Genomic DNA, 55,872 nt, shown 5'->3' on the forward strand with positions numbered 1-55,872 from the left:
CGGCACAGCCTGAAGGCCCGCCTCCAGCGCGGCGTCCTCGTCCGGCGAGAAGGGCTGGGGATCGATCTCGGTCAGCCGGATCATGCCGCCGGACCGGTCGGCATAGGCTTCCAGCATTTCACGCACCCGGCTGGCATAGGCGCGGATCGCCGGATACTGGGCGGCCTCGGCGCGGGAATAGTAGAAGCGCCACTCCACCGGTTCCGTCAGCCGGCCGATCACCTCTTCGGTGCCCGGCGAGAGGCGGTAGAGCCCCTGTTCGGTCAGGTCGAGCCGCCAGCTGCGCAGGGTCAGCCCGGCGATCTGGTTGCCCGCCAGGAAGATCACGGCGAGCGCCAGCAGCATCAGCGGCATGAAGAGGGCGCGTTTCATCGGCCGCCTCCGCGCCGTTCGGACACCAGCACGCCGCCCATGGCCAGGCAGATGCCGATCAGGCCGAGGAAGTAGACCAGGTCCGCCAGGCCGATCACGCCATTGCGGAAGGCGTTGTAGTGGTCCAGCGCCGACAGGCCGGCGACGAATTCGGTCACCGCCGCCGGTGCGCTGGCGCCGAGCACGGACAGCACGAAGGGCAGGCCCGCCATGGTCAGCAGGAAGGCGGCCCCGGCACCGAGCACGAAAGCGACGACCTGGTTGGCCGTGGTCGCCGACAGGGCCTGGCCGACCGCCAGATAGGCCCCGGCCAGAAGGAGGGTGCCCAGATAGGCGGTGGCGATGGCGGCATTGTCCGGCTCGCCGAGATAATTGACCGCGATCCACATCGGGAAGGTCAGCGCGATGGCCAGCGCGGCCATCGTCCAGGCGGCGAGGAATTTCCCGCCCGCCATCGCCCAGAGCGGGATCGGCAGCGCCATCAGGAATTCCAGCGTGCCGCGATCGCGCTCTTCCGCCCAGGCGCGCATCGCCAGCGCCGGCATCAGGATCACCAGCAGCCAGGGCAGATAGTCGAACAGGGGGGCGAGATCGGCCCGGTTGGTGTCGAAGAAACGGCCGACATGGAAGGCAAAGGCCGGCGCGGCGAAGCCGAACACGGCCAGGAAGACATAGGCCAGCGGCGTCAGGAAATAGGCGCCCAGCTCGCGCCGGTAGATGGCCCGGAGTGTGTGGATCACGCCGCCGCCTCCGGCGTGTTGCCATCATCGTCAGGGGCCAGGGTGAGCTGGCGGAAGGCCGCCTCGATCTGGCGTTCCGGTGCCAGCTCCGCCAGTTCGCGCGGCGAGCCGTCGAACAGGAGCCGGCCGCGGGCAATCACGATGGCCCGCGAGCACACGGCAGGCACTTCCTCCAGGATATGGGTGGAGATGATGATCGCCTTGTCCGGCGCCATGTCGCGGATCAGCTGGCGCACCCCGTCCTTCTGGTTGGGGTCCAGCCCGTCGGTCGGTTCGTCGAGAATCAGCACCGGCGGATCATGGGCGATGGCGGCCGCCAGCGCGGCCCGGCGCTTGTATCCCTTGGACAGCGTGCCGATGGGCTGACGCTCATAACCGCCCAGATTCGCGCGCTCCAGTGCCAGCGCGGCGGCGCGTTTCAGACTGTCGCCGGAAAAGCCGCGCGCACGCAGGCTGAAAGCGACGAAATCGCGCGGCGACATGGCCGGATAGGCGGGCGCGCCTTCGGGCAGATAGCCCAGCCGGGCCTGCGCTTCCAGGCGTGCGGCGACGCAGTCATGACCGGCGATCGAGGCGCGGCCCTCGTCCGCTTCCAGCGCGCCGGCCAGCATGCGCATCGTGGTGGTCTTGCCCGCGCCATTGGGGCCTAGAAAGCCCAGCACCTCGCCGCGCTCCAGCGTGAAGGAGACGTCGTCGACGGCGCGGCGCGGTCCGAAATCCTTGGTCAGATGGTCGGCAACCAGCATGAAACGCTCGGAGACTCGAAGCTGAGAGGGCCCTAGCGTTAGCGTGCCGGCGCGCGCTTGGCCAGAGGCGAAACAGGCGGGCAGAAGAGGGGGTGAGGGTGTCGACCGGATCGCCGCTCCTTGACCCGGGGGGCTGGGGGGGCTGTCTAAATCCAGGATCCGGAACGTTGACGCGACCGGCCGACGCGTTGGACGGTGGCTTCGCGGTATGGCGGGAACTGGTCGGGAATGTGGCGACTTTGCGGCACCGCGTGAAATGTTTGTAAGCTGTAAACGGCCATTCAACCCACGGGAGAATGCGAGTGACAGCAAGCCCTCACAGCGTGCGTCCGGCGCCACAATCGGTGATGTGGGAACGCCGGGAACTGGACATCATCCTGCGCGTCTACGGTCATTTCGTCGGCCGCGGCGAGTGGAAGGACTATGCGATCGACGGGCTGAAGGACCAGGCCGTGTTCTCGATCTTCCGCCGGCACAGCGAGATGCCGATGTATGCCGTGATCAAGGCGCCTGCCGAGGCCCAGCGCCAGGGCGCCTACAAGGTGGTCGGCATGGACGGCAAGATCCTCAAGCGCGGCCACGACCTCGCCCAGGTCCTGCGCGTCTTCGACAAGAAGCGCTTCCACGTGGTGGACTGAAACTTCAGCGACACTTGTCATCCCGGATGAATGCCCCGCGAAGGCGGGGCGCAAGTCCGGGACCCATAATCCCGGTGCGTGCCCAGATGTCGCGTACGTCGAGCCTGCTTTCGGCAGAGAGCGAGCGTATGGGTCCCGGCCCTCCAGCCTGCCTGCGCAGGCCATATGGCCGGGATGACAGCCCGCGGTTGCCCGCTCGCACAACACCCGCAAAAAAGCCCCCGGAGTTTTCCCCGGGGGCCGTTTTCTGTGCGATGTCCGCCGATCCTATTCGCGGCTGCCCAGCAGCGAGAGGATGATCTGGAACATGTTGATGAAGGCGATGTAGAGGTTCAGCGCGCCCATATTGGTGAGCACGGCCATCGAGCGCTGGTCGCCCGCCACCTGGTAGTACATCACTTTCAGGCTCTGGGTCTGCCAGGCCGTCACGCCCGCCATCAGCAGCAGCACGCCGAACTGCAGCAGCAGTTCCAGGCCGGCCGAGTGGAAGAAGAAGGCGTTCAGCACACCCAGGATGATCGCGCCGATCATGCCCATGAACAGGAAGGAGTGGATCGGCTGCAGGTTGATCTTGGTCGTGTAGCCGAACACCGACAGGCCCAGGAAGGCACCGGCAGTGATGGTGAAGGCCTGCACGATGGTCGCCCAGCTGATCGCCAGCGTCCGGCCGCCCGACGTGGTGATGCCGTCCGGCGCAGCGCCGCCCGCCATCACGACCCAGATGCTCAGACCGGTACCGATCAGGGCGACGATCGCCCAGTAGAGCAGGGCCGAACCGGTCGGCGAGGGATTGCGCATGAAGAACATCGAGCCGAACAGCAGGGCCAGCGGACCCCATTGCACGACAAAGAGCAGCGGCGTGCCGTAGACCAGCGCCGTCAGCGGCGCGACGGTACCGACCGCATAGGCCAGGGCGGCCGAGATCAGCAGGCCCAGGCCCATCTTGTTGTAGACGCCGAGCATGAATTTGCGCAGGCCGGCATCCCGCGACATGTCCATCGACTGGGCGCCGGAATAGGTGCGGGAAAAGTCGTTCATCGTTACGTCTCTCTCGTAGTCAGGGCGTGCGGAAACACGCCGCGCGCCGACAGGGCGCTTTGTCCTGCAATATCGGGGCGACCGGGCAAAATGGCAAGGCGGGACGCGGTGGGGGTCGCGTCCCCCCTGTCAGAAGCTGACACCTCCCGGGCGCCATTGCCGAGCCGGTACGAATTGTCCTAGGCACTTGAGAGCCCGTTGCGGAGTCCCGGTCCATGTCCCTGCGCCTGTTTGCCGCCCTGCCCGTGCCCGAGGAGATCGGGGCGGGGCTGGTGCGCCTGCAGAAGGGCGTGCCGGGCGCGCGCTGGCGGCCGGTGGAGAATTTCCACATCACGCTGCGGTTTTTCGGCGAGATCGACGAGCGCACGGCCGAGGACCTCGATGCCGAGCTGGCGAATATCCGGATGGACCCCTTCACCGTGCGGCTCAGGGGGGCGGGCTGGTTCGGCAAGGCGGATCCGCGCGCGCTCTGGCTGGGCGTCGAGGCCGGCGAGGCCGTTGCCACGCTGGCGGGCAAGTGCGAGCGGGCAGCGCGGCGCGCCGGTCTGAAGCCGGAGACGCGCAATTTCCACCCGCACATGACGATCGCCTATCTGCAGGGCACGCCGGTGGACAAGGCCAACCGCTTTACCCAGCGCGCCAGCGATCTGGAGACCGGGGCCTGGATGGCCACGCATTTCAGCCTCTATTCCAGCTGGATCACCCGCGGCGACGCCAATATCTACGAAGCCGAGGCCGACTATCCGCTGGCCTGACCGGGCTGTGCACGCAGGGCAGCAATCAGCCCGTCCACCCCGGCCTCGACCAGGTCGAGCACATCCTCGAACCCGGCATCTGTGCCGTAATAGGGGTCCGGAACGTCGTCCATCGCCACGCCCGGCGCCCAGTCCATCAGGCGGGAAATCCGGCCCGACACGCCCGGCGGCGCAAGACGGTGCAGATGGCTGTGATGGCCGCTGTCCATCGCCAGGATGTGATCGAAGCGCGTGAAATCGTCCGCGGTCAGGGCCCGCGCCGCGAGCCCGTCGAAACTGTAGCCGCGGGCGGCGGCCGCCGCCTGGCTGCGCGGGTCCGGCGGCTCGCCCTCATGCCAGCCGCTGGTACCGGCGGACTCGACGCGCCAGTCCAGCCCCAGCGCCTCGATCCGCGCCCGGGCCACCGCTTCCGCCGTCGGCGAACGGCAGATATTCCCGGTGCACACGAAGAGCAGACGCATCACTCGGCATCGACGCTGAAGGCGCCGGGCAGCACAGCGAGCTGCCAGCCACCGCCGGACTGATAAAGCCAGTAGATGTCGCCATAGGCGGTTTCCGGCAGGCGGCCCTCTGCGCAGCCCGCAGCTTCGGCGGCGGCAGTGCCGGCAAACTCGGCCAGCCACAGGCAGGAGGTGTTGGAATGCTCGCCGGCGAGCGTCCAGCGGGCCTCGCCGTCGCGCGCCTCGGCAAAGGCCGCGGAACGCTGGCGTTCGATCGTGGCGCCCGGCGTGCAGTCGGCGGCATAGCCGTCAACGGCCTGGTGCGCGACCACCTCGGCATGTCCGGCCGCCGCCGTCAGCCGGGTGCGGCAGGCAGCGCTTGCATAGGCCCGGTCGACCGGCGCCTCGCCGAGCAGGCCGGACAGCCGCGCCACCATCGCCTCGCCCGTCTCGCTGAGCGGACATTCCATACCATTGCAGTCCGGCGAGATCTTGTAGGCGTGCCGCACCACCAGGATGTGGCGGCCGGACGCGGCGATATCGGCCTGCAGGTCCGCCGGTGCCAGCTCCAGCAGGGCCGGGCGGTCGAAGTCCGCCGCTGCGGCGCCGTCCAGGCCGGCCGCCGTGAGCACAAGTGCGGAAAGATAAGTCGCGATCATGATGAGCCTCCCCTTAGAGTGTGGCGAGACTAGCCGCGGCAGCCCGGCTGGCAAATTACCCTTCCATGAGGAAGCGGACAGATTGCGGTCCCCGCACGCCGCCAGGGGCTCAGACGTCTACCGAATCCGGCTCGATCTGCACGACAATGCAGGCGCGCGCCTGCGTGCCGGCGCCCGGCGTGCTGTCGAAGACCAGCTCGCCCTGCATCAGATCGACCAGGCGATGGCAGATCGACAGGCCGATCCCGCTGCCCGATCCGGTCCGCAGCGTGCGCGTCCCGGTCGCGAGGCCGAGCTCTTCCGGCGTCATGCCGATCCCGGTATCGGTGACGATGAAGGTCAGGCGCGCATGATCGGGATCGATGGGCTCGGCTTTCACATCGACGGTGATCCGCCCTGCCGGCGTGAACTTGACGGCGTTGGACACCAGCTGGGTGAGGATCTGCTTGATCCGGCCGGGGTCGCCGATCATCGGCTGCTTGCCGTCGTCACCGCAGGCCGGGCCCAGTTCCAGGCCGCGCTCTGCCGCCAGCGGCGCAAACAGGCCGGTCACCGACCGGACCAGCTCGCACGGCTCGAACACCGTGCTGCGCAACTCCACCCTGCCGTTTTCCAGCTGCGACAGGTCCAGCACATCGCTGACCCGGTTCAGCGTCGCCTGGGCCGACTGTTCCAGCGTGGTCAGGAGACGGCGCTGTTCGGCATCCAGCTCGGTATTGGCCAAGAGGCTGGCCAGGCCGAGAATGCCGTTCAGCGGCGTCTGCAGCTCATGGCTCAGCCCCATGAGGAATTCCGATTTCGACTGGCGCAGGGCGCGCTGCATCTCGGCCTCGGTCTTGAGTTCCGCCTCCAGCGTGTCGCGCGAGGACAGCTCGACCTGCATCCGGCTCGCCGAGCGCCGCATCCGCGACAGGAGCCGTCCCAGCCGGCGGATCAGCATGACAAAGCCGATCAGCATCAGGGCGACGGCCACGGCATCGGACAGCGGACGGATGCGGTGTCCGGCAAGATCGACCCAGACGGCGAGCACATCCGGCGGCAGCACCAGCGGGCCGGCAATATGCAGGAGGGCATCGGCGAGATAATAGGCCGCCCACAGCACGATACCGACGGACAGCACCTGCACGGCGCGCACCGCGCCGGCGAACTGGATCGACCGGGCATGCGTCCACAGATAGGCGGCCGCGACGGTTCCGGCCGCGACGAACAGCAGATCCAGCAATATCGTCAGCAGGGCCGAGTGCATGTCTTCACCCGCCCCCGACCGGGGTACACATGGTCAAACGCCCGCTCTGCTCCATATCCGCCACCGGCCTCACCGCCGGCAGCCGGTAACCCTCGACCCGGGGTGGGGCGGTGTAAAGCGCCGCCCGGCGCAATGAATATTTCATTCATCGCAACGGAATGCGGCGATCGGGCGGCAGGGACAGGGAAATTGCGCTCCGCCCGGATCAGTCGTTGCGGCCCAGACGGCGCTTGCGGCGGGCCATCAGCTGCAGGCGCAGCGCGTTGAGGCGGATGAAGCCCTCGGCATCCTTCTGGTCGTAGACATCGTCTTCCTCGAAGGTCACATGCGCCTCGGAATACAGCGTGTGGTCGGAGGAGCGGCCGACGACATTGGCCGAGCCCTTGTAGAGTTTCAGACGGACATCGCCCGTGACAAACTCCTGACTCTTGTCGATCGCCGCCTGCAGCATTTCGCGCTCCGGGGAGAACCAGAAGCCTTCATACAGCAGCTTGGCGTATTTCGGCATCAGCTCGTCCTTGAGGTGCGCGGCACCGCGGTCGAGGGTGAGCTGTTCGATGCCGCGATGGGCCGCCATCAGGATGGTGCCGCCCGGCGTCTCGTAGATGCCGCGCGACTTCATGCCGACGAAGCGGTTCTCCACCAGATCGAGACGGCCGATCCCGTGCTTGCGGCCCAGCTCGTTCAGTTCTGTCAGGAGCATGGCAGGGGACAGCGCCTTGCCGTTCACCGCCGTCGCGTCGCCGCGTTCGAAGCTGATCGTGACATATTCCGGCGTGTCCGGCGCATCGACCGGGTCGACCGTGCGCTGGAAGACGATGTCCGAGGCTTCCTCGGCCGGATTTTCCAGCACCTTGCCCTCCGACGAGGTGTGCCAGAGATTGGCATCGACCGAGAAGGGCGCCTCGCCGCGCTTGTCCTTGGCCACCTGGATGCCGTGCTGTTCGGCATAGGCGATCAGCTTGGTGCGCGAATTGAGATCCCATTCCCGCCAGGGCGCGATCACGCGCAGGTCCGGGTCCAGCGCATAGACGCCCAGCTCGAACCGCACCTGGTCATTGCCCTTGCCGGTCGCGCCGTGCGCCACGGCGTCGGCGCCGGTTTCGTGGGCAATCTCCACCAGACGCTTGGAGATCAGCGGCCGGGCGATCGAGGTGCCCAGCAGGTAAAGACCCTCATAGACCGCATTGGCGCGCACCATCGGGAAAACGAAGTCGCGCACGAATTCCTCGCGCAGATCCTCGATGAAAATGTCCTTCACGCCGGCCGCTTCGGCCTTCTTGCGCGCCGGTTCCAGCTCCTCGCCCTGGCCCAGATCGGCCGTGAAGGTCACGACTTCCGCGCCATACTGATCCTGGAGCCATTTCAGGATCACCGACGTGTCGAGACCGCCGGAATAGGCAAGAACAACCTTTTTCACAGGCTTTTTGGCAGGCATGGCGCATTTCCTTTTCGTCTGCCGTTCGCCTACCGCCAAGCCCGTGCGCACGCAAGGGGAATGAGCGGGTGCACAGGTTTGGCACTGCAAACACCGCCTTCTCCACCACATTTTTCCCGGCCACCCGCTTCCGCGGGCGCAGGCTTCCGCCCGGCGAAGGCCGGGTAGCCGCCATCTCGCACTTGGCCGCAAACACCCGCCCCAACCCCTTCTCCCCGGGGAGAAGGTGCCCGAAGGGCGGATGAGGGGGAAAGCCCGTTGGTAGCTACAATACTGCTCTATGAGGCCATCCATACCGGCGGAGTTGATGTATGAAATACCGGTGCGATTGGCTTAGTTAAGAAAGCGAATTGCTTCTGCCAGTTTTAAGTCCATGTGTGCGCGAGCCTTCGGGCAACCGCCGCGATCATTTCGAAAAGTGCTTGTGTATATATCACACGCCTCGATCGCCGCGATGCACCGGTCCCGCAGCTCTGGGCTGTACATCAATGTCTCAGCGATATGCCGTGCTCTTTTTCGGGCGCTGAGATACGCGTCATGATCATCGGCATACTCAGACCCAGAGTCGATTTGCCACATGAATGAGTAGTTGGCCCAGATAGATATTTCGGCCAGCACCTTAACTAGCTCTCGACGACTTTTTGCCTGATCCTTCGCGATACTTTTGCGGATCAGGAATTAGGGCTTGCCTAGCTCGTCAGCTAATGCTTCGCGATCCTTGTATTCCTCAGCCCAAATAGAGAATGGAGCGAAAATGAAAAGCCTTAAGCAAATAACGCCCAATGCGGCGGAAGCAGCCCACAATCCAATGGCTTCCGGCATGCCTTCAGGCATGGAGTCGCCGCGTAGGTAGTATGAAAGAGGGATTCCAGCTGACAACAGGATTGATATTGCGTCTGTGACGCGAACGGTCGGCTGGAACGTCCGCACCATCAATTTCACGAAGTATCGACTCGCATCCCCAGTCATGCTCACACAGTGACATTGCTACAAAGTTCTGTGGAGTCTTTATCCCTGCTCGTCCGCTCTCGCTTGAGAGAAGGCGGAAACCGGTGCCTGGAGCTGCGCCCATCGCCTCTGAAACTCCAACCCACGCTTTTCCCGGCCACCCGCTTCCGCGGGCGCAGGCTTCCACCCGGCGAAGGCCGGGCAAAGCGCCGGGACCGACGGGAAACGCATCGCTTGAGATGATCTTCGGTCGGTCCCGGATCTGCAGCCCGCCTTCGCGGGCCTTCGTCCGGGAAAAATCGAGAGAGGCGAAAAGAAAACGCAAACGCCGCAACAAACACCGTCACCCTGACGAAGGTCAGGGCCCAGTTCGTAAAGCCGGGTGATCGCGGTCTCGCATCTATCCCACATGATGGCTCGACACGATTTGAGCCCCTAAAGCCCAAATCTCCCTCTATGAGCTGGGTCCTGACCTTCGTCAGGATGACGGCGAGTGAGGCAGCACAGAGCGAAATCGGACAAACCGCCGCCCCCGCTTGGACACACACGCAATCCGCGTCATGCTCGCCGCATGAACCGGTCCGGACTGTCCCGATTTTCCCGTTTTCGCGGGCGCCGTGCGCGCTTCGAGCATGATCGCAGCGACCGGGCGGCGCAGGATGAGCGGCTGCGTGCGCTGTGCCGGACGGCGAAACAGGCCGGTATCGGCACGACACAGGCGCTGGCGGAAAGACTGTCGCGTGACGGCGTGGACCTCGACATTCCGCGCCTTGCCGGTCTGAAAGCAGCTCTGGACGGGGAGGCCCGTCCGCTGAAGCCCGACGTGTTCGAAGCCGGCGCGGAAATTCCGGCGGACGCACTGCGCCTGGTGGAGCGGGCGCTGGACGGCCAGCTGGCCATTGCCGGTTTCGCGGGATTTTCCGGCCGTATCGCCAATCTGTTCGACTATGCCCGCGAGAACCGCGCCGGCACGGTGGCCCGCTATATCCCCGAGCTCGCCCGCCAGGACCCGGACCAGTTCGGCCTGGCCGTGTGCAGCCTGGACGGACAGCGTCTCGCCCTGGGCGATGCAGAGCAGGCCTTCTGCCTGCAATCGGTGGTGAAACCGCTGAACTATGCCCTCGCCCTGGCGCTGAACGGCGAGAACCAGGTGCACCGCCATGTCGGACGCGAGCCTTCGGGCCGCCGCTTCAACGAGCTGGCGCTGGACCCGGACAACCGGCCGCACAATCCGATGATCAATTCCGGCGCCATCATGTGCGCCGCCATGATCCGCCCCTCGCGCCCCCTTGCCGACCGGCTCGACCTGGTGCAGCGCTTCGTGGCTTCGGCGGCGGGCGGCGCGGCGTGCGGTTTTGACGAAGCGGTCTACCGGTCCGAACGCCAGACAGCAGCGCGCAATCTCTCCCTGGTCAAGCTGATGGACGAGCATGACGCCTTTCCCGAAGGCACCGATACCGGGGCCGCCCTCGATCTTTATTTGCGCACCTGTTCGCTGACGCTGGACTGTCAGGGCCTGTCAGTGGGCGCCGCGATGCTGGCCAATGGCGGGGTGTGTCCGCTCACCGGCCACCGGGTGATCGACCCGCGCATCGTGCGCAACACACTGTCATTGATGCTGACATGCGGCATGTACGACTATTCCGGCGAATACGCCTTCTCGGTCGGCCTGCCCGCCAAGTCCGGTGTGTCCGGCGGTCTGATGATCGTCATACCGGGTATCGCCGGTATCGCACTGTTCTCGCCGCGGCTCGACCGGCAGGGCAATTGCGTGCGCGGTATCGAGTTTTCCCGGCGGCTGATCGAGGACTACCCGTTCCACATCTTCGCCGGCGTTGCCACGGACTGACAACGCTCGCCAGAGCGGCGGGATGGCGTCATAGTGCCGGAAACCGGCCCGGAGTCCGCCATGCTCGACCTCTCGCTTTTCCCGCTTTTCCTGGCCGCCGGCATCGCCCTGGCCCTGACACCGGGTCCCGACATGGCCTTCACCCTCGCCACCGCCGCCTCGCGCGGACCGCGCGCCGGTCTGGGCGCTGTCGCGGGCATCTGCACCGGCGGTCTGGTGTGGACGATTGCCGCCGCCGGCGGGCTGGCGGCGCTGATCGCCGCCTCCGAACATGCCCTGACAGCCGTGCGCTATGCCGGGGCCGCCTATCTGATCTGGCTGGGCTGGAAAACATTCCGCAGCCTCGATGCGCCGATCGAGGCCGAGGGCGCCGGCAGCGCCGCGCGCGCCTTCCGCCGCGGCCTGGTGACCAATCTGCTCAATCCCAAGATCGGCCTCTTCTTCCTGGCGCTGCTGCCGCAATTCACCAATGCCGAACTGGGCCCGGTCTGGCTGCAGATGCTGACGCTCGGCCTGGTCTTCTTCGCCATCGGCGGCGTCGTGCTGACCGTGATCGTGTTTGCCGCCGGCGCCGCCCAGCAGCAGCTGAAATCCTCGCGCATTTCCCGCCGCGTGCTCAACGGCATCGCCGCCACCGCGTTCGGCGGGCTCGGTCTGCGCTTGATCTTTTCGGGCAATGCGACCTAGAAAGCGCCCATGTCGCACACCGCAGATCCCCGCCTCATTGTCGCGCTCGACGTGCCGACCACCGGCCAGGCCTGGTCGATCGTCGAGGCCGTCGGCGATGCCGTCAGCTTCTACAAGATCGGTCTCCAGCTGCTCCCCGTGGGCGGGATGGACCTCTGCCGCCGCCTCAAGAGCGCCGGCAAGGACGTCTTCCTGGACTTCAAGCTGCACGACATCCCCGCCACGGTGGAAAAGGCGACCCGGTCGATCACCGCCGGCGGCGCCGACCTGCTGACCGTGCACGCCGAACCGCCGGTGATGCGCGCCGCCGTCGCCGGGCGCGAAGGTTCAAGCCTGCGCATTCTCGGCGTCACCGTGCTGACCAGTTATGACGACGCCATGCTGGCCGAGATGGGCTATGCCTATGGCGCCCGCGATCTCGTCCTGCGCCGTGTGGAACAGGCGCTCGAAGCCGGTGTCGACGGTGTCGTGGCCAGCGCTCACGAAGCCACCGAGATCCGCCAGCGCTTCGGCGGTGATTTCCTGATCGTCACCCCGGGCATCCGTCCGGCCGGTGCCGATATCGGCGACCAGAAGCGCGTCGCCACCCCGGCCGCAGCCCTCGCCCGGGGCGCCACCCACCTCGTGGTCGGCCGCCCCGTCAACGCCGCCGATGATCCGGCCGCCGCCGCACGGGCGATTGTTGAAGAGATGCGCGGCGTTCCGGCCTGAGCGGGGGCATTTCTGCTGTCATCGCGGATGGACAGACGCCATTCCGGCCAGGTGACGTGCGAAAACAAGGCTCCGACGCAATCCTATTCGCCGTCACCCTGACGAAAGTCAGGGCCCAGTTCATAAGGCTCGGTGATCGCGAGCGCGCACTTACCCATACCCCTCCACGTTTTCCCGGCCGGAAGCCCGGCGAAGGCCGGGCAAAGCGCCGGGACCTACGGGAAACTCATCACTTGAAGTGATCTCCGGTAGATCCCGGATCTGCAGCCTGCTTCTGCGGGCCTTTGTCCGGGAGAAATGGGTGCTTCCTCCCTGTCCAACCAAACCTCGTCATCCTGATGAAGGTCAGGACCCAGATCGCAAAGCGGGATTCGCGTGAGATGGGCTCGGATCACATAGGCCGTCGTGCGGGATGGGCGCGAATTTGCACCTACCTCGCGCTATGAGCTGGGCCCTGACTTTCGTCAGGGTGACGGTCGGTGCGGATGTGCGCAATCAGCGTCGACCCGAACCGAAACCCGCCTAATCGTAAGGATAGGCCCGCGCCGGGGCGTGGGCGCGGCGCGTGTCCATGGCGCGCACTTGCCGTGCCGTGTGCGAGAGGCCGGCAAAACGCGTGCGCACCTCGCCCGAGGCGGAAATCAGGACGATGCCGCGATAGCTGTAGAGCGGCGTGAAGGGACGCTCGACCCCGCCGGCCAGCGCACCGGTGAAGAAGCTCGGATCCAGGGTGAGGGTCTCGCGGGATGCCGGTGCGTAATCCGCGGTCTGCGTCACCCTATGGCGCACTGTGTCACTGGAACGGGTCTCGTATGTGGTCACAATGTCATACGAATGGTGCAACTGTGCGACGTCTGTGCGACGGGTCTGCCGCGGCGCCCCTTCCAGCCGGGTCACATCGGCGGAAAACCCTGACGGTTGAGGGCGTTGCGCCTCGTCCGGCATCTGCGTGAACCGGCAGGCAGGGCCAGTATACGCCCCGGCCAGGGCCTGGCGGATATCCTCGGGCGAACATTCCCGCGCCGGCGCGCTGCCGGTCTGCGCAAACGCCGCCGGTGCCGCCAGGAGCGCGGTCGCCAAAACCATGAAAACAGGGCGTAAAGCGTGTGCCATTCCGGCACAGTACCGCGGGCGGGCGGGATTACGAAGTCCGTGCACCCGGCACGCGAAACCGGGGATACGTGCTCAACTATCCGCACCCCCTCAGAAGTCGCTTAGAATGCCCTTCTTCTCCCAGTCGCCATAGCGGGTGGGTTCCGGCCCGTTGCGGCGTCCGCCGGTTTCCGGCGGCAGCTCGGCCTCCGCCTGCGCCTTGCGGCGTGCCTCGGCCTCTTCCAGCGCCCGCCGGGCGGCCGGGCTCAATGTCTTGCCGGGCGCCGCAGCAGCAGGGATTCCCGCCATGCCCGTCCCGTCTTGCCGTTCTTTCTGGGTCATCCCATTTATCTAGTCCGACAGGGGCCTGTCGCCAAGAATGGAAACTGCCAGAACCATGACTGCCAACGGATTGAGAACCTTCCTCCTGCTCGCCGGCATGACCGCCCTCTTCATGGCGATCGGCTATGTGCTGGGCGGAGCCGCCGGCGCGATGATCGCCCTGGTCATTGCCGGGGGCATGAACCTGTTTGCCTGGTGGAACAGTGCCGACATGGTGCTGCGCATGCATGGCGCCCGCGAGATCGGTCCGGACGAACGCCATCCGCAATTGCGCCAGTATGCCGCCGATGTCGAACATCTCGCCCGCCGCGCCGGCCTGCCGGTGCCGCGCGTCTTCGTGATCGAGAGCGACCAGCCCAACGCCTTCGCCACCGGCCGCGACCCGAACCATGCCGCCGTCGCCGCGACGACCGGCCTTCTGGCCCGGCTCGACCGGGAAGAGGTGCAGGGCGTGATGGCGCACGAGCTCGCCCATGTGAAAAACCGCGACACGCTGACCATGACCGTCACCGCCACCCTGGCCGGTGCGATCGGCATGCTGGCGAATTTCGCGCTCTTCTTCGGCGGCAATAACCGCGCCGGCCTGATCGGCTCGATCGCGCTGATGATCTTTGCCCCCATGGCCGCCATGCTGGTGCAGAGCGCGATCAGCCGCGCCCGCGAATACGAGGCCGACCGGATCGGGGCCGAGATCATGGGCAAACCGATGGCGCTGGCCAGCGCGCTGGAAAAGATCGAGCGCACGGCCCGCCGCACCGTCAATGACAGCGCCGAGCGCAATCCGGCGACGGCCCACATGTTCATCATCAACCCGCTGAACGGCCAGCGGATGGACAATCTCTTCTCCACCCACCCGGATACCGCCAACCGGATCGCCCGGCTGCGCGAAATGGCCGGCGCCGCCGCTCCGGTCCAGTCCGGCCCCTGGGCCCCGCGCGGTCCATGGGGGTAAAGGCACCGGTTTTCTTCCCCACATCCGTGGGGAAGTGGGCCGCAGCGGAGCTGCGGGTCGAAGGGGTGCCGGCAAAGCCGGCGTATTCGCACCGGGCCCATATCGCCGCGCATCCGCGCGGCGCCCCTCCACCACGCCTGCGGCGCGGTCGCCCTCCCCACTCGCGTGGGGAGGAAGGCCAGCAACGCGCATTAGACGGGCGCGCCTGCGCGTGCTAGCTCCCGCGCCATGAAAGACGGATTGCCCCCGCGGCGCTGCGCCGCCCTGGCCTATGCCACCATCCTGCGCGACCGGCGCGCCCTGGAACCCGCGCTGGAACACACGCCCGGCTATCGCAAGATGAGCGACCGGGACCGTGCGTTTGCGCGCGCCATTCTGGCGACCACATTCCGCCGCCTCGGCCAGACCCGCAAAGTGCTCGACCACTTCCTCGCCAAGCCGCTCGAGGAAACCACCGAATATGCCGCCGCCCTGCTGGTCACCGGCGCGACCCAGCTTCTGTGGATGGACGGCCCGCCGCACGCCGTGGTGTCGACCACCGTCGCCCTGTGCCAGGACACGACCGAGACCTACGGGCTGAAGGGCGTCGTCAACGCCGTCCTGCGCAAGGTCAGCACGGAAGGACCGGACCTCGCCGCCCGTACCGCCCCGCGCGACAATCTTCCCGACTGGGTATCCCGCTCCTGGCGCAAGGCCTACGGCCCGGGCGCGCTGTCGCGCATCACCAATGTGCAGATGCAGCCGCCGCCGCTCGACATCACCGTGAAAGACCCCGTCGAGCGCGAACGCTGGGCCGGGGCGCTGGGCGCGGAAATCCTGCCGAACGGCACGCTGCGCCGCAGGGAGATCGGCGATATCACGCAATTGCCCGGCTTCCGCGAAGGGGCCTGGTGGGCCCAGGATGCCGCCGCCGCAATCCCGGCCACCCTGCTCGGCGTGAAGTCCGGCGACCACGTCGCCGACCTGTGTGCCGCTCCCGGCGGCAAGACGCTGCAGCTTGCTGCGCTGGGCGCCCGCGTCACGGCTGTCGACGACAATGAGGGCCGGCTGAAACGCCTGCGTGACAATCTCTCGCGCACCGGGCTGCGCGCCGCGGTCGCGGTCGAGGATGTCCGCCGCTTCCGGCCGAAAGGTCCGGCCGACGCGGTCCTGCTGGACGCGCCCTGCACGGCCACCGGCACGATGCGCCGCCATCCCGAAGCCGGCTGGATCAAGAAGCCGGGCGATGTCCAGCGCATGTCCAGGCTGCAGCTGGAGATGGCCGGTGCCGCCGCCCGCATGCTGCGTCCGGGCGGCTGGATGGTGATCTGTACCTGTTCGCTGCAGCCGGAAGAGGGCGAACAGCTTGCTGCCCGCCTGCTGGAAACCCGCAAGGACCTGAAGCCCGTCGCGATCCAGGACGGGGAAGTGCCCGGCCTGGCCGAAGCCATCACCCCGGAAGGCTGGCTGCGCCTGACCCCGGCCCTGTGGGCAGACCGCGGCGGAATGGACGGGTTTTTCGCGGCCCGGTTCGAAAAGAGCAGTTAGCCGGCCGTCTGCCGCAAGGGCCGGACCACCGGCCGTCTTGCGCCGGTCCGGCCCCCCTGTTATCGGACTTGCATGGGCGCTTCCACAATCATCTCGCCGTCGATCCTTTCGGCCGATTTCGCCAAGCTGGGCGAAGAGGTTCGTGCGATCGACGAAGCCGGGGCCGACTGGATCCATGTCGATGTCATGGACGGTCATTTCGTACCCAATCTGACGATCGGGCCGGGCGTCATCAAATCGCTGCGTCCGCATTCTGAAAAACCGTTCGACGTGCATCTGATGATCACGCCGGTCGACCCGTATATCGACGCCTTTGCCGAAGCCGGGGCCGACATGATCACGGCGCACCCGGAAGCCGGCCCGCACTTCCACCGCACGGTCCAGAAGATCCGCAGCACCGGCAGGAAGGCCGGCGCCGCACTCAACCCGTCGACCCCGGGCGAGACGCTGGATTATGTCCTCGACGAGCTCGACCTTGTGCTGGTGATGAGCGTAAATCCGGGCTTTGGCGGCCAGAGCTTCATCGACAGCCAGCTGCGCAAGATCGAGGGTCTGCGCCAGACGATCGACCGCCGCGGCCTGCCGACCCTGATCGAGGTGGATGGCGGGGTGAACCCGGACACGGCGAAAGCCTGTATCTCGGCCGGCGCCCACGCGCTGGTCGCCGGATCGGCGGTATTCCGCGGCGGGCCGGACGCCTATCGCGACAATATCGCAGCACTTCGCGGCTGATCGCCATGGCTCGTGCGGTGCGTCTGTCCGATTATACCGCCGCCACCGTCATGGCACTGCGGCGCGAGGCCTCCTCGACGCTGCACGCCATCGGCCTGCCCTCCGGGCTGAGCGATCTGGGCGGGCTGCCCGACGCGCTGAGTGTCCTGCCGGAAGATGTCTACGCCCCCAATCGCGAGCGCGGCGAAGCGATCCTGAACGGCCGTTTCACCCTGGCCGGGGAAAGCCTGTCGACCGACGGTCCCGCCACCACCTGGCTGCAGCCCGCACCGACCCGTGCCTTTGCCCGCCGCCTGCACGCGTTCGGCTGGATGCGCGACTGCCTCGCCGCCGACGCCGATGACGGCCCGGATGCTGTCCGGCGTTATGTCGACAGCTGGATCGACAATTTCGGCCGCTGGAACAGTTTCGCCTGGTCGCACGATATCCTGTCGATGCGCCTGTTGAACTGGCTGCGTTGCGGCGATGCCCTGTTCAATGGCGACGAAGACAGCCGCAAGGCGCGCCAGGCCCGTTTCCGCTCGCTGCTGCGCCAGGCGCGCTATCTGCAGCGCTCGATCGCGATCGCGCCGGACGGCACGACCCGTCTGCAAAGCGCCGCCGCGCTCACCCTGACCGGTCTGTGCCTGCCCGGCCGCGACGCCCTGCAACGCGCCGGCTTCCAGGCGCTGGCCCGCGAGGTCCAGCGCCAGATCCTGCCCGATGGCGGTCATGTCACCCGCTCGCCGCGCGCCTGCGCGGAAGCCCTGATCGACCTCGTCACCGTACGCGAAGCGGCCCAGGCCGCCGGTGCAGACCTGCCACAGGAAGTGCGCCGCGCCATCGACCGGCTGGCGCCCATGGTCCGCTTCTTCCGCATGTCGGATGACGGGCTGGCCAGTTTCCATGGTGGCGGCGAAGGCGATCGCCACGCGCTCAAGGCCGCGCTCGACCACGACGACACCCGCGCGCGCCCCTTCGGCTTTGCCCCCCATTCCGGCTATCACCGCGCCGAAGCCGGCGAAGCCACCGTGCTGCTCGATGTCGGCAACGCCCCCAAGGGGCCGCTGAGCACCGGCGCCCATGCCAGCGCGCTGGCTTTCGAGCTGTGCACGTCCGGTGGCCGCCTGGTGGTGAATTGCGGCTGGCATGACGACCAGCCTGCCAGCTGGCGCGAGGCCGTGCGCGCGACGGCGGCCCACTCCACGCTCATCCTCGACGAAACCTCCTCGGCCCGCCTCTTCCCGCCCGGCTGGAAGCGCGACCTTCTGGGGCCGCGCCTCGCCACAGCGCCGGCCTCGGTCTCGGCGCGCCGCAATGAGGAGGAGATGGGCATCTGGCTGGAGGGCATCCACGAAGGCTATCGCGAGGAATACGGCCTGTCGCATAGACGGCGGATTTTCCTGGCGGCCGATGGTGGCGATGTCCGCGGCGAGGATGCGCTGTTCCGGCCCGTCAATGATGGGGCGCCGGACGATGTCGATGTGCGCTGGCGCTTTGCGATCCGCTTTCACCTGCACCCCGATGTCCGCGCCTCCCTGTCGCGTGATTCCATGAGCGCGCTTCTGGTCCAGCCCAATGGCGATGGCTGGCGGTTCCGCACCGATGGCGGCCCGATCCGGCTGGAGCGTTCTGTGTATCTGGCTGCGGGCGCACCTCCACAACGCGCCACACAGATTGTAGTACAGGGAGAAGCAGAACCCTTTGGTGCCGGGGACCGGCCGCCCAATCGCGTTCGCTGGGCTTTTCAGCGTCTCGGCCAGGTCGGCGGCGCAGAAGGGGAAACCGGATGAGCACACCGCGTCCTCAGGACGGACGCCGCAGGCGAGCGCGTCAGACCGTTTCAGGCAATCTGGCCACCACGCGCAACCAGTTGTCGATGGTGGCGGTTGCGCTGTTCGATCTCGCCGCCGGCGCCTTCTCGATGTGGGCGGCGGTCCTGCTGCGCTACCGGTTCGAACCGGACGGTCCGCCCGAACAGGTCATGCTGCAATCGGTGACGGTGTTCGCACTGGCCTGTGCCATCGTCTTCCCGCTGGAAGGCCTGCATCGCGGCCTGTGGCGCTATACCGCCCTGAACGATGCCGCCCGCATCGTCCGTGCGGTCCTGGTGGCCAATCTGGTCTTCCTGCCGATGCTGTTCCTGATCAACCGGCTGGACGGCTTTCCGCGGACGGCGATCCTGATCGACATCCCGATCCTGATCGGCCTCCTGCTGGCGCCGCGCTTCCTGCTGGCCGCCTTTCGCACCCAGGGCCTGCGCGGCGTGCTGCAGGTGGAAGACCGCTCCAAGCCCGCCGCGATCCTGGTCGGCTCGGAAGCCGATCTGGATGAGGCCCTGCGCGACATTGTCCGGCGCAACGGATCTGCACCCTTCCGGCCGAAGGGCCTGATCGAACCGGGCTCGCAGCTGACCGGTCACGCCATTCGCGGCGTGCCTGTGCTGGGCGGTCTGCATGCGCTGACCCCGGCGCTGAACCGGCTGGCCCAGGCCGAAACCCTGGCGCCGCGCCTGGTACTCGCCGGCACGAATACCGATGTGGAAGTGGTCAACGAGCTGATCCGCGTGGCTGCCCGCACCGGGGCCAAACTGTCCCGCGCCCGCCCGTCCGAAGGCCCGGGCGCCTTCTCGCCGGTGGAAGCGGCCGACCTGCTGAACCGTCCGCCGCGGCCGCCGAACCTGGAACCCGCCCGGCCGCTGATCGAAGGCCGCCGCGTGATGATCACCGGGGCCGGCGGCACGATCGGCTCGCAGCTGGCGCGGCTGGCGGCAACGCTCAATCCGGAAAAGCTGATCTTCTTCGACGCGTCCGAGGCCAATCTCTACGAGATCGACCTCGAATTCGCCCGCCACCGGCCGAACATGCAATGGCGCGCCATGCTGGGCGATATCCGCGACACCCAGCGTCTGGAAACCGCCTTCGCCGAAGAGCGCCCGGATGTGGTTCTGCACGCCGCTGCGCTGAAACACGTGCCGATGAGCGAGCTCAATCCCGGCGAGGCGGTGCGCACGAATGTCATCGGCACGGTCAACACGATCGAGATGGCCAAACGCTACGGTGCCCGCATCGTCGCCCTGATCTCGACCGACAAGGCCGTCGATCCGGGCAATGTCATGGGCGCGACCAAGCGCGCCGCGGAACTCTATGCCCGCTCGGCCGCTGCCGACGGCTCGGAGACCCGCATCTGCGTCGTGCGCTTCGGCAATGTGCTCGGCTCGACCGGCTCGGTCGTGCCGTTGTTCGAGCGCCAGATCGAGGCCGGGGACCCGGTTACCGTGACCGATCCGGATGCGACCCGCTATTTCATGACCGTCGAGGAGGCCTCGGGCCTCGTGCTCGATGCGGCCGCCCAGACCGCTTTCGATGCCGACCTCAATGGCGCCCTGTACGTGCTGGACATGGGTGAGCCGGTCTCGATCCTGCGCCTGGCGCGGCAGCTCCTGCGCCTGCGCGGCCGCGACCCGGACGCGCCCGGTGCGATCTCGATTGTCGGCCTGCGGCCCGGCGAAAAACGCCACGAAAACCTTGTCTACGCCTTTGAGCGCCGCGAACCGACCGCCATTGACGGCGTCTGGTCGATCACCGGTCCGGTTCTCGACACCGAAGCGGTTGCGGCCGAACTGGAATGCCTGCTCGATGCGGCCCGCAGCGGTGACGCCGCAGCCGTTTCCGAAGCCTTGGGCGCGCTGTGCGCCCTGCGGCCTGCCACGGCCGCGGATTGACTTGCTGCGCCGTGATGGATACCTCGCCGCGCACATCCGGATGGTTACAACGGAGCCCCAGCCATGTCCGACCTTGATCTTGCGCCTCTGCGCCGCGCCCTGATTTCCGTGTCCGACAAGACGGGACTGGTCGAGCGCGCCCGCCAGCTCGTCGATGCCGGCGTGGAGATCCTGTCCACCGGCGGTACGCTGCGCGCCCTCAACGAAGCCGGTATCGCGGCCCGCGACGTGTCCGAGGTGACCGAATTCCCGGAAATGATGGACGGCCGCCTCAAGACGCTGCACCCGCGCGTGCATGGCGGCCTGCTCGGCCGGCGTGACAATGGCGAGGACCGGTCTGCCATGGCCGATCACGGCATCCCGAATATCGACCTGCTCTACGTCAATCTCTACCCGTTCGAGGAGACGGTTGCGAAAGGCGCCGAAGAGGCGGACTGCGTCGAGAATATCGATATCGGCGGTCCGGCCATGCTGCGCGCCGCCGCCAAGAACCATGCCTGGGTGAGCGTGTGCACCGACGGCGAGGATGTCGATGCCGTGCTCGCCGCGATGGAGGCTCATGAGGGCCACACGCCGCTCGCGCTGCGCAAGCGCCTGGCCGCCAAGACCTATGCGCGCACAGCCGCCTATGACGCCGCGATCTCGAACTGGTTTGCCGACACGCTGGAAGACGCCAGCCCGGCCTGGCGTGCCTTTGGTGGCAAGCTCGCCCAGCCGCTGCGCTATGGCGAGAACCCGCACCAGAGTGCCGCCTTCTACGCCACGCCTGAAAACCGGCCGGGCATTGCCACGGCCCGCCAGGTTCAGGGCAAGGCGCTGAGCTTCAACAATCTGGCCGACGCCGACGCCGCCTTCGAGCTGGCCGGTGAGTTCGATCCGGCCGACAAGGCGGCCGTGGTGATCGTCAAGCACGCCAATCCCTGCGGTGTGGCCACGCACGACGATCTCGCCGTCGCCTATGAGAAGGCCTTCGCGGCCGACCCGATTTCCGCGTTCGGCGGCATCGTTGCCATGAACCGCAAGCTGGACGCCGACACGGCCGGCGAGCTGGTGAAGATCTTCACCGAAGTGGTGATCGCTCCGGACGCTGACGAAGACGCGCTGTCGGTGCTGTCCGGCAAGTCGAACCTGCGGGTCCTGCTGACCGGCGGCCTGCCCGACGCGAAACAGTCCGGCTGGCTGACCAAGACCGTGGCCGGCGGTCTCCTGGTCCAGGAACGCGATACCGCGATGATCTCGGTCAAGGATCTCAGGACCGTGACCCAGCGCGAACCCACCGAAGCCGAGCTGGCCGACCTGATGTTCGCCTGGAAAGTGGTCAAGCACGTCAAGTCGAACGCCATCGTCTATGCCCGCAACCTGTCCACGGCCGGTATCGGCATGGGCCAGACCAGCCGTCTGGAAGCGGCCCGCCTGGCGGTTCGCAAGGCCGAGGCAACCGCGCAGGAAAACGGCTGGGACGAGCCGCGCACCCAGGGCTCGGTCTGTGCATCCGACGCCTTCTTCCCTTTCGCCGACGGCCTGCACGCTGCCGCCGAGGCTGGCGCCACCGCCGTGATCCAGCCGGGCGGCTCGATCCGCGACGAGGAAGTCATCGCCGCGGCCGACGAGGCCGGCATCGCGATGGTGTTCACGGGCATGCGCCACTTCCGTCACTAGGGCGGGGCGTGCCGCGTCAATGCGCGTGAATCCCTTTTTCATTGACCCTGGCCGGCCCCGCCCGCCAGGGTCTTTTCATGTCGGGAAACACGATCCTGCGCGGCGGACTGGCCACGCTCATCCTTCTGCTCTCGGGGCTGGGCGGCTGCGCCATCGGGCAGGCAACCGGAATCACCACGCCCCGGCGCGATATCGCTGAACAGGTGGCCCTGCTCAGGCTGCACGCCACCATCGGGATACCCGCGGATGCCGCCGCGCCGGTTCCTGCGGCGATCCTGCTGCATGGTTGCGGGGGATTGCGCCAGGTCCAGCCGGACTATGCCGCCGCCCTTCTCGAGGCCGGCTATGGGGTGATCACGGTGGATTCCAACAGCGCCCGCGGCATCGGCCGGTTTGCCGCGATGAGCCAGGTGTGCACCGCGCTGCGTCTGTGGGGCCGGGAACGGGCTGCGGATATCGAGGCGGCATTGGTGCTGGCCCGCGAGGACCCGCGCATCGACGAAACCCGCCTCGCCCTGATCGGCTGGAGCCATGGCGGCTGGACCGTGCTGGATGCGCTGGACTATGCAGGCGAGGATCGCGCGCCACCCAGCCTCACAGCCTTGGAGACGCCGCCGCTGGCCGGTGTCCGCTCGGCTATCCTGCTCTATCCCTATTGCGGATTTCCGGTACGGGCCGACGGCCGGAGCTTTCCGTCAGACATTGCCGTCCATGCCATTCTGGCCGGCCGCGACATGGTCGCGCCCACAGGCGACTGCGTGAGGCTGTTCGAGCGTGCGGACACGGCCGGTCATCCGGTCGATCACGTCACCTGGCCCGGCGTGACCCATGCCTTCGACGAACCGGCGGCACCGCCGGATCCGCGGATGGAATACGATGCGGACGCGGCAGCCCGTGCGCGCGCCCGCATTATCGGCATTCTCGACAGTACCCTGCGCGATCAGGGCTGAGCGACAGCCGCCATCTCGCCGATCTGGGTCGAGGCAATCGCCAGCTTGGACAGGGTCCAGGTGCCGGACTCGTCCAGCTGCCGCTGCACCGAGTCGACCCGGCCGGCCTCTTCCTCATTGACCGTATTCCAGGCCTCGACAACCGCATCGGCCCAGTCGCGGGACGGATTCTCGATACCCGCTTCCAGCGACCCGCCGGCCTGGCGCGCGAAGCGCATCATCGATGCCGTCACCGCCTGCTGGTTGGCGTAGAAGTCTTCCATCAGACGACGGACCGCCAGACGATCCCAGTGCAGGTCGGACGAGACCTCCTGGCCGAGACCGCGCAGGCGATCAAACCGGAAACGCGCGCCCGCCGCGTGGTAGATGTAGGCGGTCGAGGCAAGCGGCCAGTCGAAATCATTGGCCATATCGATCACGTCCGTCGACGAGGTCAGCGGCCGCAATTCGGCAACCGACTGGGCCAGATCGGCCGGAGCGCCGGCCTTGACGAAAGCCGACTTGCGCTTCTTCACACCGGCGCGTTCATGCTCGGAAATGATCTCGTGCACCATGGAGCGCAATTCCTGCACGCCCGGCCGGTAGGAGGCAATCACGTCGGAGATCGAGCTGGCATTGGCCGTGGCTTCGTTGCGGCCGCGGCGTACGAGCCAGTAGGTCTGGCGGCGCAGGAGGCGGATGATTTCCTCGTGCAGCTTGATCTGGACGTCGGCCGGAGCCTCATTGTCCAGCGCATTGATCGCCGCCGTCAGTTCTGCGAAGCCGAAGATACCCCGGCCGGCCTCGAAACCGCGGGCAATCGCGGGCACGGTCGCCGTGGTCGAATCGATCGCGCGGTGGATGAAGGTCGGACCGCCCAGATTGATCATCTCGTTGGCCAGCACCGTCGACACGATTTCGCGCTTCAGACGGTGCCCGTCCATCGCGGCGGAGAATTTGTGGACACCCTCCGGGAAGTAGTTGGTCAGCATGTCCCGGAAGTGCGGATCGTCCGGCACGTCGGAGGCAACCAGCTGATCGAACAGGGTGATCTTGGCATAGGAGTTCAGCACCGCCAGCTCGGACCGGGTCAGGCCCTGGCCGCGGCCCTTGAGCGCGCGCATGCCTTCGGAAGAGGGCAGGCCCTCGACGTCGCGGTCCAGCCGCCCCTGCTTCTCGAGCGACAGCATGAAACGCTCATGCGCATCCAGATCGGCCTCGGCGGTATGCTCGGCCATGGAAAGGGCCAGCGTCTGGTCGTAATTGTGGCGCAGCACGTGTTCGGCGACCTCGTCGGTCATCGATTCCAGCAGCGTGTCGCGGTCTTCCCGGCTCATCTCGCCATTGCGGACCATCGGACGCAGCAGGATCTTGATGTTGACCTCGTGGTCGGAACTGTCGACGCCGGCCGAGTTGTCGACGAAGTCGGCATTGGCCCGGCCGCCAAGACGGCCGTATTCGATCCGTGCCGCCTGGGTGAAGCCCAGATTGGCGCCCTCGCCGATGACCTTTGCCTGCACCTGGTCGGCATTGACCCGCAGACCGTCATTGGTCTTGTCGCCGACTTCCCAGTGCTGCTCGTGCGTCGCCTTGGCATAAGTGCCGATACCGCCGAACCACAGGAGTTCCACTTCGGCCTTCAACAGGGCGTGGATCAGCTCGGTCGGGCTGACCGCATCCTTCGTCAGGCCGGTCAGCGCCTTGATCTCGTCGGTCAGCCTGATCGACTTCTCGCCCCGCGAGAAAACGCCGCCGCCCTTTGAAATCAGCGAGGTGTCATAGTCCTGCCAGGACGAGCGTGGCAGGTCGAACAGACGCTTGCGCTCATTCCACATCGTCTCCGGATCGCCCGGATCGGGATCGATGAAGATGTCGCGGTGGTCGAAGGCCGCCACGAGACGGATCTGTTTCGACAGCAGCATGCCATTGCCGAACACGTCGCCGGACATGTCGCCCACGCCGATCACGGTGAAGGGTTCGGACTGGATGTCCTTGCCCATCTCGCGGAAGTGGCGTTTGACGGATTCCCAGGCGCCGCGTGCCGTGATGCCCATCTTCTTGTGGTCGTAGCCGGCCGAGCCGCCGGAGGCGAAGGCGTCGCCGAGCCAGAAATCGAACTCGTCGGTCGCCAGCCCGTTGGCCGTGTCCGAGAAGGTCGCGGTGCCCTTGTCGGCGGCAACGACGAGATAGGGATCCTCATCATCCCAGCACAGCGTTGCGTCGGGATGTCTCACCACGTCATCGACAATATTGTCGGTAATGTCGAGCAGGCCGCGGATGAAGGTCTTGTAGGCCTCGCGTCCGGCTTCGAAAATCTCGTCGCGGCTGCCATTGCGGGGCAGGGCCTTGGGATAGAATCCGCCCTTCGAGCCGACCGGCACGATGACGGCATTCTTCACCTGCTGGGCCTTCACCAGACCCAGGACCTCGGTGCGGAAGTCGTCGCGCCGGTCCGACCAGCGCAGGCCGCCGCGGGCGACCGGGCCGAAGCGGATGTGCACGCCCTCGACATCTGGTGCCCAGACGAAGATTTCGCGATAGGGCTTGGGCAGCGGCAGCTCTTCGAGCAGTTCACTGGCGATCTTGATCGAGATCCGCGCCTTGGGCTGACCGTCGGCGCCGAGCTGGTAGAAATTGGTCCGCAGCGTGGCGCGGATCAGATGGAAGATCCGGCGCAGGGCCCGGTCGTGGTCGAGGCTCTTGACGCCGTCCAGCGCCTTGCCGATCCGCTCCTCGACATCCCAGACAGCGTCGGAACGCGTCTTGCGGTCGTCGGTGAAGGCAGGATCGAACTTGACGCGGGCCAGTTCCAGCAGGCCGCGGGCAATGTCCGGATAGGCGGCCAGCGCCTCTTCCTGGATGGCCTGGGAGGGGTCGAGCCCGGTTTGCTGGCGGTAGCGCGCGCAGGTGCGCAGGAAAGCCGCCTCGCGCCAGCTCACGCCGATCTCGACGATCAGACGGTTGAAACCGTCATCCTCGGCGCGGCGGTCGGCCATCGCCAGAAGCGCATCCTCGAGCACCGGCGCCAGCGCCTTGACGTCCTGGCCCTTCAGCGCGTCGGACTTCATCTCGAAGTCGTGCACATAGGCGCGGTCGACGCCCTGGCCATCGCTGGCGCGGCGATCCACCGGGAAACCGGTCTCCTGCACCACGTAGAGGCCGAGATTCTCCAGAACCGGCATCACCCGGGACAGCGAAACCGGCTTGCCGACGCGGTAGATCTTCAGCCGCAGCTCATTGTCCGGATCATTGGCTTCGCGATAGACACGCACCGCGACCTGGTTGGGCGAATCCAGCCCTTCCAGCTTGATCACGTCGGCGAGGGCATCTTCCGGATCGTAGAGCTCGCGATAGCCGGCCTTGAACGCGTCCTGATAGGACGGCATGCGCAGGCGGATATCCTCGGGCGCATTGCGGCGCACATGGGTTTCCAGATCGTCTTCCCAGGTGCGGGCCAGACGGGCAACACGGCGTTCCAGCTCGCCGACTTCCGGCTCCGGGTGATCGAAGGGATTGAGCCCGATAATGTAGTGCACCCGGGCCAGCGAACCGTCGCCGAACTGCGGATAGAAGGCCGAGAGGCGGCCACCGAACGCGTCGCGGATCAGCTCGCCCGCCTGCTCGCGGACTTTCGAGGAATAGCGCTCGCGCGGCACGAAGAGCAGCGCCGACACGAAGCGGTCGAACTGGTCGCGGCGGATGAACAACTTGGTGCGCGGCCGGTCATGCAGGTGCAGAATGCCGAGGCAGATTTCCAGCAGATCGTTCTCGTCGGTCTGGAACAGCTCGTCGCGCGGGAAATTCTCGACCGTATTGCGCAGCTTCTTGGCGCTGTGCGTACCGGGCGTCTTGCCGGCACGCTCGAGCACGCGGCGCACCTTGCGGCGGATCAGCGGCACCTGGGCGGCGGACTGGTCGTAGGCCTCGGCGGTGAACAGGCCGACAAAGCGCATCTCGCCGATCACAGCGCCGTCCTCGCGGTAACGCTTGACACCGATATAATCCATGTAGACGCGGCGATGGACGCGCGACTTCATATTGGCCTTGGCGACAATGATCGGGCTGGGCTCGCGCAGGAAGGTCTCGATGGCCGGCGTCAGAACAGCAGGTTCGGACCCTTTGCGCAGGACATGGCGATCGGGATCGCGCAGCACGCCGCGGCCGGTCTCCGGACGTACGCGCGGATGACGCTGGGCCATGCCGCCGTTTTCGTCGACCTCGAAGTCATAGATGCGGCAGCCCAGGAAGGCGAAATGATCGTCGCGCAGCCAGCGCAGGAACTCGCAGGCCTCCGTGAGCTCTTCCGGCGAGGCATTCGTGGTCGCCTGGGCGAGATGGGCAATGGCCTCGTCCATCTGGGCGCGCATGTCGGCCCAGTCCTCGACCGTCACGCGGACATCGTCGAGGGTCGCGGTGACCCCTTCGATCAGCGTGCGGCGGGACAGATCGTCCAGCGGCGGCAGATGGACCTGAATCATCGACTCGGCGAGACAGCGCCCGCCCTGATCGACCCGCGCGCCGTCATTGTCGCGGCGCACCTGAACGATCGGGTGGAACATGGCCAGGATGTCGTAACCCTGGGCGCCGATTTCGCCCATCACGCTGTCGACGATAAAGGGCCGGTCGCGGCCGATGATCTCCAGCACGTCGCGCGGCAGCTCGCTGCCGTCGTCCCGGGTGGCCGTGCGCATCCGGACGAGGATCTCCTCACCATTGCGCTGTTCGCCATAGTGCCAGAAATCGACGCACATGGATGCCAGATCGGCGGCCGCGACCTGTTCCAGGTCTTCGGCCAGGGCATCGTCGTAGATCTGCGAAAAGAAGGACGTGCCCGTCTCTCCGCACTCGCTGCCATAGCGATCCTGCCAGCGCGAACGCGCGGCCTCCATGAATTCGTCACGGGTGTACGCGTGCGCGACTCCGACGACCGCCCCCATGTGGCGCTCCCTGTGGTCTGTTGTGGTTCTTGAGGCGAGCCTAGCCCTGTTTTCCCCGCACGCAAGCCATGTACGCCGTTGAAAACGCAAACAAGCCATTCTTTTTGGCAGGAGCGGAGATTTTTGGGGAAGCGGGGCCATGCCGGCCCAGATTTCACGCCGCAAGCAGCGACGGTACCGCTTGTGACGATAGCGGCACCGCCGGGTAGGGACAGGGAACCCGGCGGTGCCTGGCAGACCTCATCGGCAGGCTGGGGGGACGCTCGTTTGAGGCCTGATCGTCTGGAGCGGCCATCATCCTGCCCGCTCGAGGGGAGGAGAACAGGGCAGGGCGGCCACTCGTTACTCATGTAGGAAGGCGGGGACTGAATCCAAGACCGTCAATGCCGAAAATTGCCGGCCCGGACACAGCCGTTTCCACCGCGTTCGGGAAACGATATGGCGTGCGACAGTCTCCGCGCCAAGGGCACGGCCCGTCACACTCTCGTGAGCCCGTCGGCCCGCTCCGGAGAGCGGGTTCAGCCTGCCGTTTCTGCCAGGCGTGGCCACTGCCGGTCGATGGCCTCGAGGCTGAGTGACGGCGCCAGACGGCCTGCCAGGTCGAAGGCCAGGGCCCGGGTTTCCGCGACATCGCGCGGCGCAACGGCGAGCGCCCCCACGGCTTCAGGCACCAGGGTCAGCGGAATGTCCCGGGTCTGGGCGTCGAACAGCGTCGCCAGGATCGAAAAGGGCGCGGAAAATCCGACCAGAAGACAGTCCCGGCCGGTATTGCGCGCCATGAACTGGTGAAAATAGCTGTCCGAGAACGCCGACAGGCCCCGCCGCACGAAAACAGGTTCCCGCGTCAGGGGTCGCAGGGCAGGCACCGGTGTGCGGTCCGCGCGTGCGCCGTCTGTGATGGCGTGCTGGCAATGGCAGATCGACCAGCCATCGGCCCGGGCCCGGCGCAGCAGCGCCTCGATCCGGGTCATGGCTGCATGATTGTCCGCATCGATCCGGCCATCCGGCCCCTCGACCCGGTCACGCTGGCAATCGAGCAGGATCAGCGCCGGGTTATGGGCGTTCGTCATGCCGCTTCCTCCTTCGATTTCTTCTTGTCTTTCCTGGCCTGTTCCTTTTCGGCCTCGAGCCGTTCGAGCGACAGGTCGAACGGGCCGGGGCGGTCCCACTCGCCATCGGGGCGGATCAGGACCATCGGATCCGTATCCGCCGTGATCGCATTGGCCGGCGGGATCAGCTCGCGCTCGATCTCGACATAGGCGTAGTCCGAGAAATAGAACTCCGGCCGGTCCGGTCGAACGCGAAAGCCATGCGTCCGCCAGTATTTCACCCGGTTGAGCTGGGCATGCCCGATGACGCGGCGATAGCCGCGGCGGGCGCTGTAGCGCAGGGCTTCCTGCATCAGCACCCGCATCACGCCGTCGCGCCGGTATTGCTGCAGCACGGCCGCACGCTCCACCTTCGCGAAGTCGGCGAACCAGCGCAGGCGCAGCACGCCGACAGGCTCGCGCCCTTTCCAGGCAATCAGGTGCGAGGCCGCCACCAGGTCGTTGCCGTCATACTCTTCGGCATAGGGCGCTTCCTGCTCGCCCAGATAGATGACACCGCGCAAGGTCATCGCCATGACCACCTGGTCGAGCGTGCGGGCCACCGTCACGTCAATCACTGTCCCGTCCGTCGCATCCGTCATCGCGGCGCCTCCCAGTCCCCAAGAATACTGTGCCGCAGCAGCATGGCGCCGAGCTTGTCGGGAAAGCCGGTGCTGCCATAGAGCGGATTGACCCCGTCCGGCCGCGCGCATTCCTCGAAGCCCAGCCGGCGCATCAGCGCCTGCCCCTCCGTGGTGCGCGCCCGGGCATAGACGCGGACATCCGAATAGAAGCCGCGCCACCCGACCAGAAGCGCCCGCAGGGCCGCTGCCTGGGCATGCGGCGTGCGGCCGGCCAGCCCCCAGGACAGCAGAGCCGCGGCCTTCTCGTCGAGCCCGCACACCCAGTCGCGCCTGGCATTGGCAAAGCCGAACTCTCCGGCCAGCAACGCAGACACGCCTTTTTCACTCAGCGGAATAGACGCGACGAATCCGTCAGGGGTGCCATTCCAAACGCGCATATGAAGAGATCTCTGCGTCCAGCCCTGCACACGTGCGATATCCTCGGCGCTCGCAATCTCGCCCTCTATGAGCGCGTCTGCAAGTGCATGAAATTCGCCGATCCTGTCGAGCGTGACAGGCTCGAAATCCATTGATGCAAAAGCCTGATCCAGCCGGTCCAGGGGAAATTGAAACCCGCTTCGGGTTTGGCTAGTGTGGGTTGCTTGAGTCACCGTCGCGCTCCTCATGCCAACACGGTTACCCAATGGTTAACATCCCGCCTTGATGGCGACTTCTGCAAAGTTGGAATAGTGGACAGTCAGCAAACAGATACCCTTCTCCGGCGAACCCTGTTCGACTGGGACGATCTGCAGATTTTCCACGCCGTGGCGACGACGGGATCGATGAGCGCGGCCGCCACAGCACTCGGTTGCCAGCAATCCACCATCTCCAAGCGCATGCGCCAGCTGGAAAGCCGGCTTGGAAGCCAGCTGATCGAACGGCATGCCGGCGGGATCATGCTCACACCCGCGGGTGAAAACGCCTTCGACTATGTGCTGACCATGCAGCGCTCGGCACACCAGCTGGAAACCCGGATCGCCGGCCGCGACCGCGCAATGGAAGGCGAGGTCACGCTGCGCGCTCCGGACGGGCTGTCCAGTTTCTGGCTCGCAAGACACGTGCCGGAATTCCAGCGGACCCACCCGGCAATCGGCCTCAAACTGCTCGGCGAACACTCGGCTGCAATGGGGGAGAACGCGTCGTCTATCGCCGTCACCTTCGTGCCGGAAAAGACCATGGACACGCAGGCCGAGCTTCTCGCCACCCTGCACTATATGCCTGTAGCGTCACGGGAATTTATTGAAACCTATGGTGCACCCCGGTCCCTTGTCGATGTCATGAACCTGAGGTTCGCGACGCTGGAACAGTATGACCGCTCGCTCTCGTTGTGGGGCGAAAAAGCCGAGGCCGCAGATACTCTTATTAAATATTCCTTCCGCACCGACCTCAGTTCGGTGTTATTTGAAGTGGTACGCCATGGCGGCGGTATCGCCATGGCACCGACCTATCTTGCCGCCCTTTATGCCGATGAATTGGTAGTACTGGACTACGACTTTCATCAGGACATCAAGGTTTGGCTCAAATATATGCCCGGAAGTCAGGGGATTGGCAGAATAAAGTGTGTTGGCGACTGGATCACCGACATATTCAATCGTAGAAACAATCCTTGGTTTCGCGAAGAGTTCTGTCATCCGCGAGAATTCTGCGGCATAGACGTCATTAGACCACAACCGTGAGGATGCCATGAGTGCCAGGGGCCCAACGAGTATTGACCAGCATGTCGGAGCGCGTCTGCGTCTGCGCAGAAGCCTGATGGAAATGAGCCAGTCCGAGCTGGGCGAAAAGCTGGGTGTCACCTTCCAGCAGGTCCAGAAGTACGAGCGCGGCACCAACCGTATCGGCGCCAGCCGGCTTTTCCATGTCGCCAAGGTCATGGAAGTCCCGGTGTCCTACTTCTTCGAAGGCCTCGAGGAAGACGGCTCCTCCGAGCTGAAGGGTCCCGAATCCGACACGCTGTACGATTTCATCGCCAGCCCCGACGGCCTCGCCCTGGCCCAGGCCTTTGCCGGCATCAAGGACCAGACGGTCCGCCGCCGCGTCATCGACCTGCTGCGCTCGCTGGCAGACTAGAACGCAGACAGATCCTGCAGAGAAAGGGCCCGGCGAAATCGCCGGGCCCTTTTTCGTGTGCGCCACCCATGCCTAGACTGCCGGCGGGTTCAGGCGTGCAAAACCGTCCTGCCGTTCATAGGGCGCATGCGGATAGGGCGCCGGCACACGACTGACGGCGTCCAGCCTTTCCATATGATCGTCGCTCAATGACCAGCCGACCGCGCCGAGATTATCGACGAGTTGCGCCTCGTTCCGCGCCCCAAGGATGACCGACGAGACCCCCGGGCGGCGCGTCAGCCAGTTGATGGCAATCTGCGGCACACTCTTTCCGGTTTCCCCGGCGATCGCCTGGAGCACATCGACAATATCGTAGAGCCTTTCATCGTCCACCGGAGGGCCGAAACCCGCAGTCTCATGCAGGCGGCTACCCTCCGGAAGCGGACGGTCACGGGCGATTTTCCCGGTAAGACGGCCCCAGCCGAGCGGACTCCACACCATCGCGCCGAGCCCCTGGTCCAGCCCCAGGGGCATGAGGTCCCACTCGAAGTCACGGCCAATCAGGGAGTAGTAGACCTGGTGTGCGACATAGCGTGGCCAGCCCTGCCGGTCGGCCACGGCGAGCGACTTCATCACCTGCCACCCCGGGAAGTTCGAAACGCCGACATAGCGCAGCTTGCCGGCTCTCACGAGAATATCCAGCGTGTACAGGACTTCTTCTGCCGGCGTGAACGCATCGAAGGCATGAAGCTGGAAGATGTCGATCCTGTCGGTCCTCAGCCGACGCAGCGCGGCTTCGACGCAGTCGATCAGACGCTGACGGGACGAACCGGCCGTATTGGGGCCTTCGCCCATCGGCAAGGTCGCCTTGGTCGAGATCAGCACGTCGTCGCGACGCCCCTTCAGCGCCGCACCGAGGATGCTCTCGGAGGCCCCGTCAGAGTAGACGTCGGCCGTGTCGAACAGATTCACGCCCGCCTCAAGGCACAGATCGATCAGCCGGATCGCCTCGGTCTCGCCGGACCGGCCCCAGTTGGAGAAGAGCGGACCGGTGCCGCCGAACGTCCCGGCTCCGAAACTGAGAACGGGAACCTGCAGGCCGGAACGGCCCAGATAACGGTATTCCATCTTGGAAACTCCTGTCAGTGAAAGAGGTCAGCCCGCCCGCACGGGACACGGCCGGTTCCGGCCGGCCCGCAGTGCCGCCAGGGCCAGCAAGAGACCCAGCAGCGGCAAGGCAGATGCGAGAAGCGGCAGGGCTCGCAGCGGCATGCCGCTGTCGAGAGCCAGGCCTGCCAGGCCGGCGCCCAGCGCATTGCCCAGATTGAAGGCTGCGATATTGAAGCTTGAAGCGAGGCTCTGGCTTGCGCCCTGCGCCCTTTGCATCACCCACAGCTGCAACGGCGGAACCGTGGCAAATCCGGAAACACCCAGCAGGGCTATCGCCACGACCGCACCCGTCTGGCTCGCAAGCAGGACACTCATCGATGCCAGAACCGCGCAAAGCGCGAGGATCGTCCCGACGAGCGCCGGTACCAGCGCCCGGTCCGCCAGACGTCCGCCAAGCAGATTGCCCGCAATCAGCCCGCCGCCAAGCACCAGAAGAAGTGGAGAGAGTGCCGGCTCAGCAAAACCCGTTACGCGGGTCAGCAGCGGCGCGATATAGGTGAAAACCGCGAACACCCCGCTGAAGCCCAGCGTCGTGGTCGCGAAGCCCAGCAGCACGGCCGGCCGTGCCATGGCAGCAAAGTCCGTTCGCCAGTCTCCGTCACGCCTGGGCGCCGGCGCATGCGGAACGAAGCGGGCAATGACGGCAATTGCGAACAGCCCGACGATAGAGACCGCCCAGAAAGTCGCCCGCCAACCCAGCTGCTGACCCAGCCATGTTCCCAGCGGAACTCCGAGAATATTCGCAAGGGTGAGGCCGGTGAACATGATCGCGATGGCCGATGCCTGACGGTCTTTCGCGACGAGTCCGGCCGCTACGACGGAGCCGACCCCGAAGAATGTGCCGTGCGCGAAAGCGGTCAGGACCCGCGCCGCCATCAGCAGGCCGTAGTCCGGCGCGATGGCACAGGCTGCATTGCCGATGGCAAAGATCGCCATCAGGGCCAGAAGGACCGATTTGCGCGACAGACCCGCCGTGAGCACGGTCAGGAGGGGTGCCCCGGCGACCACGCCCAGCGCGTAGCCGGAAATCAACAGTCCGGCAGCAGAAAGGCTGACGCCCAGATCGGTGCTGACCTCCAGCAGCAGACCCATGATGACAAATTCGGTAACGCCGATGCCGAAGGCACCGACCATGAGAGCGTAGAGCGCGCGGGGCATGAATGAGGATCCTCGTCGATCCGGTTTCTGGTGCGGCTCTAGATGGCGCCTCCCGGCAGGTTGAATTAGACTTTGACAAAGAAACTCATATATGAACTGAATTCACATGACACAGCGCGAGATCAACCGCGTCGCCGAGATGGAAGTCTTCGTCACGGTGGTGGAACAGAATGGCCTTTCGGCCGCCGCGCGCGAGCGGCGCATGACGCCATCCGCGGTCAGCAAGCTGGTCTCGCGCCTGGAAGCCCGCCTCGGCACGCAATTGCTGGCGCGATCGACCCGGCGGCTGCGCCTTACTCCGGAAGGCGATCTGTTCTACCAGCATGCGCGCCGCATCCTCGCCGACATAGACGAAGCCGAACGCACCGTGGCGTCCGGAGAGGAGGCAACGGGGCGTGTCCGGCTCAATACCAGCGCGTCCTTCAACACACACATTCTGGCGCCCGTCTTGCCGGACTTTCTCGCCCGCCACCCACGGGTCGGCGTCGATCTCGCGCTCACCGACCATGTTGTCGACCTGATGGAGGCGCGTGCCGATATCGCCGTCCGCGCCGGCCCTCTGAAGTCGTCCAACCTGATCGCGCGCAAACTGGGTACAAGCCGCAACCGGATCGTTGCAGCACCCGCCTATATCGAGCGTCACGGACAGCCGGAAACGCCAGCCGATCTGGGCCGCCATACCCGCCTCGGCTTCTGCTATGAACGTGCCGTTTCAGCCTGGCCTTTTCGCGTAGATGGCGTCGAACGCCGCTATCCGCCGGACGGGCGCATACTGGCCAGCGACGGGGAGAGCCTGCGCGCCCTCGCTCTCGGTGGCGCCGGCCTTGCCAGGCTTGCAGAGTTTACCGTTCGCGCCGACATCGCCGCCGGCCAACTGGTGCCCGTCCTGCAGGACCATATCTGCGAGAGCGATGTCGAGGACTTCTACGCCGTCTATGTGGGTGCAGGAGAGCTGCTGCCCACACGGGTGCGGGTCTTCCTCGACTTTCTGGCCGAACACGCACGGGTCACATGACACTGGCGGCGTCCGGTCTGAAAATGATCCGAAGGAAGAATGGAGCGGGCGATGAGATTCGAACTCACGACATTCACCTTGGCAAGGTGACGCTCTACCCCTGAGCTACGCCCGCTCACGATGTGCGGGGCTTGGCCCCGCCGGGGAGCGGGGTATATCGCGCAAACGCCGGATAATTGCAAGCACCTGATTCCGTCGACTTGCACATGGCCGCATCTCGCGCTTCAACAGGCGCATGCCAGCGACACGCCAACAGCTTTTCGACCGTCTCGACGCCCTGGGTATTGCCCATGAAACCGTCGATCATCCGCCTGTATTCACCGTCGAGGAAGGCCGTGACATCAAGGCGAAGATGCCGGGCGGGCATACCAAGAATCTCTTCCTTGCCGACAAGAAGGGCCGGATCATCCTGATCTCTGCGCTCGGCGAGACGCAGATCCCGGTCAACCGGCTCCACCGCCTGCTCGACTGCGGCCGCCTCTCTTTCGGCAAGCCGGACCTGATGAAAGCGGTGCTGGGCGTGACGCCGGGGTCGGTGACCGCATTCGCGCTGATCAATGATGTCGATAGGCGGGTGCATTTCGTGCTCGATGCGGCCCTGACGCGCCACGACCCGGTGAACTTCCACCCGCTCTCCAATGACGCCACGACCGCGGTGAGCTGTGCCGACCTGATCCGCTTTGCCGAAGACACCGGCCATTCGGTGCAGATTGTCGATTTCGACGCACTGTCTGCCGAGGCGGGCGCGGCGCAGTGACGCCTTGCATCACAGCGCCGGCAAGGCCAACTAGGACACAACACAGCGATGCGACTGCCGGTGTGCCGGCCGCATCGTGTCTTTGAACATTCCGGACCGGGCCGGTTTCCAAGCGGAAGCCTCCCGGTCTAGGGTGACGCGAACACAAGGAATTTGGTCATGAGCGCAGATCTGACCCTGGGAACAGGCGCGCCGGCAGGCGATATCGTCAAGGACTCCACCGATCAGGCCTTCATGCAGGATGTGGTCGAACCGTCGCGCGATGTGCCGGTCATCGTCGACTTCTGGGCGCCCTGGTGCGGCCCCTGCCGCCAGCTGGGTCCGGTGATCGAAAAGGCCGTGCGCGATGCGGGCGGCGAAGTGCGTCTGGTCAAGATCAATATCGACGAGAACCCGGGCATCGCCCAGCAATTGCGCGTCCAGTCCATCCCGGCTGTCTTCGCCTTCAAGAACGGTCAGCCGGTCGACGGTTTCATGGGCGCGCTGCCGGAAAGCCAGATCAAGGACTTCATCCAGCGCATTTCCGGCAAGGGCCCCAGCGAGGCCGAACTGAAAGCGATGGTCGACCGCGCCCTGGCAGCCCTTGAGGCCGGCGATCTGGGCGGTGCGTCCCAGGACTTCGCGGCCGTGCTGCAGGCCGATCCGGGGCATCCCGGCGCGCTGGCCGGTCTGGCCCGGGTCTGGCTGAAGAATGGCGATACCGACAAGGCCCGCGAGATTCTCGACCATGTCCCCGAAGACCGCGCCGGCGATCCCGCTGTTGAAAGCGTGCGCGCCGCACTCGAGCTCGCCTCGGGCTCTCCGGCAGATGACAGCGAAACGGCGGCGCTGCGCAGCCGCGTCGAGCAGGATCCGTCCAACCTTGAGGCCCGCTACGAGCTGGCCGAGGCTCTGGTCGCCGCCGGCGATCACAAGGGCGCGATCGACCAGCTGATCGCGATCACCGCACTCGACCGCGAGTGGAACGACCAGGCCGCCCGCACCCTGCTGCTGAAAGTCTTCGACGCGGCAGGCCCGGCCAGCGAGGTAACCCGCGAGGGCCGCCGCCGCCTGTCGGCCATCCTGTTTTCATAAGGAAAAAGGCGATGAGCGAGAACCAGACCGCACCGCGCGAGATTGATCCCAAACTGCTGGAAATCCTGGTCTGCCCGGTCACGCGCGGCCCGCTGAAATATGACCGCAAGGCCCAGGAACTGGTGTCGGACAGTGCCGGCCTGGCCTATCCGATCCGCGACGGGATTCCGATCATGCTGCCCGACGAGGCGCGCAAGCTGGAGCGTGACTGATGGCGCGCCCCTGGCCCGAGCAATTGCGCTTCTCCCGCGCCGACAAGGTGCTGCATGTCGCCTTCGATGACGGCAAGCGCTTTGCGATTCCCTTCCAGACCCTGCGGGTCGAAAGCCCCAGCGCCGAAGTCCAGGGACATGGCCCCGGCGAAAAGCGGATCGTGACCGGCAAGGAGAATGTGCTGGTCACGGCCGCCGAGCCCGTCGGCCGCTATGCCGTGCGTCTCGTCTTCGATGACGGCCATGATTCCGGCCTCTTCACATGGGATTATCTCTATGCGCTGGGTGAAACCGCGCACTGATCACCGGCCCAAGGAGACTGCGATGTTCAAACCCGTTCTCGCCGGCCTCGCAGCCGTCATTGCCTTGCCCGCGCTCGCCTTGGCCGGTCCCGGCGATTTCGCGCCCGGCCCCGTCATCGAGGAATTCGGCCCCGTCGCACCCGTCGAAGGCGCCCTGCCCATCCCCGAAGGGACAGAGTTCAGGATCAGTTTCGACACCCGGGACCGGGCGGCCGAAGGCGAGCTCAATTCCAAGCTGACCGCCGCAGCGCGCTTTCTGAACATGCAGGCCGCCGCGAGCGTGCCCGTCGAGAACATACACCTGGCCATCGTCGTTCACGGTACCGCCGTCCACGATGTGACGCGCGACAGTGCCGGCGCCAATGCCGATCTTGTTGCCGCCCTGGTGGAGCACGGTGTCGAGATCTTCGTCTGCGGCCAGAGCGCGGTCTGGTACGACATCGCGGCCGGCGATCTCCTGCCGGGCGTGTCCATGTCGCTCTCGGCCATGACGGCTCACGCCCGGCTGCAGTCCGACGGCTATACGCTCAACCCCTTCTAGGCGGCGTCCAGACGCTGGCCTTTCAGGAGACGCGGCGGATCGCCGGTCTCGCCGCCGGCCTGGCGCATGAAGAAACGGCGCGCCGGCGGGATGCTGTCGACGATCGACAGACCGATCCCGCGAAGCTGGCGGATCGGCTCGATGTCGTTCGAAAACAGCCGATTGAAGAAGTCGGTACCCGCTGCCAGCGTCGCGCTGTCGAATTTGCGCCAGTCCTCATAGCGGCGCAGCGTCGAGACGGCTCCGATATCGAGCCCGACCCGCCTGGCCTCGCCGCAGACTTCCGCCAGCGCGGCTGCATCGCGAATGCCCAGATTGAAGCCCTGTCCGGCCAACGGGTGAATCCCACGCGCGGCATCGCCGACAAAGGCAATGCGGTCGTCGCAGAATTGTTCGGCATAGCGCAGCCCCAGCGGATAGGCGAAACGCGGCCCTTCCGGCCGGACCTCGCCCAGGAAATCGCCAAAGCGCGCTTCCAGCTCCTCCTGGAAGACCGCCTCCGGCGCCTCCTTGAGCGCATCGGCAATCGCGTCCGGCTCGGTCCAGACCAGCGAGGAGCGGTTGTCAGTCAGGGGCAGGATGGCAAACGGGCCTGACGGCAGGAAGTATTCATAGGCCGTGCCATTGTGCGGCTCGGCATGACGGACGGTCGCCACCAGACCTTTCTGGCCATAACCCCAGCCTGCGGTGCGCACACGGGCCTGATCGCGCAGGCGCGAGAACTTGCCGTCACAGGCGACCAGCAGCTTGCCGGACAGGCGCTGTCCGTCAGCCAGGACAAGATCGATCCCGCCCTTGCGGTGTTCATAGCGATCGGCCCGCGCCGGTGCGATCAGGGTGATCTGCGGCCGCGCCTGCAGCGCCTTGACGAGCGCCTGGCGCGAGCGCCGGTTCTCGGCCATCCAGCCCAGCGGCTCTCCGTCCGGGCCTTCGGAAATCTCGTTGCGGTCGAAATGCAGCGTGTGCGGTCCCGGGCCGCCGGGCTTGTCGCCGCCATAGGGCCGCCCGTCACAGACGAGGATATGCTCGATCCGCTGGGCATGTTCGCGCAGGTGTTCCGCCACCCCCAGCGCCTCGAACATGCGCCAGGACGTGTAGGCCAGCGCCGAGGCGCGCCCGTCGAAAGTGGGCGCCAGCTGGTCGGAGAATTCCAGCGCATCCACAACCGCGACCGAGAGACCGGCCTGGTCCATGGCCAGCGCCAGCGTCATTCCTGCGAGACCGCCGCCTGCGATCACGACATCGCCATCAAAAAGGGGTTTGCTTGTCATGGAACGGAGAATACGGGGTTTGTGTTCTGTGAAAAGCGGTCAGAGCGCCGCAGCGCATTCAGTTTCTGTTTACCCTGCGGGAAGACTTCCCCGCTAGGACGGTGTTCATGAGCCGCAAAGCCGCCGCCAACGCCGACACCGGGGACACGAACCGCGCCGCCAAACCGCTTTGGCGGTTGCGCCTGCACGATCTTGTGGCGGGCGGGCTGATGCTGGCCGCCGGCCTCTTCCTGCTGTTGTCCCTGCTGTCGCACAATGTCCTCGATCCCAGCTGGAATGTTGCTGCCGAGGGCGAGGTGCGAAACTGGATGGGCCGTTGGGGCGCATCCCTGTCGGACATGCTGCTGCAATCGGTTGGCTGGGCCGCCGGCGGGCCGGCGATCGCCCTGACCATCTGGGGCGCGATCCTCGTCTGGCGCACGCCGCAGCCCCGCCCGCGTTCGGTCGCCGGCTTCCGCTGGTTCTTCGCAGCCCTGGGCACGGCCGGTTTCGCGGCAGCGGTGAGCGCGCTTCCCGTCCCCAATGCCTGGCCGTTCGCCTCGGGCATGGGCGGTGCCATGGGCGATATTTTCCTCAACACGCTGGCCGCTCTGCCGGCCCGCTTCGATCTGCCGGGCGCGACAGGGATGGCGGCGGGCTTTGCCCTCCTTCTGTCGATTGCGGGCATCTTCCTGACCTTCGGTCTGCGCTCGCGCGACATTGCAGCGGCCGTCGATGCCGCGGGACTGGCCTGGGCAACGGTACGCGTCTGGCTGGATGCTGTGCGCGGCCGGATTGCAGGCTTCTCGGGCGATGACGGTCCGGACGACGAGGATCGCCGCCCCGTGCGCGAGGAGCCGGTCCTGCGCCGCGCCATGCGGGCTGCGGATGACACGCCGGCACCAGCCGCCGCCCGGGCACAGTCCGACGAGCCCGAGCTCTCGAGCGCGGTGAAGGTGGCACCGGGCCGCAAGGCGAAGCAATCCGACCGCGACGTCCGCGAGGCGCAGGGCGCGCTGCCCTTCGTCAAGACCGACGGGTTCAAACTGCCCCGGCTCGATCTTCTGGCGAAACCCTCGGTGCGCAATGATGCCGTCGACGAAATGGCGCTGCGCCAGAATGCCGAGCTGCTGCAGGGCGTGCTGTCGGACTTCGGCGTGAAGGGCGAGATCGTGCAGGTGCGTCCGGGACCGGTTGTCACGCTTTACGAATTCGAACCGGCACCCGGCGTGAAGTCCTCCCGCGTGATCAATCTGGCGGACGATATCGCCCGCTCGATGTCCACCATGGCCGCCCGTGTCGCCGTGGTGCCCGGCCGCAATGCGATCGGTATCGAACTGCCCAATCCCAAACGCGAAACCGTCTATCTGCGCGCCCTGTTCAATTCCAGGGCCTTCGAGGACGCGAAGGCGGAACTGCCCTTTGCTCTCGGCGAGACGATCGGCGGCGAGCCCTTCGTGGCCGACCTTGCGCGCATGCCGCACCTGCTGATCGCGGGTACCACCGGCTCGGGGAAATCGGTGGGCATCAATGCGATGATCCTGTCCCTGCTCTACCGGCTGCCGCCGGAAGACTGCCGGATGATCATGATCGACCCGAAAATGCTGGAACTCTCCGTCTATGACGGTATCCCGCACCTGCTGACACCGGTCGTGACCGATCCGAAGAAGGCCGTCGTCGCCCTGAAATGGGCCGTGCGCGAAATGGAAAGCCGCTATCTGCGCATGTCCAAGATCGGCGTGCGCAATGTCTCCGGCTTCAACGAGCGCGTCGCGGAAGCCCTCAAGACCGGCGAGGAACTCTCGCGCACGGTCCAGACCGGCTATGACAAGGAAAGCGGCGAACCGGTCTACGAGACCGAGACCATCGCGGCTGAGAAAATGCCCTATATCGTCGTGGTGATCGACGAGATGGCCGACCTGATGATGGTCGCCGGCAAGGAGATCGAGGCCGCCGTGCAGCGCCTGGCCCAGATGGCCCGTGCTGCCGGTATCCACCTCGTCACCGCCACACAGCGTCCCTCGGTGGACGTCATCACCGGTACGATCAAGGCGAACTTCCCGACCCGGATTTCCTATTCGGTCACCTCGAAGATCGACAGCCGCACCATTCTCGGCGAGCAGGGCGCGGAGCAATTGCTGGGCATGGGCGACCTGCTGTACATGGCCTCGGGCGGGCGCGTGCGCCGCCTGCACGGCCCCTTCGTTTCCGATCGCGAGGTCGAGGAAATCGCAGCCTTCCTGAAGAAGCAGGCGCCGCCGGAATACATCGAGGCTGTCACCGCCGGCGGCGATGGCGACGAGGACGGCATCCCCGGTCTCGACATGGGCGACGAAGGGTCCGGCGACCAGCTTTTCGACCAGGCCGTGGCCCTTGTGGCCCGCGACCGCAAGGCCTCGACCTCCTACATCCAGCGCCGCCTGCAGATCGGCTATAACCGCGCCGCCACCCTGATCGAGCGCATGGAAGAAGAAGGCATGATCGGCCCCTCCGACCACGCCGGCCGCCGCGAGATTTTCCTGCCGGAGAATGACGGGGTCTAGAGGCATTCTCCCCTATGGCGTTCGTCACATCGCCGCGATTTGAAGTTGAGTTTGGTCATTCTGCATGCTCCACTCGGCCCGAAATCGGGGATGCGGGGACAGCAGAGTGTGTAATCGGTTTTTGCGGACGCTGGTGCTGTGCGCCGGTGCCGGACTTTTTTACCTTGCGTCGTTCACTTTTCCGAACGCGGGCGCTCAGCCCTTCGATACGCCGGTTTTCGCGGCTGTTGACGACTGGGTGGAGATTCAGCCGCTTCCGCAAACACCTGACACAACACCTGACGGCACCACCAACGGCCTGTTCTACCTGCTTTCCGACACGCAGTTCCGGATAGACGGCGCTGTCATGCAGGAATATGTGCACATCGCCTACGAGGTGATCGATCGGGCCGGCCTTGAGAGCGCGGGCCGCCTCTCATTCGAGTTCGACCCTTCGGACACCCGGCTGATCATTCACGCCGTACGGCTGCACAGGGACGGCGAAGTTTTCGATCGCCTGATCCCCGACAGGTTTGTAACCGTCCGGCGGGAACCCGATCTGTCTTCGGGCATCGTCGACGGCGATCTGACCAGCTTCACCGAGCTGACCGACATCCGTGTCGGGGATGTCCTCGAATACCAGATCACCTATACGACCCATTCGGAAGTCTGGCCGGGCGGGTTGGGCGCCCGGCTGTCGACCCAATGGTCGATTCCCGTTGAGAGCCATCATCTGCGGGTCATCGCCCCCGCAAACGCCCCATTGTCGATCGCCGGCACCAGCGAGCTCCAGCCCGTTGTCAGCAGCAGCGATGGCTGGTCCGAATATGTCTGGCAACAGTCTCGTCCGCAGCGGGTCGTTGGCGAGAACAACGTCCCCGGCGATCACTCTTCCTGGCAGTTCCTGTCTCTGTCGAGCATGGGCAGCTGGGCAGATGTGGTCGACTGGGCGCTGCCATTCTACGATCCGGACGTGGCGCTACCGGCTTCGGCGAACGCCCTGCTTGAGCGGGTTCGGATGGATCACACCGACCAGCGCGACCGGATCACTGCAATCGTCCGATACGTTCAGGATGAAGTCCGCTACGTCTCCGATTCAACAGGCCTGGGAAGTCATGTGCCAAGAACTCCCGCGGCTGTACTCGCCAACGGGTATGGCGACTGCAAGGACAAGTCGCTTCTTCTTGTCGCGCTGCTGCGCGCGATCGGCGTTGAAGCCAGCGTCGCCCTGACGGATATCGACCGCGGATACGAGCTGCAGACGCTCGCTCCGTCGCCGTTTGTCTTCGACCATGCCATCGTGAGGATCGGCCACGGACGCGACACCGTCTGGGTCGATGCGACCGCGTCCCACGAAGGTGGCCGCTACCCCTATTTCGCTGCGCCGGCCTATCACTTCGCGCTTCCCGTGGTTGCGGCACAAGACCGGCTCATGCCTATCGAGATTGCCGAGCCTCAAGTGCCGTATGTCGAGGTTCATGAGCGCTTCGACATGGCCGATGTCGACACGGATGGAGTCACGCTGGATGTGATCTCCCTGTATCGCGACCGGCAGGCCAACGCGTTTCGCGCCAATCTCGCTGACCGGTCCAGCGCTGCAATCAGCGAAAGCTATCTTCGCTACTACCGGAGTTATTATCCGGGAATAGAGTTGGCCGCAGACCTCGCCATTGAAGACGACCGTGACGCCAACCTGATTTCCGTCACGGAATCCTATCTGCTTTCGGCCGAAGCATTCGGCGCCGACGGTCTCCGAGACGCCTTTCCGCTTCGCGGGGATATGGTCCTGAACCAGCTGGACACCGTAGACAGTGGAGAGCGGCAGTCTCCGATCCACTTGCCATGGCCGGTTTATCAGATGCATGTCCATGACATCGTCAACGCGCCGACCCCGCTCTACGGTCTTCCGGAAGTGAACCTTAACGAGCCCTTCGCGCGATACTGGACGCTGGTCCGAGGTGGTGCGGATTCTCTTCATCTGGAATACACGCTGCAAACGCGATCCAGCCGGGCCCGTGCGGAAGATGTCCTGTCCTACAACACCCTGGCCGACACGGTGCTGGATACAGCCGACCTTACAATCAACTTTGACTTCAATGAGAGCGGGCCGCTGGACGCGGTCTCAAGATGGCTGAGTGATCCAGAGAATGGCGACCTGTTTGGTCTCGGTTTCCTGGCCGGTCTCTACGTTCTCGGCGCTGCAGGCGCCATTCTCGCCTTTCGCAGGGACCGGCGCATGCCGGCCGGCGCAGTGCTCTATCCGGTTGGCCCGATCAAGTTCCTGATTATGTCAATCGTGACCTTCAACCTCTACACCCTGCTCTGGATGTGGAGAAACTGGGCCTGGATCAAGAACCAGGACGACCGCAACATCTCTGCATTCGTGCGAGCGTGGTTCAGCCCGCTTTTCTTTCCCGCTCTGGCCATGGAAATCGAGGAATTCGCCAATCGGGACAGCAAGCTGTCACGCGCAGTCTCGCTGTGTCTTGCTGTGGTATTCTCCATTCTGGTCGTTGGAACGACAATCGCGGAAACCGTCTTGAACCAGTCTGCGACAGCCAGTCTGTCGGGCCAGGGGATTGTGCTGGCAGCGGGCCTGTCCAGCTCGTTGCTGCTCCTGCCCTTCGTCTTCAAGATCAATGCCTTGAACCGAGATAATCCGGATATTCTCAGGTTCAACTCGCGGTTCACCGTCGGCACGGTGATATTGTTGATCTACGGCGCGGCGTTTCTGGCCCTCGCGGCTGTCGGCCTGCTCTACGGCTGAGACGCATTGCCTTCCGGTGCGAGGGCGGTCATTTTCCCGCGCCCGCAATGGTCCGGAGCGCGACTGTCATGATCACCACACTGGCCTTCGATGCAGACGATACGCTCTGGCATAATGAGCGCTTCTACCGGCTGACGGAGGAGAGCTTTACCGCGATGCTGGCCGACTATGCCGAGCCGGACCACCTGTCGGAACGGCTGCTGGAGGCGGAGCGGCGCAATCTCAAGCGCTATGGCTACGGCATCAAGGGTTTCGTCCTGTCGATGATCGAGACGGCGGTCGAAGTGACGGAGAACCGGGTGCCGGCAGCCACGATCCGGCAGATCCTGGATGCCAGTCACGACATGCTGGAACATCCTGTCGAGTTACTGCCCCATGTGCGTGACACAGTGGAAGCACTGACCCCCCATTACCGCACCATAATCGTCACAAAGGGTGACCTTATGGACCAGGAGCGCAAGATTGCGGCCTCCGGTCTGGCGGAGCTGTTCGACGGGATCGAGATCGTCTCGGAAAAGACGCCGGACATCTACCGGAGTATTTTCGACCGGCATGGCGACGGCGCCGAGCGCGCGATGATGGTCGGCAATTCGATGCGCTCGGATGTGGTGCCGGCGATCGAGGCGGGCAGCTGGGGCGTTCACGTGCCGCACGGGCTGACCTGGGCACTCGAACACGCCGAAGCGCCGGCCGGACACCCCCGCTTCCGGGAGATCGGCGATCTGGGCGGACTGCCCGGCCTGCTCGACACGCTGCGCTGACCCGGAACCCCCCGGCTTCACACAGATGTGACTGCGCGCGCTTCCGGCCGGCCTAGAATGGGGCCGGGAGCGGAGGAGAACGTGCATGCTTGTTTCACTGATCGCGAGCACCTGCCTGGCGCCGGTGCTGGAACCGGTCTGGCGGACGGACGGGCTGGATGCACCGGAAAGCGTCATCGCTGACGGGGCCGGCGGTTTCATCGTGTCGAACGTCAATGGTGAAGGCGCTGAGGCGAATGGCGCGGGCTATCTGGCCCGGCTGGACGCGCAGGGCCGCCGCATCGGGCCGGAGCGCTGGGTGACGGGCCTGAACGCGCCCAAGGGTCTGGCACTGTCGGGCGGGCGGCTGTTCGTGGCGGATATCGATACGCTGGTGGAGATCGATCCGGAGCGTGGCGAGGTCGTTGCGCGGTACCCGATCGAGGGCGCCGGCTTTCTCAATGATGTTGCCGCGCATGAGGGCCGCGTCCTTGTGTCGGACAGTGCGCGCAGCCGGATCCATGTGCTCGAGGATGGCGAGGTCTCGCTGTGGCTGGAGGATGCGGCGCTGGCCGGGGTGAACGGGCTGCTGCCCGAGGATGACCGCCTGCTCGTGACGGCCATGTCGAATGGCGAAGTGCTGGCGATCGACTGGCAGACCCGTGCCGTCACGCCGCTGACCGGCGGCCTGCAGAATGCCGACGGTATCGCGCCGGCGGCGCCGGGCGGCTATATGCTCAGCCAGTGGCCCGGCGATCTGTGGCACTGGGTGGAGGGCGAGGCGCCGGTTCACCTTGTCGAGCGCCAGGATCCGCCGGTGCTGATGAATGATCTCACCGTGCACGGCGAGCTGGTGATCATCCCGCACTGGCAGCCGGGCGCCGTCTCGGCCTGGCGGCTGAGCTGCAGCGATGGCAGCGGCTGACGGAAGAATGAACATCCAGGCCTTGCTCGCGCCCAAATCCCGGGCCAGCTTGCGCCCATGATTGCTCTGCTTTTCTCCCTCGCCCTGCTGCAGCAGGACCCCGCGGCCGACGCTCCCGCCGAGGCCGTGCAAACGCCGGTTTCCGAAGAAACCGGCGCGGCGCCGCAGGCCAGTCTCGACCGCGAGGCGGCGCTGGCCGACATCAATGCCTATCTCAACGGTATCGGGACCCTGCGTGCCGATTTCGTGCAGGTCGCACCGGACGGCTCAGCGGCGACCGGCGAACTGGCCATGTCGCGTCCCGGCCGCCTGCGCTTCGAGTATGACGAGCCGACGCCGATCCGCATCATTGCCGACGGCACCACGGTCGCGATCGAGGACAGCGCCCTGGAGACGGTCGATCGCGGCCCGTTGCGCTCGACGCCGCTCTGGTGGCTGCTGAAAGAGGATATCGATATCGCCCGTGACGCCGAACTGGTGGGCATGGAGAGCGAGTTCGGCTTTCTCTATGTCACGCTGCGCGACCCCGGCGAGGAAATGCCGGGCGAGATCATGTTCGTCTTTGCCGAGCCCAGCTATGAGCTGCGCGAATGGTTCGTCACCGACGCGATGGGCGAGATCACCCGGGTCAGCCTGAACAATGTCGAGACGGGCATGCGGCTGAACCCGCGCCTGTTTGTCATTCCGGAGGCGGAAGACCGCCGGGATTCGCGCCGCAACCGGTAAAATGGTTGATGTTTTTCTGCCACAGGCAAATCCTTTCTCATTTTTTATTTGCAGAAATCCGGACGATGTGGCGTTATTGATACGCTGACTGAGAGGCAAAGGATCGGCGTCGTCCCCCCGCTTGCAGATCCGTTCTCGGTCGCGCCGGACTGATCCCCTCCCGGCGCTGCGCTGTAAAAAGACATGCGCACGGCTTGGCGCCCGGTCTCTCCCCCCTCGAGACCGGGCGCCTTTCGTTTCAGCTTCCGTCATTCGCGATCCGGTGCGGCACACCTTCCCCCTGTCAAAGACAGGCCCGGATCGCTAAATACGTCACATGCACTTCCACGACGAAGACGAAGGCGCCGACATCCCGCGCCTGCTCGAAGAAATTCCGCTGCTCTACAAGGCCCGGGCCTTTGCCGAGAGCCTCAACGCCAACACCTGGTTCTCCCGTCTTGGCGAGCCGCTGGACGCGCGCGAGCGCGACCTGGCACGAACCTATCTGGACGGGCTGGGCTTTCCCGAAGCCGAACCGGCCCTCTTGTCGGACTGGGACGAGGCTGCCGGCGCGGCCGAAACCCAGGACCGCGACCCCATGGGCTGGGAAGCCGAGGAGATGCTGCGCACCGGCCTGGTGTCCCGCGTCCTCGAACGGCTGGACGAGGAAGCGGTCCATGCCGCCCTCACCCTGGTGGCCCAGAAGACCGGCGATACGGCGCGTGATGCGGTCGAGGAGGCCGCGGCACTGGCGGATGTCGAGGATATAGGACTGGTGCATGCGGCGGCCGGCGCCCTGGCGCAGGCGGCCAATGGCGCCGTTCTGGTGGTGCTCGCCGAGGCCGAGGATGACGATCCGCCCCATCCCTTCCTCGCACGCTGGCGCCTGTTTGCGCGCGGCCGCTGGCCGGTGGGCCTGGCCGGCGCCACCTACAATATTCTCTGACCGCCCCTCGGCCGATCACCCGCACAAGGACTGCCCATGACCGCCTTCACGCTCGCCAGCTGGAACATCAACTCCGTGCGCCTGCGCGCGCCGCTCGTGGCCGACTGGGTCAGCCAGGCCGATCCGGATGTGCTGTGCCTGCAGGAGATCAAGTGCCAGAACGAGCAATTCCCGGAAGAGGCCTTCCGCGAAATGGGGTTCCGGCACTTCCACGTGCGCGGCCAGAAGGGCATGCACGGCGTGGCGATCGCCTCGAAATTCCCGCTGGAGGATCTGGGCGACGAGGATCTGTGTCCCAGGGCCGAAGCCCGGCACCAGCGTGTGATGGTGGAAGGCATCGAGCTGCACAATTTCTACATCCCGGCCGGCGGCGACGAGCCGGACCCGGCGATCAATCCGCGCTTTGCCCACAAGCTGGGCTTCCTCGACCGCATCGAAGCCTATTTCAAGGCGCGCGCGGCCGAGAACCCGCCGCTGGTGCTGGTCGGCGATTTCAACATTGCGCCCTATGAGCACGATGTCTGGTCACACAAGCAATTGCTGAAAGTCGTATCCCACACGCCGGTCGAGACCGAGGCGCTGGAGCGCATCCGCCAGGCCGGCGATTTCGCCGATGTGGCGCGCGAGCTGATCCCGATGGACGAGAAGGTCTATTCCTGGTGGAGCTACCGCGCCCGGGACTGGAAGAAGGCCAATCGCGGCCGCCGTCTCGACCATATCTGGGCCGCCCCCGCCGTGCGCGAGCGCGCCCTGGCCGGCGGACGGGACGCCTTCAGGATCTGGGAAGATGTGCGCGGCTGGGAGAAGCCCTCGGATCACGCGCCGGTGGTGCTGCGGATCGGCGGCTGACCGGCGAATTCTACCCAATCTCTTGTAATCGGGCCGTTTTCCGACGCATCCTGTGCGCCGGGGGGACGGGTTGATGCGAATTTTCCTGACAGCATTCGCGACATGTGTCCTGGCGGCCGGCGATCCGCTGATCGGGCAGAGCTATGCCAGCCTGGTCCGGACCCGGCATGCGGGTCTGCATCTGGTCGGCTGGCTGCCGGTGACCCAGCGCGACACGCTGCGCAACCGCAAGGGCGATTTCGATTTCCATTTCCGCACCTGCTATAATGACAAGATCGAGCAGGACACGCTGCAGCAGGGCGACCTGCTGGTCTTCACAGCCTGTTTCGGGATCTGGGAAGGCGGAACGGGCGAGCCCTGAGACAGACCGCCCTGCCTCAGCCCTGCAGCCGGTATCCGCCGCTTTCCGTCACCAGGAGCCGGGCATGGGCCGGATCGGGCTCGATTTTCTGTCTTAGCCGGTAGACATGGGTTTCCAGCGTGTGCGTCGTCACGGCCGGATTATAGCCCCACACCTCGTGCAACAGCTCGTCGCGCGGCACCGGCTTGCCGCCGGCGCGGTAGAGGTATTTGAGGATATTGGTCTCTTTTTCCGTCAGCCGGATCTTTTTCTCGTCGGCGGTCAGCAACAGCTTCATCGCCGGCCGGAACTCGTACGGCCCGATCCGGAAAACCGCGTCCTCGCTCTGCTCGTGGCTGCGCAGATGGGCGCGCACGCGGGCCAGCAGGACCGAGAATTTGAACGGCTTGGTGACATAGTCATTGGCGCCGGATTCCAGACCGAGGATCTGGTCGGCATCGGTGTCCTGGGCGGTCAGCATGACGACCGGTGCGGACACCCCGTTCTTGCGCATCAGGCGGCAGGCCTCGCGGCCGTCCATGTCCGGCAGTTCGACATCCAGCAGGACCAGATCGGCGCGTTCGGCCTTGGCCGTCGCCATGCCTTCGCCGGCCGTGCCGGCGCTGAGCGTGCGGAATTCCTCGTGAAGCGCGAATTGTTCGACCAGCGCCTCGCGCAGATCCTCGTCATCGTCCACGATCAGAATCGTTTTCTGTGCGCTCATGATGCGATCATGCCCTTTTCCGGCCGCAAGGCAAATTCTGCCCACCGGCAGGATGTGCCCGGCAATATCTGCTTAAGCATAGCGAAGTGTCCCGTATTTCCATCACGAATTCTGGTACCGAAATTGCTTGGTTAGCGCCGAGTCCGCAGGCCGGACACCCATCCGTGGTGGGGGAGGCGAAGCGGATGCCTGTGCCATTTCCGGCACAAGAGCATCCCTCGCCGACCACCGCTTTTTTTTCATCTATGCTGGCGTCATGGATTGGCAAGTCTCACGAACCGGGCAGATCGACCTCGGCGGGCGCACCGTACGCGCGGCGCTGGGAAAAGGCGGCATCACGGACGCGTCAGACAAGCGTGAGGGCGATGGTGCCACGCCGCTGGGCCGCTATGCGCTGCGCCGTGTGATGTACCGGGCCGACCGGGTGGATGCGCCTGACACCGCGCTGCCGGTGCGGGCGATCCGCCCCGATGACGGCTGGTGCGACGCGCCGGACGACCCCGCCTACAACCGCCCCGTCCGCAAACCCTATCCCGCCTCGCACGAGGATCTGTGGCGCGAGGACGGGCTCTACGACATCATTCTCGTGCTCGGTCATAATGACGATCCGCCCGTGCCCGGAGCCGGCTCGGCGATCTTCCTGCACTGCAAGCGCGGCGATTACGAGCCCACGCTGGGCTGTGTCGCGCTGGATCCCGACGATGTGCGCGCCCTGCTGGCGCAGGCGAAACCCGGCGACACGCTGACGATCAGCTAGCATTTTCAGCGAAAGTGGGAACCGGTTTTGCGGTTCGAAAATGCGACCACTGAAGAAACCGGAGCCATTTCATCGGCCTTGATTGCGATGGAATGGCTCTAGGTGTCCCGATCTCCGAAGAAGGCCGTGCCGACACGTACAGACGTGGCGCCCAGCGCGACGGCTGTCTCGAAATCGCCGCTCATGCCCATGGAAAGCCGCGCCACCCCGTTCTCGCGGGCGAGCTTGCCGAGCAGGGCAAAGTGGAGACCGGCCGGCTCCTCGACCGGCGGGATGCACATCAGACCCTCGATCTCGAAGCCGTACACCTGCCGCATCCGCGCCAGGAAATCCGGCAGCTCCGCCGGAGCGACGCCGGCCTTCTGGTCCTCCTCGCCGGTATTGACCTGCACATAGAGCCGCGGCGTGCGCCCCTGCGCATCCATCGCCTTGCGCAACGCGCCAGCCAGCTTGTCGCGGTCGAGCGTCTCGATCACATCGAACAGGGCAACGGCGTCTTCGGCCTTGTTGGACTGCAGCGGGCCGATCAGGCGCAGTTCGAGATCGGGATGCCCGGCGCGGCGGGCGGACCAGTGGGCCTGGGCCTCCTGCACGCGGTTCTCGCCGAACACGCGCTGGCCCGCCGCGAGCGCGGCATCCAGCCGCTCTTCGCTCTGGCGTTTCGATACGGCCACCAGGGTGATATCACCCGGATCTCGCCCCGCCGCACCGGCTGCGGCGGCGATCGTGTCGAGAAGGGCCTGACGGTTTGCGGAGATTGCAAAAGTGTCGCTCATGATGCCGCCATATGACGCCCCGGCGGGCTTGGCAAGACAGGCGCTTGCGGTGCAGGGCGCACGCGGGGCCGGTCTGCCGGCGCTGCTGGCACTGACCGATCCGGCCCGCACGCCGGACCCGGAAGCGTTCGCCGCTGCGGTCCCGGGCGGCAGCGCGGTGATCTACCGGCATTTCGGCGTGCCGGACCGGCTTGAGGTCGCGAAGCGGCTGGCTGCGATCTGCCGCGAGCGGGACAATTGGCTGCTGGTTTCCGGAGATCCGGATCTGGCCCGGCGGGCCGGGGCGGATGGCGTGCACTGGCCGGAACGGCAGATCGCCGAGGCCGCCGCCTGCCGGGCCCGCGGCGATGCAGGCATTTACACAGCCGCCGCCCATTCCTGGCGGGCGCTGACCCGGGCGAGCGCCGCCGGTGTCGATGCAGCCCTGCTGTCGGCGGTGTTTCCCAGCCAGAGCCCCAGCGCCGGGCGGCCTTTGGGGTGCTGGTCCGCAAGTGCCATGGCCCGGGCAGCAGATCTGCCGGTCTATGCGCTGGGCGGCGTCAATGAGCGCACGGCGAAACGGCTGACAGGTCTCGGGTTTTCAGGAATAGCGTGTGTCGGCGCGATCAGAAGCGCAGGGCCGACTCGAACTTGATTTCCGGTTCGCGGCGATCCTGGCGGTTCTCGCGAAGTGTGAAATATTCGCTGTCCGGCGCGGCAAAGCGCACCTGGCCGCCCAGGCGGAAGCGTTCGCCGAGATTGACGAAGGCGCCGGCGCTGACGTCTTCCATCTCGAAGCGCGTGTCGGAATGGTCTTCCACGCCCAGCGTGATGCCCCAGCGGCCGCCGGCGGATTCCCAGTCGAACGTGTCGGGTTCTTCCAGGCCCGGATGGGCGGCTTCATTCATGGACAGGGTGAAGGCCTCATACCACGGCGTCTCGGCCCCGGACGCAGCCGGAGCCGGCGTCGCGACGGCAGCAGCGGTATCGTCCTGGGCGAAAGCCGCAGGCGCACACAGGCACAGGGCCGCAGCCGTTACAACTGCAGGCGCCGTCTTGCCAATGATGTCAAACGGATAGCTCCGCCCGCTCATTGCACTCTCCCTCACACAGCTTTCGTTCTACCGTATCGAAGCTGTGCGTCCCAAGAAGATTCTGCGGCGCTTACAACAGTTTCACGCCGCCTGTGGCGGATTTGTCAAAATTGCCAGCCGAGTTCAAGAAATCCGACGGTGTCCCCGGACCGGACCTGCGTGCGTCCACCCGGCGTGAGCACCGGATCCCACCGCCTTGCATTACGCAGTCCGACGCCGGCAAGCCAGCGCTCGCCGATCAGGCGCGATCCGCCCACTTGCCAGCTGGTGCCGTCGACATGAACCGCGTCGTCGGAAAAGCCCGCATATTCCAGCGTGAACAGCCAGGGCCCGGCCTCATACCCGGCCGAGGCCGACCAGGCCTGATACCCCCGGTCGCCGGCGAGACCGTTATCGCTCACCAGACCGCGCAGCCCCGCCGACCAGTCGCCAAGGCGCCAGGACAGGCCCGCATCCCAGGCGAGGAGACGTTCGAAGCCCGGCCGGCCGGTGGCGTCGGCGCCGCTGGCGATACCGAAGGAGGCCTCGATCTCGTGATCGCCGCGGCGGATCGCATAGATCAGGCCCAGCTCGGCCACGTCGTCGAAGACCGGGCTGACCAGACCGGCCGGTCCGTATTCGCGATGGCAGACATCGACGCCGCAATCGCGCACGGCCGGGGTCCAGGAGGCCGAGGCCCGCAAGGTTCCGATCGTGCTTTCCTGTCCGAGGGCAACGGAGCGGAACAGGATTTTCGGCGACCAGCCGGATGCGAGGTTGGCCGTGCGTGCGCCCGACAAGCGGTCGGTGGCGACCCGGCCGCCATCGGCGCGGCTGAGACGGAAGGCCGCCGGACCGCCGGCCGTGTCCAGCTGGGCAGCGCCCGGTCCGTAGCCGAAGCGCAGCTCGCCCCAGCCCGTGTCATAATAAAGATAGGCCTCTTCCAGAGCCGTGCGGGTGGCGTCGCCCACCGGTGCGCCACTGCTGCGATAGCCGCTCGCCGGGCTCACCCCCGTGGCACAATCGCCGCGCCCGGCCGGACAATCGCCCGCCAGCCCGCCCCATCCCCGGCGGCCGCTGTCGCGCTCGATCCGCCCGCCGGCGACCAGGCCATAGCGGCGGCCGGCATCGGTGAAGCCTTCAACGGTCAGGGCGGTATCGATGTCGAACAGGGGCGTATCGGCGCTGTCGCCCGAGGCGAGTACCGTGCCGGCATCCAGCTGGAAACGCGTCTCGAACGCTGCGCCGAAGCCACTGTTTTCATTGGAAAATATGCCGGAGAACGAGTCCGTCTGGGGGAATGCCGGCGGGGCCGCAAGCGCTCCGGACAGAGCGGCGATCAAGGTCGCGCTGAGTGTCCGTACCATGTCTCGCGGTCCCGCCGATCGGCCCCGTCCCCCCGGACGTCGCGCCCCTAGAGGAGGTCAGCACGCCCGTCCGGTCAAGCACCCCGGACGGTTTGCGGAAAACTTGGCACAAAGTTGTTGCGATCCTGCCACGCTCGCAGCGGGTGCCTTTCGGCGCTGGCGTGTCCCGTTTCGCATGTTATACAAATCGTCAAAGCAAGGAGCGCGTCCGCGTTCACGGTTCCCCGCGTGTTACCGCTGTCTGTTTCGAAGGAGTCTCGGCTTATGTCCGACCGTCGGATTCTTGGAGTAGCCCTCTCCGCCGCCATTCTTGGCCTGTCGGCCTGTGCCTCGAACAATGCGGCCGAGCAATCCGCCGCGTCGGAGAGCCGGTCCGGCCTGCGTCTTCCGTCCCTGCCCAACCCGCTGGGTGGCGGCAATCGCCCGGTCGAGGTCGAGGGCATCGGCGTCAACGGTTTCCTGTGGCGCGCCAGCCTGGACACCATCTCCTTCATGCCGCTGTCGGAAGTCGATCCGTTCGGCGGCGTCATCATCACGGACTGGTATGCCAATCCGCAGATGCCGACCGAGCGCTTCAAGCTGACGGTCTATATTCTCGATACACGCCTGCGTGCCGACGCGCTGGCCGTTAACGTCTTCCGCCAGGTTCGTGACGAACGCGGCGAGTGGACCGACGCGCAGTCCGGCGACGACACCGCCTACGAGATCGAGAATGCGATCCTGACCCGGGCCCGCCAGCTGCGTATTTCCCAGCTGGAAGGCTAGTGACGCCATAACGGCCTCGCAGCGAGCATGACCATGAGCCGATACAATCCCCGCGAGGCCGAACCGAAATGGCAATCGGCCTGGGCGGAGCGTGATGCCTTCCGTGCCGGCGGCCCTGAGTCCGGCAAGCCGAAATACTATGTCCTGGAGATGTTCCCCTATCCGTCGGGGCGCATCCATGTCGGCCACTCCCGCAATTACACGATGGGCGACGTCGTGGCGCGCTACAAGCGCGCCCGCGGCTTTGACGTGCTGCACCCGATGGGCTGGGACGCTTTCGGCCTGCCGGCGGAAAACGCCGCCCGCGACCGCGGCGTGCATCCGGGCAAGTGGACCTATGGCAATATCGACGTCATGCGCAAACAGCTCCAGCGTCTGGGCCTGGCCCTCGACTGGAGCCGCGAGATCGCGACCTGCGACCCGGCCTATTATCGCCATCAGCAGGCCATCTTCCTGAAGTTCTGGGAAAACGGCCTGGCCTATCGCAAGACGGCGAAGGTCAACTGGGACCCGGTCGACCAGACTGTTCTGGCCAATGAACAGGTGATCGACGGCAAGGGCTGGCGCTCCGGCGCCGAGGTCGAACAGCGCGAGCTGGACCAGTGGTTCTTCAAGATCACCCAGTATGCCGATGTGCTGACCGATGCCATTGAAGGCCTCGACCGCTGGCCCGACAAGGTCCGCACGATGCAGTCGAACTGGATCGGCCGGTCGCGCGGTGCCGAAGTCCGCTTTCCGCTGACCGACACCCGTTTCGGCGAGACGATCGACGTCTTCACCACCCGTCCGGACACGCTGTTCGGGGCGAGCTTCCTGGCCCTGGCGCCCGATCATCCTATCGTGAAGGCGCTGGCGAAGGACAATCCGCAGATCGAGGCCTTCTGCCAGGATTGCGCCCGCATGGGCACGACGGAAGAAGAGATCGAGAAGGCCCCCAAGAAGGGGATTGATCTGGGCATCAAGGTCCGCCATCCGTTCGACGAAAGCTGGGAAATCCCGGTCTGGTCGGCGAATTTCGTGCTGTCGGGCTATGGTACAGGCGCGATTTTCGGCTCGCCCGCCGGCGACCAGCGCGACCTCGACTTTGCCCGCAAATACGGTCTGCCGGTCAATCCGGTGGTGCTGCCGCCCAATGCCGATGCCGCGACGCACACCATCGAGGACGAAGCCTTCACCGGCCACGGCACGATCTATAATTCCCGCTTCCTGGACGGGCTCGAGACGCCGGCGGCGATCGAGCGCGCTATCGAGGAACTGG

55 protein-coding genes and 1 tRNA gene (2 of these 56 cut by a window edge) are annotated in these 55,872 nt (G+C 65.8%); 33 read left to right on the forward strand and 23 right to left on the reverse strand.

Annotated elements, in window-relative coordinates; all coding sequences use genetic code 11:
- The 3 genes in view from PKE71_RS11765 to PKE71_RS11775 are tightly spaced (each overlapping or abutting the next) and all read right to left on the reverse strand, a layout consistent with a single transcriptional unit that may run on beyond the window.
- Positions 1-372, reverse strand: the 5' portion of a protein-coding gene (locus tag PKE71_RS11765) for a Gldg family protein (RefSeq protein ID WP_271187173.1). 1,476 nt of this gene lie to the left of the window's left edge; the window shows 372 of its 1,848 coding nt (coding positions 1-372); the start codon lies at positions 370-372; the stop codon falls past the left edge of the window.
- A complete protein-coding gene (locus tag PKE71_RS11770) occupies positions 369-1,112 on the reverse strand; it encodes an ABC transporter permease (RefSeq protein WP_271187174.1) in 744 nt (247 codons plus the stop codon). The genes PKE71_RS11765 and PKE71_RS11770 overlap by 4 nt, the downstream gene beginning before the upstream one ends.
- Complete coding sequence (locus tag PKE71_RS11775; protein ID WP_271187175.1) at positions 1,109-1,858, reverse strand: ABC transporter ATP-binding protein; 750 nt, start codon at positions 1,856-1,858, stop codon at positions 1,109-1,111. The genes PKE71_RS11770 and PKE71_RS11775 overlap by 4 nt, the downstream gene beginning before the upstream one ends.
- Before the next feature lie 296 nt (positions 1,859-2,154).
- Between PKE71_RS11775 and PKE71_RS11780 the strand changes: the two genes are divergently transcribed.
- Positions 2,155-2,496 (forward strand): DUF2794 domain-containing protein, encoded by a 342-nt coding sequence (locus tag PKE71_RS11780; RefSeq protein ID WP_271187176.1) that lies wholly within the window; start codon positions 2,155-2,157, stop codon positions 2,494-2,496.
- Between the two features lie 267 nt (positions 2,497-2,763).
- On the opposite strand, the gene PKE71_RS11785 is transcribed toward PKE71_RS11780, so the two are convergent.
- Positions 2,764-3,534, reverse strand: a complete 771-nt coding sequence (locus tag PKE71_RS11785; RefSeq protein ID WP_271187177.1) for a Bax inhibitor-1/YccA family protein — start codon at positions 3,532-3,534, stop codon at positions 2,764-2,766.
- Between the two features lie 215 nt (positions 3,535-3,749).
- On the opposite strand from PKE71_RS11785, the gene thpR reads away from it, so the two are divergent.
- Positions 3,750-4,289 (forward strand): RNA 2',3'-cyclic phosphodiesterase, encoded by a 540-nt coding sequence (gene thpR / locus PKE71_RS11790; RefSeq protein WP_271187178.1) that lies wholly within the window; start codon positions 3,750-3,752, stop codon positions 4,287-4,289.
- Here the strand turns inward: thpR and PKE71_RS11795 are convergent.
- The 5 genes from PKE71_RS11795 to PKE71_RS11815 form a co-directional block, all read right to left on the reverse strand.
- Positions 4,274-4,750: a low molecular weight protein-tyrosine-phosphatase gene (locus PKE71_RS11795; protein WP_271187179.1), complete on the reverse strand. Its 477-nt coding sequence runs from the start codon at positions 4,748-4,750 to the stop codon at positions 4,274-4,276. The two genes, thpR and PKE71_RS11795, sit on opposite strands and share 16 nt — an antisense overlap.
- The gene (locus PKE71_RS11800) at positions 4,750-5,388 is read right to left on the reverse strand and encodes a histidine phosphatase family protein (protein WP_271187180.1); all 639 of its coding nucleotides are present in this window, start codon (positions 5,386-5,388) and stop codon (positions 4,750-4,752) included. The genes PKE71_RS11795 and PKE71_RS11800 overlap by 1 nt, the downstream gene beginning before the upstream one ends.
- A gap of 109 nt (positions 5,389-5,497) precedes the next feature.
- Positions 5,498-6,634, reverse strand: a complete 1,137-nt coding sequence (locus PKE71_RS11805; RefSeq protein ID WP_271187181.1) for a sensor histidine kinase — start codon at positions 6,632-6,634, stop codon at positions 5,498-5,500.
- Positions 6,635-6,839: 205 nt separating this feature from the next.
- Positions 6,840-8,072 (reverse strand): argininosuccinate synthase, encoded by a 1,233-nt coding sequence (locus tag PKE71_RS11810; protein ID WP_271187182.1) that lies wholly within the window; start codon positions 8,070-8,072, stop codon positions 6,840-6,842.
- Positions 8,073-8,750: 678 nt separating this feature from the next.
- Complete coding sequence (locus tag PKE71_RS11815; RefSeq protein WP_271187183.1) at positions 8,751-9,014, reverse strand: hypothetical protein; 264 nt, start codon at positions 9,012-9,014, stop codon at positions 8,751-8,753.
- A gap of 577 nt (positions 9,015-9,591) precedes the next feature.
- On the opposite strand from PKE71_RS11815, the gene glsA reads away from it, so the two are divergent.
- From glsA to pyrF, 3 genes are read left to right on the forward strand one after another with little or no spacing between them, the layout of a single operon-like run.
- Positions 9,592-10,869, forward strand: coding sequence for a glutaminase A (gene glsA, locus PKE71_RS11820; RefSeq protein WP_271187184.1), 1,278 nt, complete (start codon positions 9,592-9,594; stop codon positions 10,867-10,869).
- A 60-nt stretch (positions 10,870-10,929) separates the two neighbouring features.
- Positions 10,930-11,556: a LysE family translocator gene (locus PKE71_RS11825; protein WP_271187185.1), complete on the forward strand. Its 627-nt coding sequence runs from the start codon at positions 10,930-10,932 to the stop codon at positions 11,554-11,556.
- A 9-nt stretch (positions 11,557-11,565) separates the two neighbouring features.
- Positions 11,566-12,267 (forward strand): orotidine-5'-phosphate decarboxylase, encoded by a 702-nt coding sequence (gene pyrF / locus PKE71_RS11830; protein ID WP_271187186.1) that lies wholly within the window; start codon positions 11,566-11,568, stop codon positions 12,265-12,267.
- A gap of 522 nt (positions 12,268-12,789) precedes the next feature.
- Here pyrF and PKE71_RS11835 read toward each other — a convergent pair.
- Positions 12,790-13,353 carry a hypothetical protein gene (locus tag PKE71_RS11835; protein ID WP_271187187.1) on the reverse strand — a complete coding sequence of 188 codons (564 nt, stop codon included), beginning with the start codon at positions 13,351-13,353 and terminating at the stop codon, positions 12,790-12,792.
- Positions 13,354-13,470: 117 nt separating this feature from the next.
- Positions 13,471-13,668 carry a DUF1674 domain-containing protein gene (locus PKE71_RS11840; protein ID WP_373878814.1) on the reverse strand — a complete coding sequence of 66 codons (198 nt, stop codon included), beginning with the start codon at positions 13,666-13,668 and terminating at the stop codon, positions 13,471-13,473.
- An 88-nt stretch (positions 13,669-13,756) separates the two neighbouring features.
- Between PKE71_RS11840 and htpX the strand changes: the two genes are divergently transcribed.
- From htpX to PKE71_RS11875, 7 genes are all read left to right on the forward strand, one after another.
- Complete coding sequence (gene htpX, locus PKE71_RS11845; protein ID WP_271187189.1) at positions 13,757-14,653, forward strand: zinc metalloprotease HtpX; 897 nt, start codon at positions 13,757-13,759, stop codon at positions 14,651-14,653.
- 240 nt (positions 14,654-14,893) lie between these two features.
- Entirely contained in the window at positions 14,894-16,180 is a 1,287-nt protein-coding gene (locus tag PKE71_RS11850) for an RsmB/NOP family class I SAM-dependent RNA methyltransferase (protein ID WP_271187190.1), read from the forward strand.
- Positions 16,181-16,252: 72 nt separating this feature from the next.
- Positions 16,253-16,912 (forward strand): ribulose-phosphate 3-epimerase, encoded by a 660-nt coding sequence (gene rpe, locus PKE71_RS11855; RefSeq protein WP_271187191.1) that lies wholly within the window; start codon positions 16,253-16,255, stop codon positions 16,910-16,912.
- A 5-nt stretch (positions 16,913-16,917) separates the two neighbouring features.
- A complete protein-coding gene (locus PKE71_RS11860; protein WP_271187192.1) occupies positions 16,918-18,684 on the forward strand; it encodes a heparinase II/III family protein in 1,767 nt (588 codons plus the stop codon).
- Entirely contained in the window at positions 18,681-20,615 is a 1,935-nt protein-coding gene (locus tag PKE71_RS11865) for a nucleoside-diphosphate sugar epimerase/dehydratase (protein ID WP_271187193.1), read from the forward strand. The genes PKE71_RS11860 and PKE71_RS11865 overlap by 4 nt, the downstream gene beginning before the upstream one ends.
- A 63-nt stretch (positions 20,616-20,678) precedes the next feature.
- Entirely contained in the window at positions 20,679-22,274 is a 1,596-nt protein-coding gene (gene purH / locus PKE71_RS11870; RefSeq protein WP_271187194.1) for a bifunctional phosphoribosylaminoimidazolecarboxamide formyltransferase/IMP cyclohydrolase, read from the forward strand.
- A gap of 77 nt (positions 22,275-22,351) precedes the next feature.
- The gene (locus PKE71_RS11875) at positions 22,352-23,224 is read left to right on the forward strand and encodes a dienelactone hydrolase family protein (protein WP_271187195.1); all 873 of its coding nucleotides are present in this window, start codon (positions 22,352-22,354) and stop codon (positions 23,222-23,224) included.
- On the opposite strand, the gene PKE71_RS11880 is transcribed toward PKE71_RS11875, so the two are convergent.
- The 4 genes from PKE71_RS11880 to PKE71_RS11895 all read right to left on the reverse strand — a co-directional run bounded on the left by PKE71_RS11880 (position 23,215) and on the right by PKE71_RS11895 (position 30,186).
- On the reverse strand, positions 23,215-28,140 hold the full coding sequence (locus PKE71_RS11880) for an NAD-glutamate dehydrogenase (RefSeq protein ID WP_271187196.1): 4,926 nt from the start codon (positions 28,138-28,140) through the stop codon (positions 23,215-23,217). The genes PKE71_RS11875 and PKE71_RS11880 overlap by 10 nt on opposite strands.
- A gap of 518 nt (positions 28,141-28,658) precedes the next feature.
- Positions 28,659-29,210, reverse strand: coding sequence for an isochorismatase family protein (locus tag PKE71_RS11885; protein WP_271187197.1), 552 nt, complete (start codon positions 29,208-29,210; stop codon positions 28,659-28,661).
- Positions 29,207-29,830, reverse strand: a complete 624-nt coding sequence (locus PKE71_RS11890) for a GNAT family N-acetyltransferase (RefSeq protein WP_271187198.1) — start codon at positions 29,828-29,830, stop codon at positions 29,207-29,209. The genes PKE71_RS11885 and PKE71_RS11890 overlap by 4 nt, the downstream gene beginning before the upstream one ends.
- Entirely contained in the window at positions 29,827-30,186 is a 360-nt protein-coding gene (locus tag PKE71_RS11895; RefSeq protein ID WP_271187199.1) for a hypothetical protein, read from the reverse strand. Before PKE71_RS11895 ends, PKE71_RS11890 begins: the two co-directional genes overlap by 4 nt.
- A 63-nt stretch (positions 30,187-30,249) precedes the next feature.
- On the opposite strand from PKE71_RS11895, the gene PKE71_RS11900 reads away from it, so the two are divergent.
- From PKE71_RS11900 to PKE71_RS11910, 3 genes are all read left to right on the forward strand, one after another.
- Positions 30,250-30,384, forward strand: coding sequence for a hypothetical protein (locus tag PKE71_RS11900; RefSeq protein ID WP_271187200.1), 135 nt, complete (start codon positions 30,250-30,252; stop codon positions 30,382-30,384).
- Between the two features lie 156 nt (positions 30,385-30,540).
- Entirely contained in the window at positions 30,541-31,527 is a 987-nt protein-coding gene (locus tag PKE71_RS11905; RefSeq protein WP_271187201.1) for a LysR family transcriptional regulator, read from the forward strand.
- A 7-nt stretch (positions 31,528-31,534) separates the two neighbouring features.
- A complete protein-coding gene (locus tag PKE71_RS11910; protein ID WP_271187202.1) occupies positions 31,535-31,921 on the forward strand; it encodes a helix-turn-helix domain-containing protein in 387 nt (128 codons plus the stop codon).
- Positions 31,922-31,993: 72 nt separating this feature from the next.
- On the opposite strand, the gene PKE71_RS11915 is transcribed toward PKE71_RS11910, so the two are convergent.
- Entirely contained in the window at positions 31,994-33,028 is a 1,035-nt protein-coding gene (locus tag PKE71_RS11915) for an aldo/keto reductase (RefSeq protein WP_271187203.1), read from the reverse strand.
- Between the two features lie 27 nt (positions 33,029-33,055).
- Positions 33,056-34,228, reverse strand: coding sequence for an MFS transporter (locus tag PKE71_RS11920; RefSeq protein ID WP_271187204.1), 1,173 nt, complete (start codon positions 34,226-34,228; stop codon positions 33,056-33,058).
- A gap of 106 nt (positions 34,229-34,334) precedes the next feature.
- Here PKE71_RS11920 and PKE71_RS11925 point away from each other — a divergent pair, with 106 nt between their 5' ends.
- Positions 34,335-35,243 (forward strand): LysR family transcriptional regulator, encoded by a 909-nt coding sequence (locus tag PKE71_RS11925; RefSeq protein WP_271187205.1) that lies wholly within the window; start codon positions 34,335-34,337, stop codon positions 35,241-35,243.
- Between the two features lie 40 nt (positions 35,244-35,283).
- Here PKE71_RS11925 and PKE71_RS11930 read toward each other — a convergent pair.
- Positions 35,284-35,358, reverse strand: a tRNA-Gly gene (locus tag PKE71_RS11930).
- Positions 35,359-35,478: 120 nt separating this feature from the next.
- On the opposite strand from PKE71_RS11930, the gene PKE71_RS11935 reads away from it, so the two are divergent.
- The 5 genes from PKE71_RS11935 to PKE71_RS11955 all read left to right on the forward strand — a co-directional run bounded on the left by PKE71_RS11935 (position 35,479) and on the right by PKE71_RS11955 (position 38,129).
- Positions 35,479-36,000: a prolyl-tRNA synthetase associated domain-containing protein gene (locus PKE71_RS11935; protein ID WP_271187206.1), complete on the forward strand. Its 522-nt coding sequence runs from the start codon at positions 35,479-35,481 to the stop codon at positions 35,998-36,000.
- Between the two features lie 159 nt (positions 36,001-36,159).
- Entirely contained in the window at positions 36,160-37,074 is a 915-nt protein-coding gene (trxA, locus tag PKE71_RS11940; RefSeq protein ID WP_271187207.1) for a thioredoxin, read from the forward strand.
- Between the two features lie 11 nt (positions 37,075-37,085).
- A complete protein-coding gene (locus tag PKE71_RS11945) occupies positions 37,086-37,286 on the forward strand; it encodes a Trm112 family protein (RefSeq protein WP_348509460.1) in 201 nt (66 codons plus the stop codon).
- Complete coding sequence (locus PKE71_RS11950; RefSeq protein WP_271187208.1) at positions 37,286-37,588, forward strand: DUF971 domain-containing protein; 303 nt, start codon at positions 37,286-37,288, stop codon at positions 37,586-37,588. Before PKE71_RS11945 ends, PKE71_RS11950 begins: the two co-directional genes overlap by 1 nt.
- A gap of 22 nt (positions 37,589-37,610) precedes the next feature.
- Entirely contained in the window at positions 37,611-38,129 is a 519-nt protein-coding gene (locus PKE71_RS11955; protein ID WP_271187209.1) for a DsrE family protein, read from the forward strand.
- Here the strand turns inward: PKE71_RS11955 and PKE71_RS11960 are convergent.
- A complete protein-coding gene (locus PKE71_RS11960; RefSeq protein WP_271187210.1) occupies positions 38,126-39,400 on the reverse strand; it encodes a UbiH/UbiF/VisC/COQ6 family ubiquinone biosynthesis hydroxylase in 1,275 nt (424 codons plus the stop codon). The genes PKE71_RS11955 and PKE71_RS11960 overlap by 4 nt on opposite strands.
- Positions 39,401-39,507: 107 nt before the next feature.
- Between PKE71_RS11960 and PKE71_RS11965 the strand changes: the two genes are divergently transcribed.
- The 8 genes from PKE71_RS11965 (at position 39,508) to PKE71_RS12000 (ending at position 49,194) form a co-directional block, all read left to right on the forward strand.
- Entirely contained in the window at positions 39,508-41,922 is a 2,415-nt protein-coding gene (locus tag PKE71_RS11965; RefSeq protein ID WP_271187211.1) for an FtsK/SpoIIIE family DNA translocase, read from the forward strand.
- A 106-nt stretch (positions 41,923-42,028) separates the two neighbouring features.
- On the forward strand, positions 42,029-44,668 hold the full coding sequence (locus tag PKE71_RS11970; protein ID WP_271187212.1) for a DUF3857 domain-containing transglutaminase family protein: 2,640 nt from the start codon (positions 42,029-42,031) through the stop codon (positions 44,666-44,668).
- 68 nt (positions 44,669-44,736) lie between these two features.
- Positions 44,737-45,429, forward strand: a complete 693-nt coding sequence (locus PKE71_RS11975; protein WP_271187213.1) for an HAD family hydrolase — start codon at positions 44,737-44,739, stop codon at positions 45,427-45,429.
- 85 nt (positions 45,430-45,514) lie between these two features.
- On the forward strand, positions 45,515-46,333 hold the full coding sequence (locus tag PKE71_RS11980) for an NHL repeat-containing protein (RefSeq protein ID WP_271187214.1): 819 nt from the start codon (positions 45,515-45,517) through the stop codon (positions 46,331-46,333).
- A 57-nt stretch (positions 46,334-46,390) separates the two neighbouring features.
- Positions 46,391-47,059, forward strand: a complete 669-nt coding sequence (locus tag PKE71_RS11985; RefSeq protein WP_271187215.1) for a LolA family protein — start codon at positions 46,391-46,393, stop codon at positions 47,057-47,059.
- A gap of 316 nt (positions 47,060-47,375) precedes the next feature.
- Complete coding sequence (locus tag PKE71_RS11990) at positions 47,376-47,984, forward strand: hypothetical protein (protein WP_271187216.1); 609 nt, start codon at positions 47,376-47,378, stop codon at positions 47,982-47,984.
- Positions 47,985-48,020: 36 nt separating this feature from the next.
- On the forward strand, positions 48,021-48,833 hold the full coding sequence (gene xth / locus PKE71_RS11995; protein WP_271187217.1) for an exodeoxyribonuclease III: 813 nt from the start codon (positions 48,021-48,023) through the stop codon (positions 48,831-48,833).
- Positions 48,834-48,906: 73 nt separating this feature from the next.
- Positions 48,907-49,194: a hypothetical protein gene (locus PKE71_RS12000; protein WP_271187218.1), complete on the forward strand. Its 288-nt coding sequence runs from the start codon at positions 48,907-48,909 to the stop codon at positions 49,192-49,194.
- Positions 49,195-49,210: 16 nt separating this feature from the next.
- Here the strand turns inward: PKE71_RS12000 and PKE71_RS12005 are convergent, their stop codons facing one another.
- Positions 49,211-49,897 carry a response regulator transcription factor gene (locus tag PKE71_RS12005; protein ID WP_271187219.1) on the reverse strand — a complete coding sequence of 229 codons (687 nt, stop codon included), beginning with the start codon at positions 49,895-49,897 and terminating at the stop codon, positions 49,211-49,213.
- A gap of 256 nt (positions 49,898-50,153) precedes the next feature.
- On the opposite strand from PKE71_RS12005, the gene PKE71_RS12010 reads away from it, so the two are divergent.
- The gene (locus PKE71_RS12010) at positions 50,154-50,654 is read left to right on the forward strand and encodes a L,D-transpeptidase family protein (protein ID WP_271187220.1); all 501 of its coding nucleotides are present in this window, start codon (positions 50,154-50,156) and stop codon (positions 50,652-50,654) included.
- 98 nt (positions 50,655-50,752) lie between these two features.
- Here PKE71_RS12010 and PKE71_RS12015 read toward each other — a convergent pair whose 3' ends face one another.
- Positions 50,753-51,430, reverse strand: a complete 678-nt coding sequence (locus PKE71_RS12015; protein WP_271187221.1) for a YggS family pyridoxal phosphate-dependent enzyme — start codon at positions 51,428-51,430, stop codon at positions 50,753-50,755.
- A gap of 49 nt (positions 51,431-51,479) precedes the next feature.
- Between PKE71_RS12015 and PKE71_RS12020 the strand changes: the two genes are divergently transcribed.
- Entirely contained in the window at positions 51,480-52,064 is a 585-nt protein-coding gene (locus PKE71_RS12020; RefSeq protein ID WP_271187222.1) for a thiamine phosphate synthase, read from the forward strand.
- Here the strand turns inward: PKE71_RS12020 and PKE71_RS12025 are convergent.
- Complete coding sequence (locus tag PKE71_RS12025) at positions 52,036-52,503, reverse strand: NtrZ family periplasmic regulatory protein (RefSeq protein ID WP_271187223.1); 468 nt, start codon at positions 52,501-52,503, stop codon at positions 52,036-52,038. The two genes, PKE71_RS12020 and PKE71_RS12025, sit on opposite strands and share 29 nt — an antisense overlap.
- 104 nt (positions 52,504-52,607) lie before the next feature.
- Entirely contained in the window at positions 52,608-53,849 is a 1,242-nt protein-coding gene (locus tag PKE71_RS12030; protein ID WP_271187224.1) for a porin, read from the reverse strand.
- Positions 53,850-54,113: 264 nt separating this feature from the next.
- Here PKE71_RS12030 and PKE71_RS12035 point away from each other — a divergent pair, with 264 nt between their 5' ends.
- Both PKE71_RS12035 and leuS read left to right on the forward strand, forming a co-directional pair.
- The gene (locus tag PKE71_RS12035; protein ID WP_271187225.1) at positions 54,114-54,614 is read left to right on the forward strand and encodes a DUF3576 domain-containing protein; all 501 of its coding nucleotides are present in this window, start codon (positions 54,114-54,116) and stop codon (positions 54,612-54,614) included.
- Between the two features lie 33 nt (positions 54,615-54,647).
- A protein-coding gene (gene leuS / locus PKE71_RS12040; protein ID WP_271187226.1) for a leucine--tRNA ligase crosses the window boundary here: on the forward strand, positions 54,648-55,872 show its beginning. Its footprint extends 1,355 nt past the window's final position; only the first 1,225 of its 2,580 coding nucleotides appear in the window; it begins with the start codon at positions 54,648-54,650; its stop codon lies beyond the right edge, outside the window.

This window comes from Maricaulis virginensis, from assembly GCF_027922185.1.
In the GTDB taxonomy this organism is placed as follows: Bacteria; Pseudomonadota; Alphaproteobacteria; order Caulobacterales; family Maricaulaceae; genus Maricaulis; species Maricaulis virginensis.

Bases quoted from the DNA above. Each gene is read 5' to 3' on its own strand.
- PKE71_RS11775 (WP_271187175.1), bottom strand. From the start codon at position 1,858: ATGCTGGTTGCCGACCATCTGACCAAGGATTTCGGACCGCGCCGCGCC.
- PKE71_RS11780 (WP_271187176.1), top strand. From the start codon at position 2,155: ATGCGAGTGACAGCAAGCCCTCACAGCGTGCGTCCGGCGCCACAATCG.
- PKE71_RS11785 (WP_271187177.1), bottom strand. From the start codon at position 3,534: ATGAACGACTTTTCCCGCACCTATTCCGGCGCCCAGTCGATGGACATG.
- thpR (WP_271187178.1), top strand. From the start codon at position 3,750: ATGTCCCTGCGCCTGTTTGCCGCCCTGCCCGTGCCCGAGGAGATCGGG.
- PKE71_RS11795 (WP_271187179.1), bottom strand. From the start codon at position 4,750: ATGCGTCTGCTCTTCGTGTGCACCGGGAATATCTGCCGTTCGCCGACG.
- PKE71_RS11800 (WP_271187180.1), bottom strand. From the start codon at position 5,388: ATGATCGCGACTTATCTTTCCGCACTTGTGCTCACGGCGGCCGGCCTG.
- PKE71_RS11805 (WP_271187181.1), bottom strand. From the start codon at position 6,634: ATGCACTCGGCCCTGCTGACGATATTGCTGGATCTGCTGTTCGTCGCG.
- PKE71_RS11810 (WP_271187182.1), bottom strand. From the start codon at position 8,072: ATGCCTGCCAAAAAGCCTGTGAAAAAGGTTGTTCTTGCCTATTCCGGC.
- glsA (WP_271187184.1), top strand. From the start codon at position 9,592: ATGAACCGGTCCGGACTGTCCCGATTTTCCCGTTTTCGCGGGCGCCGT.
- PKE71_RS11825 (WP_271187185.1), top strand. From the start codon at position 10,930: ATGCTCGACCTCTCGCTTTTCCCGCTTTTCCTGGCCGCCGGCATCGCC.
- pyrF (WP_271187186.1), top strand. From the start codon at position 11,566: ATGTCGCACACCGCAGATCCCCGCCTCATTGTCGCGCTCGACGTGCCG.
- PKE71_RS11835 (WP_271187187.1), bottom strand. From the start codon at position 13,353: ATGGTTTTGGCGACCGCGCTCCTGGCGGCACCGGCGGCGTTTGCGCAG.
- PKE71_RS11840 (WP_373878814.1), bottom strand. From the start codon at position 13,668: ATGGCGGGAATCCCTGCTGCTGCGGCGCCCGGCAAGACATTGAGCCCG.
- htpX (WP_271187189.1), top strand. From the start codon at position 13,757: ATGACTGCCAACGGATTGAGAACCTTCCTCCTGCTCGCCGGCATGACC.
- rpe (WP_271187191.1), top strand. From the start codon at position 16,253: ATGGGCGCTTCCACAATCATCTCGCCGTCGATCCTTTCGGCCGATTTC.
- PKE71_RS11860 (WP_271187192.1), top strand. From the start codon at position 16,918: ATGGCTCGTGCGGTGCGTCTGTCCGATTATACCGCCGCCACCGTCATG.
- PKE71_RS11865 (WP_271187193.1), top strand. From the start codon at position 18,681: ATGAGCACACCGCGTCCTCAGGACGGACGCCGCAGGCGAGCGCGTCAG.
- purH (WP_271187194.1), top strand. From the start codon at position 20,679: ATGTCCGACCTTGATCTTGCGCCTCTGCGCCGCGCCCTGATTTCCGTG.
- PKE71_RS11875 (WP_271187195.1), top strand. From the start codon at position 22,352: ATGTCGGGAAACACGATCCTGCGCGGCGGACTGGCCACGCTCATCCTT.
- PKE71_RS11880 (WP_271187196.1), bottom strand. From the start codon at position 28,140: ATGGGGGCGGTCGTCGGAGTCGCGCACGCGTACACCCGTGACGAATTC.
- PKE71_RS11885 (WP_271187197.1), bottom strand. From the start codon at position 29,210: ATGACGAACGCCCATAACCCGGCGCTGATCCTGCTCGATTGCCAGCGT.
- PKE71_RS11890 (WP_271187198.1), bottom strand. From the start codon at position 29,830: ATGACGGATGCGACGGACGGGACAGTGATTGACGTGACGGTGGCCCGC.
- PKE71_RS11900 (WP_271187200.1), top strand. From the start codon at position 30,250: ATGAAGAGATCTCTGCGTCCAGCCCTGCACACGTGCGATATCCTCGGC.
- PKE71_RS11910 (WP_271187202.1), top strand. From the start codon at position 31,535: ATGAGTGCCAGGGGCCCAACGAGTATTGACCAGCATGTCGGAGCGCGT.
- PKE71_RS11915 (WP_271187203.1), bottom strand. From the start codon at position 33,028: ATGGAATACCGTTATCTGGGCCGTTCCGGCCTGCAGGTTCCCGTTCTC.
- PKE71_RS11920 (WP_271187204.1), bottom strand. From the start codon at position 34,228: ATGCCCCGCGCGCTCTACGCTCTCATGGTCGGTGCCTTCGGCATCGGC.
- PKE71_RS11925 (WP_271187205.1), top strand. From the start codon at position 34,335: ATGACACAGCGCGAGATCAACCGCGTCGCCGAGATGGAAGTCTTCGTC.
- PKE71_RS11935 (WP_271187206.1), top strand. From the start codon at position 35,479: ATGCCAGCGACACGCCAACAGCTTTTCGACCGTCTCGACGCCCTGGGT.
- trxA (WP_271187207.1), top strand. From the start codon at position 36,160: ATGAGCGCAGATCTGACCCTGGGAACAGGCGCGCCGGCAGGCGATATC.
- PKE71_RS11945 (WP_348509460.1), top strand. From the start codon at position 37,086: ATGAGCGAGAACCAGACCGCACCGCGCGAGATTGATCCCAAACTGCTG.
- PKE71_RS11950 (WP_271187208.1), top strand. From the start codon at position 37,286: ATGGCGCGCCCCTGGCCCGAGCAATTGCGCTTCTCCCGCGCCGACAAG.
- PKE71_RS11955 (WP_271187209.1), top strand. From the start codon at position 37,611: ATGTTCAAACCCGTTCTCGCCGGCCTCGCAGCCGTCATTGCCTTGCCC.
- PKE71_RS11960 (WP_271187210.1), bottom strand. From the start codon at position 39,400: ATGACAAGCAAACCCCTTTTTGATGGCGATGTCGTGATCGCAGGCGGC.
- PKE71_RS11965 (WP_271187211.1), top strand. From the start codon at position 39,508: ATGAGCCGCAAAGCCGCCGCCAACGCCGACACCGGGGACACGAACCGC.
- PKE71_RS11975 (WP_271187213.1), top strand. From the start codon at position 44,737: ATGATCACCACACTGGCCTTCGATGCAGACGATACGCTCTGGCATAAT.
- PKE71_RS11980 (WP_271187214.1), top strand. From the start codon at position 45,515: ATGCTTGTTTCACTGATCGCGAGCACCTGCCTGGCGCCGGTGCTGGAA.
- PKE71_RS11985 (WP_271187215.1), top strand. From the start codon at position 46,391: ATGATTGCTCTGCTTTTCTCCCTCGCCCTGCTGCAGCAGGACCCCGCG.
- PKE71_RS11990 (WP_271187216.1), top strand. From the start codon at position 47,376: ATGCACTTCCACGACGAAGACGAAGGCGCCGACATCCCGCGCCTGCTC.
- xth (WP_271187217.1), top strand. From the start codon at position 48,021: ATGACCGCCTTCACGCTCGCCAGCTGGAACATCAACTCCGTGCGCCTG.
- PKE71_RS12000 (WP_271187218.1), top strand. From the start codon at position 48,907: ATGCGAATTTTCCTGACAGCATTCGCGACATGTGTCCTGGCGGCCGGC.
- PKE71_RS12005 (WP_271187219.1), bottom strand. From the start codon at position 49,897: ATGAGCGCACAGAAAACGATTCTGATCGTGGACGATGACGAGGATCTG.
- PKE71_RS12010 (WP_271187220.1), top strand. From the start codon at position 50,154: ATGGATTGGCAAGTCTCACGAACCGGGCAGATCGACCTCGGCGGGCGC.
- PKE71_RS12015 (WP_271187221.1), bottom strand. From the start codon at position 51,430: ATGAGCGACACTTTTGCAATCTCCGCAAACCGTCAGGCCCTTCTCGAC.
- PKE71_RS12025 (WP_271187223.1), bottom strand. From the start codon at position 52,503: ATGAGCGGGCGGAGCTATCCGTTTGACATCATTGGCAAGACGGCGCCT.
- PKE71_RS12030 (WP_271187224.1), bottom strand. From the start codon at position 53,849: ATGGTACGGACACTCAGCGCGACCTTGATCGCCGCTCTGTCCGGAGCG.
- PKE71_RS12035 (WP_271187225.1), top strand. From the start codon at position 54,114: ATGTCCGACCGTCGGATTCTTGGAGTAGCCCTCTCCGCCGCCATTCTT.